A 57,265-nucleotide genomic window follows, 5' to 3' on the forward strand; every position below is an offset into this window, starting at 1 on the left:
CGAGATCACCGGCGGTCCGGACGTTACCGAAGCTTTTCATGCAGGCGTGTTGGATGTCGGCTTCGGGGCCAGCGTGCCGCCAATCCACGCCGTGTGGACGGGCATACCGGTACGGATCATCGCCTTCCGTGAATATGCCGACCGCGACAGCCGCCAAGCCTATGTGCTGGGTATCGCGCCGGAGGCGAAGATCCGCACACTTGCGGATCTGCGTGGTAAGCGCATCGCCTTCAGTCCCAGCCAGGTTCAGGCCCAGATCGTCATTGAGACCCTGAAGGCCGTAGGCATACCGCGCGATCAGGTGACGCTCGTCGAATTGCCATCAAGCATCGGCGGCGATGTTTACACCAACGCTTTGGTATCGGGCGCGGTGGATGCCGCGCCGATCCGCGCCGATCTCGTCGCTCAGCGCTACGTCCGCGACTATGGCGCGCGCGGTGCGCGCGTGATCAAGCACCCACCGTTCCGCGATGACGGCGGCACTATCTATGTCCCGGAAGCCGCGCTCGCCGATCCCGGCAAGGCGGCGGCGCTTCGCATCTTTGCCCATTATTGGGGGCTGGGTCAGGCGTGGATCAACGCACACCCAGAAGAGCTGGCGCGCGGCTATTATGCCGGGAAGCGTGGCTTGCCGATCGCCGACGCGCGCGTTCTTGCCGGCTATATCGCCAACGTTTCCGTACCGCGCAACTGGGCCGGCGCGATCGCTTACGAGCAATCCGCGATCGATACGCTTGGCCCCGAAACCAAGCACCCGCGGCTCGACGCCGCGACCCTGTTCGATCGCCGCTTCGAAACCATTGCCGGAGATGCGGCCGCCTCGGCTGAAGGACATCGCTCATGAACGCCTATCCCGAAGGGTTGCACGGACCGTTCTCCGAGGCGGCGACGCCGCTCCGCCCGCGGCATCGCCTTGCCGCGCCCAAGCAGCGCCTCAGCCCCGGTACGCCAGCGCGCTTCGGCGTGTTGCTGGGGCCGGGTCTACTTCTGCTCTACTGGTCGGTCCTGTCCGCGACCGGCTGGCTCGATCCACGTATTCTTCCGCCGCCATGGGCCGCAGTCACCACTGCAATCGACCTGATCCGCGACGGCCGACTGCAGGAAAATCTGTCGATCTCCGCCTGGCGCGCGATGACCGGCCTGGCTTTTGGCGTGGCAGTCGGCGTGACGCTGGCCCTGATCTCCGGCCTGTCGCTGCTTGGAGGCTACGTTATCGACGGATTGGTGCAGATCAAGCGCGGCGTGCCGATCCTCGCCCTGATCCCGTTTATGATCCTGTGGCTCGGCATCGGCGAGACGATGAAGATCACGCTGATCGCGACTGCCGTCTTCTTTCCAGTCTATATCAACACGCACAATGCGCTGCGCGCAATCGACATCCGTCATGTCGAATTGGCCGAAACCCTGCGGCTGAGCCGCTGGCAATTCCTGCGTTATATCGTCGTTCCCGGCGCACTGCCCGGGTTTCTGACCGGACTGCGATTCAGCGTTACCTCGTCATGGCTGGCGCTGGTCGTGGTCGAGCAGCTCAATGCGACGAGCGGCATTGGCTATATGGTCACGCTCGCACGCAATTACGCGCAGACCGATGTGATGCTGGTCGGCCTGGTCGTATATGCATTGCTCGGCTTCGGATCGGACGCGCTGGTGCGGCAGCTGGAGCGACGCCTGCTAGGCTGGCGCAGGACGCTCGGCCGATGACCGCCGATGTCGATTTTCCCGCAGTGCAGGTGCGCGCGCTCGTCCGCACCTTCACGCTGAAGGGTGTGCTCGACGGGATCGATCTCGACATCGCGCAGGGCGAGTTCGTCGCGCTGCTCGGTCGAAGCGGTTCGGGCAAGAGCACCCTGCTACGCGCACTGGCTGAAATCGATCACGAAGCGGCTGGCACCGGAGAGATCCGGCTGCCCGGGCGTAGCGCCGTGATTTTCCAGGACGCGCGCTTGCTGCCGTGGATGCGCATACTCGACAACGTGCTGCTGGGGATATCCGGCCGGCGTGACCGCGGCATTGAAGCGCTGGCCGAGGTCGGCCTGGCCGGAAGAGAACGCGCATGGCCGCACGAACTCTCGGGCGGCGAGCAGCAGCGCGTCGCACTGGCCCGCGCTTTGGTGCGTGAGCCTAAACTCCTGCTGGCCGACGAACCCTTTGGCGCGCTCGATGCGCTTACCCGCATCCAAATGCACACGTTGCTGCGCCGGCTGATCACGGTGCACGCGCCGGCCGTATTGCTGGTGACGCATGACATCGATGAGGCGATCCTGCTCGCCGACCGTGTACTGGTGCTCGAGAACGGCCGGATCGCCGCCGATCTGGCCATAGACCTGCCCGAAAACGCGATCGCGCGGCATCGTCGGACTACAGAATTGCGCGATCTGCTCCACCGATTGCTCGGTGTCGGGAATGAACCCGCCGATGGTCAGGACGACGGCGACACCGCTCGATTTCTCGGAGGACAAAATGGGTGACGTGACCAAGATGTTAAGCCGGCCGGGAGCCGACGCGCATCCTTCGGACGATATGGACGCGCGCCTCGGCCAGCGCCTCTACGATCGCTACCGCGAGCCACTCGACCTTCCGCACGGCTGGAACGAGACGCTCGACACCATATTTGCCCACCGATCGGTGCGAGCTTTTCTGCCCGATCCTGTGCCGTCCGGCACGATAGAGCTACTGACGGCGGCGGCACAGTCGGCTGCCACCTCATCCAATCTCCAGCCGTGGAGCGTTGTCGCGGTCGAGGATCCGGAGCGCAAGGCACGGCTCGCCGCGCTGGCCGGAAATCAGAAGCAGATCATCGAGGCGCCGCTGCTTTTGGCTTGGATCGTCGATCATCACCGCCTGAGCCAGATCGGCGAGGAACTGGGAACGCCCACTGATGGTCTGCACTTCCTTGAAAGCTTCCTGCTCGCTGCGGTCGACACTTCGCTCGCCGCACAAAATGCCGTCGTCGCGCTGGAGTCGATCGGCCTTGGCGGCTGCTACATCGGCGGTATCCGCAATCACCCCGCTGAGGTCGCCGCCGAGCTTGGCCTGCCACCGCGGTCGTTCGCGCTGTTCGGTCTGACGATTGGCTATCCCGATCCCGCAGCGCGCGCGTCGGTAAAGCCGCGTCTGCCGCAGAAAGCCGTGCTGTTTCGCGAGCGCTATGGCTCGCTCGAAGGCGGCCCCCGCCTGCCGGTTGGCTACGATGCGCGGCTGCGAAGTTTCCAGCGCGAGCAGCACATGCCCGAGCGCGACTGGTCCCAGCAGGCCAGCCAGCGCGTGCGCGGGATCGATTCGCTCGCCGGACGGCATGTGCTGCGCGACGTCCTCCACCGTCTCGGCTTCCGCCTCGAATAGCCATTACCACCCATACGCAAGTGACGGAGTAATCCCATGTCGAACCCAACCGAGTTCCTGTGGTATATCCCCAACCAGATCGAGGGCGGCCATCGCGGCGACGTCATCGACGGCGATCCGAGCAGCCTCGACACGTTGACGCGCCATGCCGTGGCGCTCGAGGAGCATGGCTGGAAGGGCGCGCTGCTTGGCACCAGCTGGGGCCGCCCCGACACTTCACCGTGGCGACCGCGATCACCGCGCGAACCAGAACCTTTGAACCGCTGATCGCGATCCGGCCGGGATATTGGCGCCCGGCGAACTTCGCCTCCGCTGCCGCCACGCTCGATCAGTTGAGCGAAGGCCGCGTGCGAATCAACATCGTCTCGGGCCAGGACAATCTGGCGGCTTATGGCGACAGTGAAGGCGATCAGGCGCATCGCTATGGCCGCACCAAGGATTTCATGCGTCTGGTGCGCCGGTTGTGGACCGAAACGGATGTGACGTTCGACAGCGAGCATTTCAGCGTTACCAACTCGACCGTGGCGCCGCGCATCACCCCGCGCGGTGATCGCCTTCACCCCCGGCTCTATTTTGGTGGCGCGTCCGAAGCGGCCGAGCGCGTCGCGGCGACCGAGGCTGATGTACAGCTGTTCTGGGGCGAACCACTGGATGGCGTCGCCGAACGCATCGCGCGGCTGAAGTCGCTGAGCCGCGACCTGGATCGAGACCTTCCGCCACTCCAGTTTGGGCTGCGCATTACGACGCTGGTGCGCGACACAACCGAGCAAGCCTGGAACGACGCTGAAGCCAAGGTCGACGAAATGGCCGCCAAGCATGGCCAGGTGGACGAGCATCGCCGATCCAAAGCAGTCGGTCAGCAGCGATTGCTCGACCTTCACTCGCGCGGCGAAGTGCTCGACGACAATCTCTATACGGCGCCCGGCCGTTACGGCGGCGGGGGCGCGGGCACGACCTGGCTGGTCGGATCGGCACAGGACGTTGCCAACTCGCTCAATAAATACCGAGCGCTCGGAATCGACCACTTCGTTCTGTCCGATACGCCCTATCTTTCGGAAATCGGGCGTCAGGGCGATCAGCTTCTGCCGCTCTTGCGCGATACGCCTTCGCAAGTGGAGCGCGAACTGGCCCGCGCCGCGCAGGTATGACCGGAAGCCGAACTGTTGCGGGAGGAATCTGAAGAGCGTGTCGCCGGGGGCGGGCTGCTCCACCGGCGCGCGCTGCTCGTTGGCGGCGCGGCGGCTATCGGTGGGCTGATTACGGGCGTCCATGCCGCGGTCAGCACGCGATCGCCCCTGTCGATGCTCACGCCCGGCGCACCGCTTTCAGGGTTCGATGGGCGTGATCGATCGCCAGATGGGCTCCAGCGCATCGTGCCGGACCTGCCATTTGCCGGCACCGGTTCGTCGCGCACGCCGCTTCAGTTGCTGAAGGGGACGATCACACCGAACGGCCTGCACTTCGAGCGCCATCACAACGGCATTCCAGCAATCGATCCGGCAGCTCACGAACTGCTCATCCACGGACTGGCGCGCAAACCCTTGCTGTTTCGCTACGAGGATTTGCTGCGCTACCGCCGCGAAACGCGCATCCTGTTCATCGAGTGCTCGGGTAATAGCGGCGGACTTGGTGCGGCGGAGCCATTGCAGGCCAGCGCCGGCCAGCTCAATGGGCTATTATCGTGCTCCGAATGGTCCGGCGTGAAGCTGTCGACGCTGCTCGACGAGGTAGGCATTGCGCCCGGCGCGCGCTGGATACAGGCGGAGGGCGCCGATGCGGCGGGGATGACGCGCAGCATTCCGCTGTCGATTGCGCTCGACGACGCCATGATCGCGCTGTTCCAGAACGGTCAACCGATCGAGCCGGCGCAGGGCTTTCCAATGCGGCTGCTGTTGCCCGGGATTGAGGGCAACGCCTCGATCAAATGGCTCAGGCGCCTGAAGCTGATGGCAGGGCCTGCCTTTTCGCGGGAGGAGACGTCGAAATATACCGATCTGCGAGCCGACGGTAAGGCCGACATGTTCTCACTCAGGATGGGCGTCAAATCGATCATTCTCCATCCTTCGTTCGGGCTCGATGTGCCGGGACCGGGCTATTACGAGATCAGCGGTCTCGCTTGGTCGGGTCGCGGCCGGATACGGAAGGTTGAGGTATCGGCCGATGGTGGCGCAAGCTGGGCGGAGGCCGCACTTGAGGGCGCAGCGTTGCCGCACGCGCTGACGCGGTTTGTTATGCCGTGGCGCTGGGCCGGCAATCCCGCGACCCTGATGAGCCGCGCGACGGACGAAACCGGCGCCGTGCAGCCCCGGCGTGATCTATGGCTCGCCAAATATGGCGGCGGTCAAGGTTATCACAGCAACGCGGTGCAGAGTTGGCGCGTCGATCCGACGGGCAAGGTCATGAACGTCTATGCCTAAACAGGTCGTCATTATCGGCGGTATCCTGGCCGGCGCCGCATTGCTCTCGCTCGGCAGGTTCCCGTCGATCATCGGCGATCAAGAACGTGGGCGCCCGGCCTCCGAAGAGGTGATCCACCGGATGGAGATCACCGTCGCCGGGGATGGCACTGGCCTGCCGGCCGGCACGGGATCCGTCGCTGAAGGCAGGGCAATCTTCAATCAGAAATGCGCCGCATGCCACGGCCCGGCAGGGCGTGGTGGAGTAGCCGACCGGCTGACTGGCGGAATCGATACGCTCACCGGCCCGAAGCCGATAAAGACCATTGCCAGCTACTGGCCCTACGCGCCCACTCTGTTCGACTATATCCGCCGCGCGATGCCCCTCACCGCACCACAGTCCCTGAAAGACCGCGAGGTTTACGCCCTCGTAGCCTATCTGCTTTCCATCGATGGCATCGTCGCCGCCGACGCCAGGCTGGATGCGCGAAGCCTCGCGCGGATCCGTATGCCGAACCGCGACGGTTTCGTCAGCCTGGAGAACAAGGCCTTCGACGGTAATATCGAGCGGAAGCAACACCCATCGTCCAGTTCGCGCGTTGTGCCCCAAGCAGCAGCACATCCGTGAAAACTAGCTTTGTCGCTGGTAACGCTTGGTGGTCGCACGCGACTTCGTAGGTGCTGGACGCGATGCTCCGCATCGGTTGAGAACGGACAAGCGCCCGCCGCAGCTGGGCATCAGGCTTGATCTAAACCGAAGGTCAACCGGACAGGCGGATGCAGGCATGGTCCCCGTGCAGGGGCCGGACCGACGCCGAACCGCTCGCGTGCCACGCGCTTGCCCTCGGCAGGGGCTGTGCCAGCAGCGGCTTCACGCGGCGCTGCTTGGCGAGCATACCTTCCGATTGGGCGACGATCACCTTCGGCCCGCGTTCCGGCGTGGTCAGCCCTCCCGCTACGTGTCCCGCATCCGCGCCACGTCATCGGATGCGTCAGTGTCCGCACCCACGTGATCCCGATCCCACGCGCCGCTTTCTCGTTCGGATTGTTGGTGCGACGCGTCAGATTCTGCGCGCGCGATGGCAGGATATCCTGATGCGGATAGTCACGGCGCGACCTGCGCCCGGCGTGGCGATCGCGATCGGCACTCAGCCGTTCCTGATGACGCGCGCCGAACCTTCCAGCATCTCGCTGACGGACCGGAAAAAAAGGGGCGCCGCGGAGAGGTTGACAAAAACCGGCGCAGCACGGATCAGTTCGACAATTAAGCGAATAGACTTAATGTGGAGAGAGCATGAAAGCACGCTGCGGCACCCTGGCTATCGGAGCGTATCGTGCGCGCGCGCCGGCCGGCCCCGAGCCCCTCTCGCCGCCCCGTGGGGAGGCCAGCTATGCTGTTTGACGAAGTCGTGCTGGGTCGCCGGAGCATTCGCGGATACAAGCCCGATCCTGTGCCAAGGGCGCTGATCGAGGAGATCATCGCGCTCGCCACCCGCGCGCCCTCGTCAATGAATACGCAGCCGTGGAATTTCTACGTCATCACCGGTGCGCCGCTCGATCGCATCCGCCTGGGCAATAGCGAGCGCATGGCCGCCGGCGTGCCGCAATCGCGCGAATTCCGCACCGGCCAGCCATTTGCCGGGCCGCATCGCGAACGGCAGGTGGATGTCGCCAAGCAGCTGTTCGGCGCGATGGGCATCGCCCGCGACGATCAGGCGCTTCGGCAAGACTGGGTGATGCGCGGTTTCCGGCAGTTCGATGCCCCGGTCTGCATCATCGTCACCTATGATCGCGTCCTCGACGGAAGCGACGATACCCCGTTCGATTGCGGTGCCGTGACCAATGCATTGGTGATGGCGGCATGGTCGCGCGGGCTGGGCACGGTCATCAACAGCCAGGGGATCATGCAATCCCCGGTAGTGCGCGAGCATGCCGGCATCCGCGAGGATCAGGTGATCCTGAAGAGCATCGCGCTCGGCTGGCCGGATGATGATTTCCCCGCGAACGCCGTGGTGTCGAACCGGAAGGCGGTGAGCGAAACGGCGGTGTTCGTGGGGTTCGAGGGCTGAAGCGCGCCAAGCGAGAGGATCGAAGAGTGCATTATACTGAGCTTCTGCAAGCCCGTCGTGAACTAACCGGTCCTGGCGGTCCGTTTGAGATCGTGGAGGCGGACGTTCTGGGCCACCGTCTGCGCGCGTACAAGAACCTGCCGAATTCGGTGCGCGACATGTGGCTCTCGACCGCGCAGTTCGGCGACAGCCCCTATCTCGTCTATCAGGACGAGCGGATCACCTATCGCGAGGCGCACGTGCGGGTGAATGCGGTGGCTGGATGGCTATGGGCGCAAGGGGTGCGTCCCGGCGACCGCGTGGCGATCGCGATGCGCAACTATCCCGAATGGTTGCTTGTCTACTGGGCATGCGTATCGATCGGCGTGGCCGCCGTTGGCATGAACGCGTGGTGGACCGGTGAGGAAATGGCCTACGCGCTCGCCGACTCCCGGCCAAAGGTGATGTTCCTTGATGCCGAACGCCTGGCGCGTTTCAACGAGCGACCGGAGCTTGCAGGCACTGTCACCCTTGTCGGCGTGCGGGTGCCGGACTCGGCCTTGCGTGCCTCGCCGCAGATCACGACCTGGGCCCAGGTCGCGGCGCACGGCGGCGAGATGCCCGATGCGGCGGTCGATCCCGACGACGACGCCTGCATCTTCTATACCTCGGGCACCACCGGTTTTCCCAAGGGCGCGCAGCTAACCCACCGCGGCTGCCTCACCAATTTGTTCAACATCATGTTCGCGGGTGCATCGACGGCGCTGGCGATGCAACGCGCGACCGGCATCGCGCCGCCCGCCGAACCTCCCGCGCCGCCGGTAACGCTGCTGACCACGCCGCTTTTCCACGTCACCGCCAACAATTGCGGCAGCTATGCGACTACCGCGGCCGGCGGCAAGCTGGTGCTGATGTATCGCTGGGATGCGGGCGAGGCGCTGCGCCTGATCGAGCGTGAAAGGGTCAGCTCGATGAGCGGTGTGCCGACGATGGCGCGTGAACTTATCAATCACCCCGATTTCGCTGCCACCGACACCTCCAGCCTGGTGGCTTTATCCGGCGGTGGCGCGCAGGTGCCCCCCGATCTCGTGCTGAAGATCGAGGCGCAGGTAAGCAGCGCGCGTCCCAGCACCGGCTATGGCATGACCGAGACGTGCGGCATCATCACCTCCGTCGCCGGGGACTTTTTCGTCGACAAGCCCGACAGCGCCGGGCCCCCCATGCCCAGCTTCGAGGCGAAGTGCGTGGATGATGACGGGAACGAGGTGCCGCAGGGCGCGATCGGCGAATTGTGGGTGAAGGGCGCCGCCGTCATCAAGGGTTATATCAACCGGCCCGAGGCGACAGCCGCCACGATCACCGATGGCTGGCTGCATACCGGCGATATCGCGCGGATCGACGAGGACGGCTTCATCTTCGTCGTGGATCGCAAGAAGGATATGGTGCTGCGCGGCGGCGAGAACGTCTATTGCGCAGAGGTGGAGGCGGGCATCTATCGGCATCCTGCGATCGCGGAATGCTGCGTGTTCGGCATTCCCGATGAACGGCTGGGCGAAGAGGTTGGCGCGGCGGTCGTGCTCAAACAGGGCGAGAGCATCACGCTCGATGCACTGCGCGATCATTGCTCGGTGCTGATGGCCAGGCATAAGGTGCCGCGCCACATCTGGCTGCTGGATGAAGCGCTGCCGCGCAACGCCAGCGGCAAATTCCTCAAACGCGAAGTGCGTGATCGGCTAATCCCCACTCTCGCCGTCTAGTCGCTCCCCGTTTCCCGCAGCAACCGGGGGAAACGCACACCGAGCGCGGCAGCGCGGTAGAGATAGCTGGCCAGCAGCGCGATCCAGACGCCGGCGACACCGTGCCGCCGGAGCAAAGCGTCGGTCGCGAGATAGAGCGCCAGCGCGAGCAGCGCCGCATTTCGCAGCGCTCGCCCGCGCGTCGCGCCGATGAAGATGCCATCCAGCCACCAGCTCGGCATCCCGATCAGCGGCACCAGCGCGCAGAATGGCAACATCGCCATAGCTTGCGCCTGCACCGCCGGGTCGCGCGTGATGAGCGCGATCAGCCACGGGCCGCCAGCCGCGATGCCGGCAGCGAACAACACGCCGCCCGCCAGCGAGAATTCACCCGTAAGCCGCGCGGCACGCAGCAGGTTGGCGCGCGATCCCGCCCCGATCGCCGCGCCAACCCGCGCCTCGGCGACGAACGCGAAGCCGTCGAGGACGAACGCGCTGACGCTGACGAACTGCATCAACACATGATTGGCGGCAAGCGGCACCGCGCCCAGCCGCGCGCCGGAACGGGTGAACCAGGTGAACAGAAGCAACAGAGCCACAGTGCGGATCATGATATCCGCGTTCACCGACAGCAGGCGGCGGAATGCTCCCGGCGCGAATATCGTTGGTCGCCCAATCCGCCACCAACTCGATCCCAGCACCTGCCGCGCGGCCCACAAGCCGCTTCCCAGCGCGATCCATTCAGCGATCGAGGTGCCGATGCCAGCGCCCCACGGGCCAAGCCCCAGCCCGGCGACGAACAGCACGTCGAGCACGATATTGACGCCGTTGAACGCCACCTGGCACGCCAGCGCCAGCCGCGTGCGCCCAAGGCCGAGCAACCAGCCGTTGAGCACATAGAAGCCCAACGCCGCCGGCGCACCAAACAGGCGCGCCGCCGTAAAGTCGTGCGCGGCCCTCGCCGCCGCCGCTGGCACGTGCATCAGTTCCAGCGCAGTCGGAACGATTAGCGGCGAAAGCAGCAGCAGCGCCGCTCCGAGCAAGATGCCGAGCAACAGCGCCCGCACCAGCAGCACACGCAATTCCGCCGCGTCGCCAGCGCCCAGCGCCTGCGCGCTGAGGCCGGTCACGCCCATGCGCAGGAAGCCGAAGGTCCAGAAGATCAAGCTGACGGTCGTGACCCCCAAAGCGACACCCGCCAGCATCGCGGCGTCGCCGGTACGCCCGATCACCGCCGTATCCACCACCCCGACCAGCGGCACCAGCGCCTGGCCAAGGATGATCGGCCACGCCTGGGCAAAGATATCGCGTCGATCGAATCCGCTCATGCCGCGCGAAATCCCATGAACGCGGCGGGTGCGCCACTATCGATCGACGACTGCATGCACATTTGCAGGGGCGCGACACCTCGCGGCAGTTGCGCGTGCCCGCCGGGGCGCTACCGTTCGGTGCCGCGCGCCCGCGCCATAGCGACCCGGAAAGGCCAAACGACATGAATCACGCCGCCGGCGCCGATGCAGCCCCGAGATCCGCGCGCGCGCGCCTTTGGTCGATCGTCGCGGGATCGGCGGGCAATCTTGTCGAATGGTATGACTGGTATGTCTATGCCGCCTTCACCCTGTATTTCGCGCCCGCTTTTTTCCCGGCGACCGATCGCACCTCGCAATTGCTGAACGCCGCGGCGATCTTCGCGGTCGGTTTCGTGATGCGGCCGATCGGCGCGTGGATGATGGGCCTGTATGCGGATCGTCGCGGGCGGCGCGCGGCGCTGAGCCTGTCAGTGACACTGATGTGCGCTGGATCGCTACTGATCGCGATCACCCCTTCGTTCGCGACGATCGGGCTGCTCGCGCCGGCGATACTGCTGCTCGCACGGCTGATGCAGGGCTTGTCGGTCGGCGGTGAATATGGCGCGAGCGCGGTCTATCTCAGCGAGATGGCGGGGCAGAAGCATCGCGGCTTTTTCTCGAGCTTCCAATATGTCACGCTGATCGCCGGCCAGCTGGTGGCCTTGTGCGTGTTGCTCGTGCTGCAGATGGTGCTGCGCGAGGATCAGCTTCACGCATGGGGCTGGCGCATCCCGTTCGCGATCGGCGGCGTGCTCGCGATCGCGGTATTCTGGTTGCGTCGCGGCATGTCGGAAACCGATTCCTTTCGTCGTCTGGGCGAGCGGCGCACCACGCGCGCCAACAGCCTGACGCTGATCCGGGATCACCCGCGTGAAGTGTTGCTGGTGATGGCGCTGACGGCGGGCGGCACGGTCGCTTTCTACACCTACAGCGTGTATCTCCAGAAGTTCCTCGTCAACACCTCTGGCTTTTCCGTACAGACGGCATCGCGCGTGATGACGGCGGCGCTGTTCTTCTACATGCTGCTACAGCCGGTCGCGGGCGCGCTTTCCGATCGGATCGGGCGGAAACCGCTGATGATCGCGTTCGGCGTCGCCGGAGCGTTATCGACCGTGCCGCTGTTCCACGCGCTGGAAACGGTATCGAACCCGCTCCACGCCCTCCTGCTCGTGATGGCAGCGCTGGTGATCGTGACCGGCTATACCTCGATCAACGCGGTGGTGAAGGCGGAACTGTTCCCCGCCGAGATCCGCACGCTGGGCGTCGCGCTGCCCTATGCGCTCGCCAATACGCTGTTCGGCGGCACGGCCGAATATGTGGCGCTGTGGTTCAAGTATATCGGCGCAGAGAACGGTTTCTACTGGTACGTCACTGCGATGATCGGCCTCTCGCTGATCGTTTACCTGACCATGCGGGAAACGCGCGAAACCGGCACGCTCGCGATGGAAAGCGCAGCGGCAGAGCCTAGCTAACGCGCGTCAGCGCGGCGCTTCACCGGGCGGCGGTTGCGGATGCTCTTCCACCGGCTGTTCTCCGCTGCGCTTCTTCACCGTCACTGGCCGGGTCGGCGCTTCGGACATCGGGCTGGAATTCTTCTGCCCCCTGCCCTTCAGTTCGTCGATCTCGTTCTGGCGGCGCTGGAGGTAGAAATCGCGCGAGCGGGCATAGGGATCGGACTGGCCGTCATGCAACTGGTGCAGCGTATCGTCGAAATCAGCCCGATGATCGAGCGCGCCGACCACGGCGAACGGCACCGCGAATGCCGGCCGCGTGATCCGCTTCCCATAGACGAAGGGGAAGATCAGCCGGTCCAGCGCACCGCCGATCAGGTCGCGCGGCGTGGTCGGGCCGACGATCGGCAGGAACAGGAACGGGCCGGGCTTGATACCGTAGAACCCGAAGGTGTTGGCAAAACCATTGCTGCGCCGCTGCCATTTGAACGGCTTGCGCTTCGCCATGTCGAAAATGCCCGCAACCCCCACCGTGGTGTTGACCGCGAACCGCCCCACCGTTTCGAGCGCGCGCCCGATCTTCAACTGCAGGATGAAGTTCAGGAAAACGACCGGCTCGCGCATATTGTAGAGAAAATTGTGCGCGCCATCGCGGATCGGCTTGGGCACCGCATCGCGATAGGCCAGCGCGAGGGGCCCGATCACCGCCTTGTCCACCGCTTCCGTCACCTCGAAAGATTTGAGGTTCACGCTCGCCAGCGGATCCGGTGCTTCCCAGTTGCTGCGCCCGGTTACGACAACGTCGCGCTGACCCGCCTCACGATCCGGTACGGGCGGACGCTCCCCCGGTGGGGGCGCAGCCTGCTGCTCTTCGTAGGTGGACACGATCCGCAGCGCGGCGGGAACCGCGAGCGGCTCCAGCGCGCCCGTCAGCGTGGGCACGGCCCGAACGGCAGGTGCGGTATAGCCCGCCAGGCCCATGTCGATCGCGCAATGCACGCCGCTTGCGACGATATCGGTGCATGTGCCCTGCGCTTCGGCCGCGCCGCCCACACTTGCCAGAACGCTCGCCGCGACAAGCAGCGCGGGCCGGTAGGCTAGGCACCCAGACATCGATTCCCCTTTTTCCCGGCTACAGCAACGGTAACGCCTCCACCCTCTGCGGCAAGCCACGTTGTTCGTCCATCCCGGCCGGAAAAGTCTGGTCAGCGCTGCCGTTGCAATCTCGTCGCCAGAACGGTCGAAGATGTCGAGCGCCGGACGCGACGGATAGTCATAGCCCGATAGATTACCCCGACGACGCCGTGCGCGACCAGAGCCGCGCGACGCCCCTCTAGGTGAAGAATAAATCAATTCAAAAGCGTATCCCGCTCGATACTCGCGACAGGCCAAATGTTGACAACGCTTACATTGAGCGTATGTTTACGGCGTTCACACTGGAGACTCGTCATGGCCGGAACCGTAGAAACCGCGATCCGCTCCGTTGTCACCAAGGGCGTGGGAATGGTGGCTGATTTCAATCGCAAGCACCTGCCGAAAACCGATCATCCCTTTCTCACCGGCATCCACCAGCCGCTCAGTGGCGAGATGACGCTGGTCGATCTGCCGGTAACGGGCACGATCCCCGAAGCGCTCGACGGCCGCTATCTGCGGATCGGTCCCAATCCGGTCAGCCCCGATCCGGCTGGTTATCACTGGTTCGTCGGCGACGGCATGGTCCACGGCATCGCGCTGAAGAACGGCAAGGCGCTATGGTACCGCAATCGCTGGATACGATCGCGAACGGTTGCTGGGGCGCTAGGCGAGACACCCGCGCCCGGCCCGCGACACGGCGGGTTCGATACGGTCAACACCAACGTCGTCGATATCGCCGGTCGCACCTGGGCATTGGTGGAGGCGGGCAGCTATCCGGTCGAGCTGAACCACACGCTGGACGAACAGACATACAATCCATTCGATAGCACGCTTGAAGGCTCGTTCACCGCGCACCCGCATCTCGATCCGCTAACCGGGGAAAACCACGCGATCGCCTATGAGGCGACAGAGCCCAACAGTATCCGGCACGTCGTCATCTCGGCTGATGGAAAGGTGACCCGCGAGCTGCCGATCCCGGTACAGCACGGGCCGTCGATCCACGATTGCGCGATCACTGCTCGCTATGCGGTGATCCTCGATCTGCCCGTCACCTTCTCGATGAGGGCGCTGATCGGCGGGCATCGCTTCCCCTACCGATGGAACCCTGAGCATCGCGCGCGTGTCGGGCTGCTGCCGCGAAACGGCGAAGCGACGGACGTGATCTGGTGCGACGTCGATCCGGCTTACGTGTTCCACGTCGCAAACGCCTATGACGATGAAGATGGTCGGGTGGTTATGGACGTTTGCGCCTACGAGACCATGTTCGCAGACGGAACGGAGGGGCCGAACGGGCGCAACATGGGCCTGGAACGCTGGACAATCGATCCACACGCACGGCGCGTGGCCCGCAGCACGATAGACAGCAGCCCACAGGAATTCCCGCGCCCGGACGAACGCCGCTTCGGCCAGCCCTATCGCTACGCTTACACGATGGCGCTGCCCGATTCGCCGGACGAGCGCTTCGTTGGCGCGACCCGGCTCTACAAGCACGATTTGGAGACGGGCATCCGTGACACGCATGATTTCGGCGTGGGCCGTTATCCCGGCGAATTCGTGTTCGTGCCGGCGCATGATGATGCGGCGGAGGATGAGGGGTGGCTGGTAGGGCTGGTAATCGATCTGCCCAACGAAACGACTGATCTCGCCATCATCGATGCGCGCGACTTTTCGGGCACGCCAGTCGCAAGCGTCCGTGTGCCGCATCGCATTCCGCCAGGGTTCCACGGCAACTGGCTGGCTTCACAACGAGGCTGAGAAAGTCCATGCGCGTTGCCCTACAATGGGAGGGCGCGCATGGACTTGGGACTCGAAGGCAAGACGGCGATCGTCTGCGCATCCAGCCATGGGTTGGGCCGTGCCTGCGCCGCCGAACTGGCGCGGGCGGGCTGCACCCTGGTGCTCAACGGTCGCGATGCTGAGGCGCTCGACGCAACCGCGCAGGCCCTCCGCGACGAAACGGGCGTTCGGGTGGAGGCCATCGCGGGCGATATCGCCGATGCCGATGTACAACGGGCGCTGGTCGCCGCCGCCGGCGCGGTCGATATCCTCGTCAACAATAATGGCGGCCCGCCACTGCGCGATTTCCGTCAACTCGATGGCGACGCGATCCACGCGGGTCTTGATGCGAACATGGTAACGCCGATCCGCATGGTGCAACAGGTGATCGACGGCATGGTTGAACGCGGCTTCGGCCGGATCGTCTGCATCACGTCCGCCTCGGTGAAGGCGCCCACCCCCGGCCTCGACCTGTCCAGCGGCGCGCGGATCGGGCTCACCGGTTTCCTCGCCGGCGTCGCGCGGCAGGTGGTCGCATCGGGCGTGACGATCAACTTTCTGCTGCCGGGCCTGTTCGCGACGCGCCGGCTGGAGGGAGTTCATCGCTTCGCCGCGCAGGCGCAGGGGGTCGATGAGGCGGAAGCCGAGCGCCGAAGCCGCGAGCGCGTCCCTGCGCGCCGTTTCGGTGATCCGGCGGAGTTCGGCGCAACCTGCGCATTCCTGTGCTCCCGGCACGCGGGCTATATAACGGGTCAAAGCCTGCTGATCGACGGCGGCAGCTACGCCGGCATTATGTAGCTTCGCCCAGCCGGAGCTTTCCTTCGTTGCGTTGCGGCGCTATCGCGCGCAACTCCATTGCTCTTTGTATCGACGGAAAGTTTGCCATGGCCGCCAATTGGGCCCCCGATAGCTGGACTTCGCATGAGGCGCGCCAGCTTCCCGATTATCCGAACGCCGCCGCGCTGAAGGCGGCAACGGATCAGCTTGGCAACTATCCGCCGCTGGTTTTCGCGGGCGAGGCGCGCAACCTCACCGCCGATCTGGGGCGCGTCGCGGCGGGCAAGGGCTTCCTGTTGCAGGGTGGCGATTGCGCGGAAAGCTTCGCAGAATTTCACCCGAACAACATTCGCGACACTTTCCGCGTGATCCTGCAGATGGCGGTGGTGCTCACCTTCGCCTCGAAACTGCCGGTGGTGAAGGTGGGCCGTATGGCGGGCCAGTTCGCCAAGCCGCGTTCCGCGCCGACCGAAACGATCGATGGCGTGGAACTGCCGAGCTATCGCGGCGACAACGTCAACGACATCGCCTTCACCCCCGAATCGCGCATCCCCGATCCAGCGCGTATGGTGCAGGGCTACAGTCAATCAGCCGCGACGCTGAATCTGCTGCGCGCCTTCGCCGGCGGCGGATACGCGAATCTGCATCAGGTTCACCGCTGGACGCACGATTTCATGGGCCGGTCGCCGTGGGCCGCGAAATATGCCGAAACGGCCGACCGTATCGGCGAGGCGCTGGAGTTCATGGCTGCCTGCGGGCTCGATCCCGAAACCGTGCCGCAACTTGCCCAGACGCAATTCTACACCAGTCATGAGGCGCTGCTGCTCCCCTATGAGCAGGCGTTGACCCGGCAGGATTCGCTGACCGGGGACTGGTACGACACCAGCGCGCATATGCTGTGGATCGGAGACAGGACGCGCTTCGAGGGATCGGCGCACGTGGAATTCCTGCGCGGTGTCGGCAATCCGATCGGTGTGAAATGCGGACCGAGCCTGGAGGCGGACGCACTGTTGCGGTTGCTCGATCTGCTCAATCCGGCGCGGACGCCAGGCCGAATCACGCTCATCACGCGCTACGGTCATGACAAGATCGAGGCGGCCTTCCCGCGCCTGCTTCGCGCGGTGACACGCGAGGGGCATCCGGTCGTATGGAGTTGCGACCCGATGCATGGCAACGTCGTGAAGGCCGCCACTGGCTACAAGACGCGGCCGTTCGAGCGAATTCTCGCCGAAGTCCGCGGCTTCTTTGCGGTCCATCGGGCGGAGGGCACGCACGCCGGCGGCATTCATGCGGAGATGACCGGGCAGAACGTCACCGAATGCACTGGCGGTGCGATCGACGTGACGGAACAGGCGCTGGCAGACCGCTACCATACTCACTGTGACCCGCGCCTCAACGCCAGTCAGAGCCTGGAGCTGGCTTTCCTGCTCGCCGAGATGCTGAACACCGAAATGGCGGAGCGTCGCAAAGCTGCAGCTTGACGCAGCGCGCGGCGGGCCCTAAGCGCCCGCCTCCACCTGCAAGATGGCCCCTTCGTCTAGCGGTCTAGGACGTCGCCCTCTCACGGCGAAAACACGGGTTCGAGTCCCGTAGGGGTCACCAGCAATTTCAATCACTTAGCGCGAATTTCGAAGCTCGATTATACGAAATCGTGTAATTTCGTGTAATAGAAGCGCTCGGACAAGCATGGATGCAGCTGGACATATTTCGTTCGATCGGCGGTACGCTGGTGGGCAGAGCCTCCCCCAAAATTGCGACGTTCCGGGCGAACGAGCACCTACTTGTCCACCTTCGGGTTAAGCGATTCGGCTCCAATGTTTCGGACGTTGGATTGATTGATTCGCCCAAGCCATTTGTCAGCCTCCCGAGCATTTTTCCGAGGTCGGCTGCAGGCAGCAGCTAGGCTCAGGATCTGTAATTTGCAGTAGTTCGGCGGTTGTCCCTTGAGGGTTTCAAGGATCTGTCCGCACTCGCCGACCCAGAGGCTGGTGGTGCTGTATCGGGTCTCACAAGGTCGGACGTTGCATTGACTCGACGCGGGCTCAACGGCTCATCCGTTAACCTTCGCAGATCGTCCGTCCCTGCGTTCCCTCACGGGACACCGCCATCGGGTCAACTCGAGAGCATCACCGCTGGCATTGGTATTCTATCTCATCTCAGGCTTCGAACAAGGTGCCGTCACGCAGCATGGCATGCATGATGACGGCGAGACGGCGAGCGAGTGCGACACGAGCTTTTCGCAGGCCGCGCCGCTTGACGATCTTGAGTGCCCAGCTCTTCAGGGCGAAGTTCTGTCGCGTGCGCGTCAGGATCGAGTTGGCCGCTTCGTACAGCAGCTTGCGTACCGTGCCGTCGCCCTGTTTCGTGATGCGCCCCGTCCAGTCGAGTTCGCCCGATTGGTGTCGGCGCGGGACGAGGCCGAAGTAGGCACCCGCCGTCCGTGATCGCTTGAACCGCGCCGCGTCATCGACCGCAGCGGCGAACGCGGCCGAGGTCTGCACGCCGACGCCGGGGATGCTCATCAGGGCCTGGCACGCCGGAGACGCTGCGCTGATCGCCTTGAGTTGGCGATCCAGTTGCCTGATCTCTTCCACCAGCCCCTTGCGCACGCCGAGCAGCGCTGCCACCGCTTCGCTGAGCCCCGGAATGGAGACTGCCTCCCGCATCCGCGCGAGGAACCGCTCGCCCTGACCGATGCCCAGCCTGATCCCGAAGGTGGCGCACAGGCCGCGGATGGTGTTGTCGAGCCGAACGCGTGCTTCGACCAGATGCCCACGCGCAGTGATCACGCTGCGCACGCCATGAGCCGCCGGCGATTTGACATGCACCTCCTTGTAGAATCCGGTGCGCGCTAGCTGCGCTAAGCCGGCCGCGTCGTGTGGGTCGGTCTTGTTGGCCTTCATCGCCTTCAGGCTCTGATGTGCCTGTCGTGCGTCGATGCACACGATCGCGACGCCGAGTTCGCGCAGGCCAAGTGCGACCGATGGCGTCATCCGGCCCGTCTCGATCACCGCGCGATCGACAGGCCCATAGCACTCCAACGCGGCCGCAATCGCCGCCGGCGTGCTGTCCACGCATTGCGCCCCGACCTTGCGTCCATCGGCATCGACGACGCAGACGTGCGATGTTTCCATCGACAGGTCGATTCCGGCATAGTGCTTCATGGCTGCTTCCTTTCTTCAGGCTTCGACAACCAGAAGATGCGCCGCTCAGCCGGCCCGAGGAAGCAGCCACAAATTACACGATGACTCATTGATCAAAGCCAGAAGATGACGGCAGCTGCGATGCAGATTGCCGAGAAGAAGGTGTGAGCACAGCGGTCGTAACGCGTGGCGATGCGTCGCCAGTCCTTGAGCTTTGCAAACAGGTTCTCGACCTTGTGGCGTTGACGGTAGAGCACCGTGTCGTAGGCGTATGGGACTTTGCGGCTTCGGCTCGACGGGATACACGGCTCGATGCCTCGGGCTTCCAGTTCCTCGCGGAACCAGGCGCTGTCGTAGCCGCGATCGGCGATCAGATGGGCCGCTGGCGGCAAGGCGTCGAGCACGAGACGGGCGCCTTTGTGGTCACTCATCTGACCTTCCGAAAGAAGCAGGATGAGCGGCCGTCCATCACCGTCGCAGACGGCGTGCAACTTGGAGTTCAATCCCCCCTTGGTGCGCCCGATACGGCGGGGAACATCCCCTTTTTGAGCAGGCTTGCCGCCGTGCGGTGGGCCTTCAGATGGGTCGCGTCGATCATGATGCGCTCGGGCTTTGGCCCCCCGCCGGCGAGCCCGGCGAAGATGCGATCGAACACGCCGAGCCGGCTCCAGCGGATGAAACGGTTGTAGAGCGTCTTGTGCGGGCCGTAGCCAGCCGGCGCGTCCTTCCACTGGAGGCCGTTGCGGATCACGTAGACGATGCCGCTCACAACGCGCCGGTCGTCGACCCGCGGCACCCCGTGCGACAGCGGAAAATGCGGCGATATCCGCGCCATCTGACGCTCGCTCAGCAGAAACAAATCACCCATCACAACCTCCTTCATCGGAGACCGTGAATCACATCTCAAACCAAATTAATAGGTCCTGACCCTAGATTCCGTTTTGGAGGCGACTGGCCCCGGCGGAGGATAGCAAGGCTAAGTCTGAGTGCGCATACCAGCGGGATCTCGCGCTTCAAGCCGACGCTGATCAATAAATCGCTCGAGGCTCTCGACGGTAATTAATGTCGTGCCCCGATCCTTGATCGCTTCGATTTTCCCCTCCTTGATCAATTCGTAGAGTCTCGACCGGCTCATGCCTGTCAGCTTGACCGCTCCCGGTATCCTCACCGTGATCGGACGCATGCCTTCCAAGTCAGAGGTGCCCGTGACTGGGCGGAGGGGCCGCCGCTTTTTCATCGCTCAATGCGAGCCGTTGCGGCCTCATTGCGCGCGTCAACGGCGCCACCACGAACTGGGAGCTTCTCCTGATCGAATCTGCGAGCGATACGTTTCGCCACGAAATTCGCGTAACGCTGTTGGCGCCATTCGACGGGGCTATGGTACAGGCCAACCGCCTTCCAGTAATCACCGCTCGGGCTCAGCCCGACTAGGAAGATCCAGCGCGCGGCCTCCGCATTGAAGCACGGGTCAAATTTCAGCCAATGTCTGACATTCGCTTCCGGTCGCGATATCCGGGCCGCGATTCGCGGTACCCACCAACTGTTGATCTGAAGCGGACCAAGGTCATGTGAGCCATCGGCATTAGGCACCTCAGCGCCGATCCAGCCAGCCTCCTGGTCACGAAGGCCCCATAGGGTCTTCTCAAGCCAGGGCCTGCCCTGTGCCGCTTGCCGGATGCATTGGGCAATCGCCTGCTCCGCCATCGGGTCGAGGGGTCGTGCGAGCCCCGGTGACGCTCCAAAAATCAAAGCGGCGGGTGCGATCACGATAGCGCGGCGGAGGAACGTATTCATCGTTCGTGCCCCTGCGACGGTTGTGGCTGATGCTCGATTGGCTGGTTCGCGACCTGTCGGTCTCGATCGGCGTTGCCCCACTCCGCGCGATCAAGGATGCGCACGAGAAAGCGGTCGAGGGCCCCCGCCAGATTGCGCCCGCGCTCCGCGAGCTGCTCGGCAATGCCGGCCGGAGGTCGTTCGGCGCGGTTGTAGCGACGAAGTTCACGTTCGAGCGCGGTCTCACGAAGTGCGGCGCGCTCGTTCTGCTGCTCGGTCCGCAGGGTTTCCAGGCGATCGCGGTGCCGGTCGGCGAACACCTGCGCGCGATCCTGGCGCAGCCGTCCCAGCCCTTCCAACGTCGAGGTCTTCTCGCCCGAGAAACGCTCAAGCTTGTCGACCAGCCGCTCGGGATCGTTGGTCCACAGCCTCGCACCGTACCGGGCGCGCGTGATGGCGGTGTAGTAATTCTGCCCATTGACCAGCGGCGATTCGACCGGCGCCAGCACGAACACCCTTGGATAGGTCTTCGACTGCGCGGAATAGACGGTCTCGGCGTAACCGTGGTCCCATGTTTTGTGGACGCCGAGATCGACTTGCTGCGGTTCCGCCTTCCGGTCCCAGCGGATCGTCGCAATATGGCCTTCAAGCTTCTCGACCGTGCCGCGCTCGGCGTTGCGCAGGTCGAGTTCTCTGTTCACGAGCCGCCACTGAATGCGGTCGCCTTCGGCCAGATCCCGCTCGTCGCGATCGAAAACATTGATGCGTCGTGCCGCCGTGGATTGTGGATCCCATCGAACGATCAGCCCGTGTTCGTCGACGAGCCGCACGATCTGACGGCCGTTGGCTTCGCGCCCCAGCCCGATCACCCGATATTCAATGTCGCGGGCAATGCCGGCGCCGGCAATGTCCCGATCGAAGCGCACGACCTGTCCGCCCGAATAGAAGCGCGCCATATGCTTCTCGGTATCGGTCAGGCCAGCGGGCGACAGGATTGAAAGCCGGGTGTCTTCCGCGGCGAGGACGTTCTCGTCCCGCAGCGCCTCCCTGATCTTGGTGTTGACGATCAGCCGCGTCGCGTTGTCCAGCACCAGGACGTTAGTGCCCGCGCGAGACGCAGGCTTGAGCCGAGTCCAGGCAGCGACGACCTGTTTCGCCATGTCCTCGTTGTCGGCGGCCGTCGCGACCCGATCGAGCTTGGCCAGCGAATCCGCATAATTGCGTGCCCGGGCGTAAGCGACGGCATCCTTGATCGATTGGGTTTCCTGGCGGACAGTCTCGGTCAGTTCGACGGTCGGAAGCCCCAGCCGGCGCATGAGCCAGAAAGGCTTGCCCTGCTCGATCGCTCCGGTCTGTTTTTCGTCACCGATCAGCAAGAGCCTCGCACCCGTCGTCCTACTGATCTCGAGAAGCCGCCTGGCCTGTCGGTTACTGAGCTGCCCCGCTTCGTCGAGCACCAGGACATGGCGGTCGGTCACGCCATGACCGCCGCGCGCGACAAAGCTCGCAACGGTATGCGATTCGAATCCTGCGGTCTTTCCGAGCCCCGCTGCCGCGGACGATGTCGGGGCCAATGCGATGAATGCGGTCCCCGGCTCTGCGGCTTCGCCCAGCACTTTGACCAAAGTCGATTTGCCGGACCCGGCAACGCCATGCAGCCCGGCGATCCGGTCGCGGCTGGTCGCGATCTCGACCAGCGCCCGCTGCTGAGGTAGATTGAGATTGGTCTGTTCGAGAACGGCGAGCAGACGGTCATGTGACGCAATCGGCCGGGCATCGTCGAGGCCAAGCGCGATATGCTGCGTAAGCGTGAGTTCGAGCCGCCAGGTCGCGCGCGACGACCGCCCGCGAGGCAGCACGCGATCTCCCGTTGGCTCATGCGTGCGTAGCAATTTGCCCGCCGCCTCGTGTGCTTCAAGCCGGGGGCGAATATCCTCGAGCCGCACCTCACCGACATGCGCGGCAAGACCGGTGCGCAGGATATGACCGAAGTTATTGACCGCCTCGGCCGTCTCCAACTGCTTCAGGCCGAACAGCGCCGCGCGCGCTGCCTCACGATCGGTGGGCGGGAGATGTTTTCCCTCGGCGTCGCGAGAAGCCTCTCTAAGATGTTGGATATCTGCGAGTCTTTCCCCGGATCGTTGGCACCATTGCTCAATGAGATCGCCGTGCCCGACCTTCGCCTTTGCCTTGCGGGTCGCATAGAATGAGGCCTGTTTGTCCTTCTGCCCCACAAGCCCATGTTCGCGTGCATGCTCTTCAATCTCGCGGCTGCGCTGCGAGAAATCCTGGATCAGGTCCTTCGGTACCCCGCGAATCTCAAACAGGCCGGTGCGCGGATCGAACTCGATCCCAAATCCGTCTTCGCGCAACGAGAATGCGAGCGAATTCCGGTAGACCTGCCCCGCCGCGCTCTTCTCCTCATACATGAGCCGGCTCTCAAGGCTCGCCATTCGGTCATCGGGCGCCCGGTTGGTCATGTTGAGTACGACCAGATGGGTATGGAGGTGCGGATCGAGGTCGCGGCTGCCGTGCTCGGTGAAGCGCGCGACAAGAAACCGTCCGGTCGTCTCGCGGACGATCTTGCCCTCGGCGCGGTGGCGTAGCTGGACCTGCTCTTCGAGATAGCCGATGGCGGCAGACACCGCTTTCTCATGCGCGGCGAGCACGCGCTCGTCGCCCGCCACCAGCGCCATGATCGACACCGATTTCGGCGCACTGACCGTGAAATCCCAACCGGGATGATGCTCGATCGTACCATCGGCGCGATGCCGTCCGAGCTGCTGGTCGCCGACCTTGCCAGCAAGCAAGCGGCGGAGCACCTTCGGATCGACAGGACCGGACAGACCGAGCTCGGGTGAGAGTTTCCCGTCCCATTGCGAGGGCTCCTCGCCGCTCTTCGTATAATAGTCGCCGACCGTATAATATCTCGCGACATTGGCGGGTGTGCCGTGAAGGCGCTGCGACTGGATCATGCCGGCCGCGCCGGTTCGCGCGGGCCGTCATCACGGCCATGCTGGACGAGATCGGAGCGGATTTGTCCCTGACGGCCGGCGAGGATGGTCCAGGCGACTCGCGGCGGAATGGGGAGTTCGGTCTCGTCGTTACCGCGCAGGATTTCCTCCACCTTGTGGCGATCTATGTTCTGAAATGCTGGATCAAAGAGGTCCGGCTGAGGTTCGGGTGGCGCGGCCTCCGGAGGGGGCGACGCGGGCGGAGACTTCGATGGCGGCTGATCCCTGGATTGCGCTTTCCGGGCAGTCTCGAGTTCAAGCGCCTGACGAACACGCGCTTCGGCGTGAGCGAGCTGCACAAGCTCTTCTGCCTGATCGGCCCGCCAAGGCTGCCCCGTGCGCTCTACAAACGCAGGGGTGAGGGTCGGCAGATCGCTGAAGTTTCCATCGAACCGCACCACGGGAAGACTGCGGCCGAAACGCAGGAATCCCGCGAGATTTGGGAGGTTGGTGACCTCGGTCGGCATCACCAGCGGGCGGGTCACCTGCATCCGCGACAGGTTCACGCCGTCGCGCATGTCGTTCACGCCATAGCTCATGCCCTCGTTGGCCTCGACCTGTTCGACCTGACCGAGATTTTCCGAGACATGTTTGGCGGTGCCGGTATCGTTGGCGCGCAGCGCCACCCAGGTCGAGCAATAGCCCGTGATCGCCGCGGCATCCTGGATGCCGTACGTTCCCTCGAGCTGGGGATAGGATTGGAACCCCAGCACGCCGCATCCGCCATATTTGCGGGCGCGAGCGAGGAAATCGGACAGCGACGGGAGCTTCTGGAGGGTGGGAAGCTCGTCGACGACACAATAGAGCCGCCGGTCGCGATCGGGGGCCAGGCTCATGATCGCGCTGATCGCGATATCGAGCCAGACAGTGATGAGCGGCCGCAGCGAAGGAAGCTGATCGGCTTTGACCGTGATGAAGAGCCAGCTCCCATTAGCCCCCTTCTCAACCCAGTCGCGGATCGAAAACCCATCCTCGGTATCGTCGAGATAGCCGAAGCTGCGCATGACCGATGCAAGCTCGGCCTGGACGCCGGCAGAGGTCCGTTCGCCTTCGGCGCTGATGAATGCCGCCGCATCGGTGCCCGAAACAAACGCGGAAAGATCTTTCAACTTCGATCTCAGCAGGCGATCGAGTAGCACAGACACATAGGTGTGCTTCTGGGCGGCGAGCTTGCGTAGCACCGCGACCAACGTCCCGCGCGCCGCCTTGGCCCAGAAGGGATCACCATGCTTTTCGGGGATCGTTGACTCCGCGATCTGATCGTAATGATATTCGCGCGGGACATCGACCCACGGCGACCAACGCGCGGTTCGCCCATCGAGCGGATTGAGCAACGAGTCGGTGCCCTGGCGGAAGAATTTTTCGACGAAAGTGCCAGCGGTGTCGTAGACGATCGCGCGACGTCCCGCCTTGCGAACGCCATCGAGCATATCGAGAATGAGGCTGGTCTTGCCGGTGCCGGGCGCCCCGCAGATCAGGATATGTTCCGGCTCAAAGGCTTCGGGCACCGGCACCTTGCCGATGACCAGCGGGCCCTTCTTCTGGCCGCGCATCGAGCGACGAAGCTCCCGTACCGTACCGAACCGCGCGCCGCGGACATATTCGTTGGAACCAAGGCCCCTCCCCGTCCGCGTGAAATAGAACCAGGCCCAGCCGAGCGCCGCAACGGCGAACAGCCCCGATATCAGCGCGCCGTGGAGCAGGTAGAGCTCGAAGCTTTGGATGGTTCTTTTTGCTAGCGGTGAAGCAACCAGCCAGTCCGCCGAGGTCCAATAGATTTTGCCGTCGGGCGCGTGGAACCGGACCGGGTCATTGGTGCCGCCAGCCGCGTCGACCTTGATCCAGGCCTCAGCCAGTTTGACCAGGACAAACCGTTCGTAGGCGCTCGACCGTTCAAGCGCATACCAGACGATGCCCATGATCCAGATCACCAGCCCGGCGAGCACGGTCTGATAGAAGACCTGGGTCGTCATGCGGACATTGTGGACGATCGCCTGTCCGCCGCGGGTCCACGAACCCAAAGTGTCGTTGCGGAAGATGCTCATCGCGCCGTCTCGTCGCCGAGCAGCCCTCGTTCTGCGAGAATTGCGCGCGCCTGCGCCATTCCCTGCTCCAGCGCTTTGGGAGATCGTTCGCCCACCGAGGTTGCCACGATCGAGAGGATCTGGATAGCGGTCGCGAGGATTTCGTCCTGCGACGAAAAGACATATCGCTTCCGCTCATCGACCGCCTGCTCGAGCGCCCGGCGAGCGAAATCGGAAACCGACAATCCGGCACCAAATGCACGACGACGAAGCTCTCGGTCGAGCCGATCGTCGATACGGAAATTGATTTTCTGCAAGCGCACGGCCTCCAGCGGAGTCCGTCGCGGGCGTCATGAAGCGATGATTATTTACTCCTGCCGCTGTACGCTTTCAAGATAGGGCTCGCGCAAATGGTACTGCGACCGTTCGCCACACTGAATGACAGGCCGGCTGACGCCGGCAGGTTCATGGCGCGGGGCTGAAGCCTGATTTGGTGGGCGCGGTATGTCTCTCCAGATAGTTCATGATAACATCGTCGGTGATGTTACCGGATGTTGTTGAGAAATATCCCCTCGCCCAGAAACGCTGCCCCCAGAAGCGCTTCCGGATATGCTCGAATTCCTGTTGAATCTTACGTGACGAGCGTCCCTTGGCTCGGCGCACAAAGTCGCTGACCGCAAGATGCGGCGGAATTTCCACAAACATGTGCACGTGATCGCGCGATAGAGCACCGCTGACGATAGTCACGCCCATCTCCGCGCAAACCTGTTTGATGATAACGCGCACTCGCTCACGAACCTCACCGTGCAGCACTTTGAACCGATATTTCGGCGCCCAGACAATATGGTACCGATGATGATAAAGCGTGTGACTGCCGCTGGAATAGGCCATAATCGGTATCCTCGGAGAAGTGAGACTTCACGCCCCACGGGCGGTCTCACTTCTCCGAGGATACCGATTATACGCCGAGTCGTAGGCTGAAGCCCTTCCCGGCTCAAGCCGGGGGTTTGAGACCAAAGACGGGACAATCAAATTTATGCTTTTCGTTTCGTAAGTTAACAACCGATTCGCGTCGATCCGTGTCAGGTAGACTAATGACCGCTCGTGACGAAATCAGCCGTTCGACCGTGGCCAAGTGGCCTCCATTCCGCTCATGTCGTTCCTCGCCGATTCCGATGTTCGATCGCCGGTTGGTCTTAGCGACGATATCCTCCAGCGACACAGCCGCGCGCGGTCGCGGCCCGCTGCGGTGATCGTCGGGCCATAAAGCTTCACAAGCTGACCGTCCCGCCATCAAGCAACTGCGAACCAACCCTTGGATTTTAGCGTATCAAACGCGATAGCAACCTGGCGCTCGGTGAACACTTTCTTGCGGTCATTCCACCCGCGTACTCCGGCAAGAGCCTTCTCTGCAGTATCAGCCCCTTCACGGGTAACCAGCCAATGAACTGTCGCAAGCAGTTCCAACCCATACGGCGTCTCAAAGCCGTCAACCAGATCAGCCACCTTGTTGAAATGGGCATGAGTTGCCTCTTCGTGCGCTAGAGACACCTCTGCCTCCAGAATGGCGCCAGGCACAATTGTGAGTTCCTTATCCGGCTGATCGCCGCCATCCTGATAACCCGCAACGAAATGTCCCTCGACCTTATTAAGGACATGGGAAAGGTTGGTGGCATAGGGACCATAATGATGCTTGATGTAGTTCAGCCGGAGCGGCTGGCCGGCTTCCTGCATAAAATACATCAGCTTCTGAACCTCGATCAGCGTCACGAACGGGTCCATCAGCCCTTGCAAATAGCGGTTCATGAGAACGACGAGCGCGGCCCGGCCCGGCGTCATGTTGGGTACGTCGCGCGACTTGATAACGTCAGGTGCGCCCTTGGGTTGATAGATCAACACATGAAGGTTTGGCAGATCGCGGAGCGCAGCCTCGATGCGCGGGCGAACATCGCCCCAGTCAAGGCCACCTAGGCCAGCCCCAAGCGGCGGAATAGCAATCGATTTGATACCTCGCTCACTGATTTCATGCGCCAACGCGACCAGCCCGCTCTCGATGTCCTCGATACGGCTCTTGCCCTTCCAATGCCTCTTGGTCGGGAAGTTGATAATGTAGCGCGGGTTTGTGAACGAGCCGGAGTCAAAAACAAACATCTTGCCAGGCTGCACCTCGCCATCCTCGCACGCGCGCGCATAGGCGTGGAAATTGGCCGGAAACGCCTTTTTGAATTGAAGCGCAATGCCACGTCCCATGATGCCGACGCAGTTCACCGTGTTGACGATTGCCTCCGCATCCGCCTTCAATAGGTCACCCGTTTTGAGTTCGATTTGTGCCATGTTTGTTCCCCCTTAATAGTACCACTCTGGTCGAATGTGAACCAGGGGACGATGGGCGGCGCCAGCGATGGCTTGCACCACCTGCTGGCCTATCGCCTGATTGAGCACACCGATCTGCTCGATCAGGTGCCATGGGAAATGCTGCTCAAGCAGGAACTCGGCTTGCTTTTGCTCCTTGGTGGGGCTTCCCGACCATTGCGTCGTTTGCACAGCGTTCCAATTGATTTCGCCGAGCTGCGCCAGGTTGCAGCGATCCTCAAAATAAAAGGAGCCTGCGTTCGACAACGTGAACGCCCATCGTCGCTGTTCCGCTTGTGCCCATGCGACCACAGCGTTCAGGTCGGCGACAAGATGCACGATCGGGTTCTGGCCGCCCTGATACGCAAGCTCTGAATTGCGACGAGAAATGAGATAGAGCATCACCGAGCGCGGACAGAAATAGAATGGCACACACTGGCCGACGTAGAGGCCAGGATGGCTGGCGAGCGTCAACTCGTTCATCCGCCGAGCCTTGATATTGTTCATGCCGATGACCGTCCCGTTGGCCGGGCGTTGGGCCATCACCGCGTCGGAATACAGAAATCCATCGGCCGCAATCGCTGCCAGCTTGTCGACATGGACGATGTGGTAGATTTTTGGGTTAGCAGGCTCAGGAATCATCAGGCGGCTTTGTCCTCGTCTTTCATTGCATCAGCATCCACCAGATCGTCACCATCGGTCAAATGATCTGCGCTACCGTCGGCGTGGATCGCATCTGCGAGGTCCCTCACCAAGCGACGTAAGCCGAGGCGGTCGCTAGAGATTTCAGCGGCTCCCGGCGTTGGCATTTGCCGCGTGCGCTTTCAATGGCTTGCACCTCAAATCCGACCGTCGTCCAGCAACCGGCCTTCAGGATGAATCGTCGCTGGCCGACCGACGCGCTACGTTCGCTCCTACCCGGAAGCCGTCAATCTCCGCTGGAGCGGTGAGTGAACACAAAGCCCCAACGGCACCCGACAGAGGCGGGCGATCCGCTCGTGACCGGCGGTCAGACCGCTCAAGCCATGGCGTGCACGGAATTGCGATGAAGGTCATAGTATCACGTGTACCCCGGCTAAATCGGCGTAATCTCAGCTATTTATCTCCACCCCAGGCATGTCCTGTGGTTCACGTGGCACACGATTCAATGATCTTGTGGCACGTGTATCACGCACCCAACCTATTGGGATCATTTGAAAATAACTTTGCAGCACCCGTGCGTCAGGTGCATTACACCACGGCCTCGCGCCGTGCGTCCCGCCTCACGCAGCGCGCCCGCGCTGCGCAGCCTCGTGCCGGGAGGCGCGGGCACCCTCGGGGTTTCACATAGCGCCGTTGGAATTGCCCCGGTCAGCCTCCATCGACAGCGGAAAGGGGAGCGACGTTGGCGGGCCGCCAGGCTCGACAAAAGGAGCGGCGCGGGGGAAACCGCTCGGGTTTCCCCCGCCTTCGCGCCAACGCAAAAAAAAGGGCCGGCAGCGGTCCCCCGCCCCGGCCCTCATAATCCTGCCGCCCGCCGCGATCAGGGCGCGAGATACCGCCGCCGACGCGTGACCGGCACATCCGGCTTCTGATCGTCCTGATAGAAAAGATGCGTCGGGACGCGATGCCCATGCTCGGGGTTGAGAATGTCATAGAGCCCGGACTGGATGCCGGAGCCTTCACAGATGATCGCCTCGACCGGCATCAATGCGGCGATATCGCGATTGCGCTTGAACGCCTTGCCATCGCCGCTGCCATAGAGCCCCCAGTTGATGCAGGTCACCCCGCGCTGGACGGCCCATGCGGCGGCGGCGGCATCCACGCCCTTGCGCTGGCCGGTGGTGAGCAGGATCATATGCGGGATACGCGCCTTGATCTGGTCGAGCCGGCCCCAGATGATCCGGTCATCATGCCATTTCGCCGGCCCCGAAACGACAACGATCGGCCCTTGCGGGTCATAACGATCGCGGCGGCGTTCGGCGCGGGCGCGGAGGAAATCGAGCGCAGAAATCTGGCTGGCGGTGGTGACGTGCGAGGCACGCGACCCGCGCGCGGGAGACCACGGCCGGCCGTTGTACGTGCGGTACATGGCAGCGGCATAATCGCGCATCGCCTCCATCGCCCTGCCCTGCTCCGCGACCGACTGGCATTCGAGCTGGAGCTGTTCGAGTTCGCCATTGAACACCTCGCCGGGTTCCAGCCGGCGCGCCATGTCGCGCAGCTGGTCGGCCAGCCGATCCTCACGCCCCGCCAGCCTGTTCGCGACGAAATGGAAGGAATTGACGAACCCCCATGCAATTTCAGCGGCGAGCGGTTCAAGCCGCGTGTCGGTGAGCAGGTCGAAAATGGCGGCAATGACACCTCCGCATTCGGCCTGCGCCGCCAACGGCTCGGGCATATCATGCTCACCGGGTTCATCGCCCGGCTCGATGATCGACAGCGGCAGGGGGTCGCCGAACGACGCCACGAAATCGGGAGTCGCGGTGAGTTCGGCAAATAGTTTCGGAAGGTCAACGAAGCTGCTAACCGCGCCTGAGGTCATTTGCTTGTTCATGTGAGTCCGCCTCTTTGATCGGGTTGATGGCTGAGGGTCCGGGGAAGCGTCTCCAGCGCTCCCCCGGGCCCGACTTTGGGGTGTTCCTAGAACGGCACCTCGTCATCGAGGCCGCGCGGTGCGCCGGTATATTCGCCACCCGGCCCGGCGGTGCTGCCGCCCGAGAAAGCCCCGCGCCGGCCACCACCATTGCCGCGCTGACCGAAGCCACCACCGCTGCCAAAGCCCTGCGGCTCGCGCTCACGTTCGCGCCGCCACTGGACGTCGAATCCATCATGCTCGTCGCCAAATAGAGCAATCGGCAAGGGGACGGCGAAAGACGGGTCATCGATCATGCCCGACAGGAAAACCTCGTCATTCGCGCGCATGCGACGTTCCCAAACAACGCCGATCTGGATTTCGTCGCCAGACTGACTGGTTTCGTACATTTCATAGACGGGTGCGCTGTCGCTCTGGCGATCGGTCACCTTGCGCATGATGAGATAAGGAAAACGCATCTCGCGGGTTGCGATCTTTCCGACAAGATCACCGACGCGTTCATCGAATTTGAAGCTTCCGATCTTCATGACTTGGTCCTTTCTCCTGTCCGTGGTCCGGTTCCTCTTTCCCCGGCCACATCCCTTTCTACCCCCTCCCCTGAATCCCATCTATCTAATTGATTTCTTGACAGATTTCGATCGCCTTTGGTGAGCCTGAGCCAATAAAATCGGACGCGGTCAGCGTCCCTGAAACAAGGAAACGTATCGCCGAAGGCGATCCCGCATTGATCCCCCGAGGACAAAGGCGCTGCGTCGTCTGTCATCACCTCCGGAGCCGCCGTCGCCGGGGCGCAAGGGCCGGTGGGGGTCCGCGGGTGCAAGGGACGTTGCGCTGCGGCTTAGCGGAGGTTGAAGAAAATGGCCCTGCTGGCACCCTTGGATCGAAGGATCACGCCAGCAGGGTCATTTTCTTCTACCGGAGCTTGGCCGGAGGCAGCCCTTGTGCCCGCGGACCACCACCGGCACGCCGCGAGCCTGCGAGGCGGCGCAGGAGGCGATGACAGACATGGGTCCGAGCGGGATGCCCCGGCGAGGCGCCCCGCCGAGCTCGGCCACCTACCCCGCCTCGCGGAAGGGATCGTTACCGCTTCAGCGGACAAGACCCCGAAGGGGGCTTGGTCGGAGCGAAGCGGAGATAGAGCCCGGTGGCCGCCGCCAGGCGGGCATCCGCCCGCCCAAGCCTGATCGGCGCACCACTCACCGGAGATCCGACCCGAACCACCCCGCGCACTACCGTCCACGAACGACATGGATCTTGGTCCAAAATGAGGGGAACAACGGCTGACACAGACCTGTTCGTGTGGGACGTTTCGACGCAGAGGAATTGCCGATGAAGATACGCGTCTTGTCGATCGACGGCGGCGGCATCAGGGGCATCGCGCCCGCGCATATGCTCGCCAGGCTGGAACAGAAGCTCCTGGACAGCGGTAAACTAAAGGTCGCGGACAGCTTCGAACTGTTCGTCGGCACCTCGACCGGCTGCATCGTGGCGGCAGGCCTCGCCGCTTCCGGTCAGGCAGCCCAGCCACTTGCCCCCAAAGACATCGAACAATTGTATCACACGCACGGGCAGGCGATGTTCACCAGCCAATGGGCGGGGATTGGCCCGTTTCCGCTTTTTTCGGGAAAATACAAAGAGTCAGCCAAAGGCGCGGTGCTTCGACAGATATTGGGCAATCTGACGCTGGGCGAGCTTGAGCGAAACTTCCTCGGCACTTTCTACAATGTCGCGGCGGGTCCGGGGCCGATTTTCCCGAATGGCGGCCCCCAATACAGAAATGTGGGCGACAATCGCTTCAGCCAAGTGCCGCTGTGGAATGTGGTGAACGCCTCATCGAGCGCTCCCTTCTATTTTGACCCCGCCGAGCTCACCGCCTTGCACCATGACATGCGTGGAGCCGATGGAGGCCTGTTCGCCAACAATCCGGCGATGTGCGGCTATGTCGAGGCAGTCAAAACCTGGGCAGGGGAAAACGGCGAAAAACCGGAATTCCTTGTTGCGTCGTTCGGCTGCGGTCAGTCGACGGTCAAATTTGAGAAACAGAAGCGCTGGGGCGTTCTGCAATGGGCAGCACCGACGCGGGGCGTACCTTTGCTGGAGGCGATGTTCGACGGTCAGAGCGAGACGGTCCACTATCAGATGAAAAAACTATTGGAGCCCGAGAATTACTTCCGCCTCGAATTCAGCCTCGACGGCTTCGGCAAGATCGCGATGGACGATGCCTCTGATGCGAATATCGCACGCATCCTCAAGGCCACGACCGATTACCTCGACCGCCAGGGCGGCGACGCCGAACTGGACCGCCTTGCCGCGGCGCTGTGACCCGAGCGGAACAGCCGTCCGGCCACCGCCACGTCAAGGTGCAACCCGCCCCATCCCCAAAAACCAAGAAAGGTCGCCACGATGGATGAAGATGCGATGTTTGCCATGGGCTCGGTTCTCGCCGCGCTCGGCGGTATCCTCGAGCGCAATGGAATCTGCACTACCAACGAGCTTGCCGAAACGATTGGCGGGATCGCGGTGATGACCGCCGACGCCGGGGAGCAGTATCAACGCCGTGCGGCCTATATCGGCAGCTGGGCGCATATGGTGCGCGCGGCGGCCCAGGGCGCCGGCCGCAAGAACCAGAATTAGCGCAGCGTCGTCGTCCCCGCACGGATTGGTGGAAAGGCGATCAAGCCATCGGCGGTCCGGAAAATACCCGCCCGAATAGAAACTGATCCTGGCGCAGGTCACAGAAGCAAGATGTTACCATATCGCTCCCTCCGCGGCCGAACGCCGAAGACACCGACCAGAATGATCAGAGCGATCGCCCCGAGGTCTGATAGCGAAATCCCGGGCCCGTCTCGCGGCAGGCGGCACCGCCTCTCGGATGAGACGAACGAAACCAACTCCGAAAAGGTCGATCGCGAACAAGGGCGAGCCGTTTTGTGGGGCATCGGCGTCGCAGCGCTCGGGATGATGACGCTCGGCCAGCCGCTCATTCGCTACGGCGACGCCGTCGAACTCGGCTGCCTTGGCCTCACCGCCGGCATGTTCGCCTTTCTCTTCGATGCTTCATATGGTTTCCGCGGGTGGCTGCGGATCGCCTTCATGTTCATGTCGCTGCTGATGCTCACCTTCGGCGCATTCCAGGCGATCCCGCTGGCCAAGGTCGCCGCCCGGCGCTCCGCCACAAACGACCGGCGATGCATGGCGATCCAGCTCGATATGTTGTCGGCGCATCCCCGTCGCGCAGATGGCCCTGCCCTGTTCCATGCGCTCGGCTGTGTGCCGACCGACGATCCTCCGCCGAAAACACGCGAACTATCTGCACGTCAGCTACAACCGCCGCGAGAAGATGCCGCGCCAGGCCAGCACAACCGCTCCGGCGCGGGGACTTTGGATGCCAACGATCAGGAACCAGGCAGCGCGAACCGGAAGGTTCGCTGATCTGAAAGTTTGGCCCCGGTCGATCGACCGGTACGAATAGCCAATCGTCCCCATTCCGAAGGCGATTGGCAACCGGCGCGTTGCGCGAGCGTTTATTTTACCACAGGATCAGGAAGATAGGAGGGATTGTCGTCTTGGTGGCCTATGCGTTCCGTTCCGTTCCCGAACAGGGGGAACCGTGCATCTCTGTGATCGAAGCACCAGACCTCGCCGCGGCCAAAACCATGGCGGTGGACGCGATCAAACAGAGCGAGCTTAGTGCGATCCGGCTCTGGGATGGCGAGCGGGTGTTCGAATTCAAGCGACCCGTCGCGCCAGTCGCCTGGGTCGCACCGCGAAACGAGCGATCGCACAACGCGGCCGTCCGCGGCGCGCAGATGATGGCGATGAAGGCCGAAGGCAAAAGCTTCCGCGAGATCGGCGCTGCCTATGGAATCAGCCCTGCGCGAGCGCGTGACGTTGTGACGTGGGCACAGAATCGTGATGCGCGGCCCAGGATGGCGCCCAACCGCGCTGCGCTCTCGACCAGGGCCCGAAATCTCGTGCAATTGTTGATTTCCACTGAGAGTTGACCCGGGAGGGGCGTAATTTCCACTGAGAAGTGACCCATGTTCTGACCTTCCCCCTGGCTGCCTGGTCGGGGGATCCTGGAGTGATCGACATGGCGTTATTGAGCGTGATCCGGCGCTGGCATTTTCGTGAAGAGATGCCGATCCGGGAGATCGAGCGACGCACCGGACTGTCGCGCAACACGATCCGCAAGTACCTTCGTGCCGGCGCGGTCGAGCCCAAGTTCAATGTTCCCGATCGGCCGAGCAAGCTTGATCCGTTCGCAGAGAAGCTGTCGGGTTGGCTGCGCAGCGAGGCGGCGAGGTCGCGCAAGCAGCGACGCACCGCCAGGCAGATGCACGCCGATCTGGTCGCACTGGGTTACGACGGCTCCTACAACCGCGTGGCGGCATTCGTCCGCGCGTGGAAGGACGAGCGGCAGCGCGAGGCGCAGACCAGCGGTCGCGGCACGTTCATTCCGCTGGTGTTCGCCGCGGGCGAAGCGTTCCAGTTCGACTGGAGCGAGGACTGGGCGATGTTGGCCGGCCGGCAGACCAAGCTGCAGGTGGCGCACACCAAGCTCTCGCACAGCCGTGCCTTCATCGTCAGAGCTTATTTGCTCCAGACGCACGAGATGCTGTTCGACGCGTTGACGCAAGCGTTCCGCGTGCTGGGCGGCGTGCCCCAACGTGGCATCTTCGACAACATGCGCACAGCGGTCGATCGGATCGGTGTGGGTAAGGCGCGGCAGGTCAACGCCAGATTTGCGGCGATGGCGAGCCACTATTTGTTCGAGCCCGAGTTCTGCAATCCGGCCTCGGGATGGGAGAAGGGGCAGGTCGAGAAGAACGTCCAGGATGCGCGGCGACGGCTGTGGCAGCCGACACGGGCCTGTCGGAAATTTTGTGCGCGGAGCCGGTTTCGTTCATCAGGCGATGAACCGTTCACCGAAGATAACGGCGAATTGGGTTTTAGCCTCGAACCACTCGCGCGGGGCCCGTTTCCACTCGTCGGCCGCCTGATTGAGAACAAGGTATAACAGCTTCATCGCGGCCTCGTCACCCGGGAAGTGGCCGCGGGTACGAACAGCGCGGCGTAGCTTTGAGTTGAGCGCCTCGATCGCGTTCGTGGTGTAAATGATCCGGCGGATCGGCGCGCTGAATGCAAAAAACGGGATGACCTGCTCCCAATGGCGGCGCCAGCTTTGTGCGATTGCAGGATATTTTCGGCCCCAATGGCCTTCCTCGAAGGCGTCCAGCGCGGCGCGGCCGGCATCGGCATTTTCCGCGCGATAGACGCTGCGCAGAGCACTGGCGATGGCCTTGCGATCTTTCCAGGAAGCAAAGCTCATCGAGTTGCGGATCAGGTGCACCACGCACGTTTGAACGACGGTTTCCGGGAATACGGCGTTGATCGCCTCCGGGAAGCCCTTCAGGCCATCGACGACCGCGATCAGGATATCGGCCACGCCACGGTTCTTGAGCTCGTTCATCACGCGCAGCCAGAATTTGGCACCCTCGGTCTGCTCGATCCAGATGCCGAGGATCTCCTTCGTGCCGTCCGGCAAGATGCCCAGCGCGATGTAGACCGCCTTGTTGCGGACGAACCCTTCGTCGCGGATCTTCACCCGGATCGCGTCAAAGAAAACAAGCGGATAGCAAATATCGAGCGGGCGGCCCTGCCATTCCGCGACCGTTTCCAGCACCGCGTCCGTGATCGTCGAAACCAGGTCCGGCGAGACGTCGATGCCGTACAGCTCCTCGAGGTGCCCGCGGATCTCGCGCACCGTCATGCCCCGCGCGTACATCGAGATGATCTTCGCGTCGAAATCGGGAAAGCGCCGCTGGTATTTGGCGATCAGCTTCGGGTCGAACGTCCCGGCCCGGTCACGCGGTATGTCCAGCGTCATCTTCGACGCACCCGTCAACACCGTCTTCTTCGACGAACCGTTACGCCGATTGGCAGCGCCCGCGGCTTCCTCGCTTTCCAGATGATCATCCAACTCCGCTGACAGCATCCGCTCCGACAGCGCCTTCTTCAGTTCGTCTATCAAGCCGTCCTTGGCAAACAGCTCATTCGGATCCCGCCCTGCCAGCAACTGATCCAATACGTCCTTCTCGATCGCCATGCCGATGGTCCTTTCTCTTCCATCTTATGGCTCCGCGCACAAAATTTCCGACAGGCCCGCCGACACCAAGCTTCCCCGATCTCGACGCACTCAATGCCTGGCTCGAAGCACAGTGCATCGCGCAATGGGCTCAGATCGAGCATGGGGTGCTGCCCGGCACCGTTGCCGACGTCCACGCCATCGAGGTGGCCAGTCTGATGCCCCCGGGGCGCTCCTTCGACGGCTTCGTCGAGCAGACCAAGCGTGTATCGCCAACCTGTCTCATACACTTCGAGCGCGTCCGCTACAGTGTGCCGGCCTCGTTCGCGAACCGCCCGGTCAGCCTGCGGATTTACCCCGATCGGATCGCAATCGCCGCGGAGGGCCAGATCGTGTGCGAGCACAAGCGCATCATCGATCGATCTCATCATGCCGGCGGTCTGACCATCTATGACTGGCGACATTATCTGGCGGTGATCCAGCGCAAGCCGGGAGCCTTGCGCAACGGCGCGCCGTTCGCCGAGATGCCCGATGCCTTCCGGCGATTGCAGCACCACCTGCTCAAGCGTCCGGGCGGCGACAGAGAGATGGTGGATATCCTTGCCCTTGTGCTCCAGCACGATGAGCAGGCGGTCCTGTGCGCGGTCGAGCTGGCACTGGAGGCCGGGGTTCCGACCAAGACCCACGTCCTCAACATCCTCCACCGCCTGACCGACGGCAAGGCCCCTCCGGCTCCCCCGATCGATGCTCCTCAGGCATTGCGCCTGAAGCGCGAGCCGGTCGCAAATGTCGAGCGCTATGACAGCTTGCGGGATCAGGAGATGCGCCATGCGTCATGACCCCGCCAGCGCTGCAATCGTGGTCATGCTGCGCGGCCTCAAGATGTACGGCATGGCCCAGGCCGCAGGCGACCTCATCGAGCAGGGCGCACCCGCATTCGACGCGGCCGTGCCGATCCTTTCCCAGCTGCTCAAGGCCGAGGTCGCCGAGCGCGAGGTTCGATCCGTCGCCTATCAGATCAAGGCCGCCAGGTTCCCCGCCTACAAGGACCTGGCCGGGTTCGACTTTGCTTCCAGCGAGGTGAACGAGGCGATGGTCCGCCAGCTTCACCGCGGCGAGTTCTTCGGCGGTGCCGATAATGTCGTGCTCATTGGCGGGCCAGGAACCGGTAAGACGCACATCGCTACCGCGCTCGGCATCCAGGCCGTCGAACACCATCGCAAGAAGGCCCGCTTCTTCGCCACCGTCGACCTGGTCAATGCGCTCGAGCAGGAAAAGGCGATGAACCGGACCGGTCAGCTGGCCGAGCGACTGCTACGCCTCGACCTCGTCATCCTCGACGAGCTCGGCTACCTGCCGTTCAGCGCATCAGGTGGCGCCCTGCTGTTCCACCTGCTCAGCAAGCTCTATGAGCATACCAGCGTCGTCATCACCACCAATCTCGGGTTCAGCGAGTGGTCGGGGGTGTTCGGCGATGCCAAGATGACCACCGCGCTGCTCGACAGGCTCACCCACCACTGCCACATCCTTGAAACCGGCAACGACAGCTTCCGGTTCAGAGCCAGTGCCGCAGCACCCAAACCCAGAAAGGAAAAAGCCACCACTTGACCCAACCCCGCACTGCGGGACACCATATCCACCCGGGTCACTTCTCGATGAAAATCCCGGGTCAACTCTCAGTGGAAATCAACACCTTGATAAAGTACTCGAACAGAAGATCGGCAAGCAGCTCTCGGCCCGCCCCTATTGGGTACTTCTGCTTCAACTCTATCTTGCGGAGGCCGAAGGGCGGACCATCTTTCAATCGTGCCTCTCGATCGACAATGTTCCAGCGAATGCCCATCGACGATCCGCTCGCCTGGCCGAGCTCGGCATCGTGAAGCGTGAACCGGCTCACGGTGACCATCGTCGCGTCGATCTACATTTGACAGAAGCGACCCGCGAAATGATCGAAAAGGCGTTGGATGCCGCGGTCGTCCTTTATCGCGCGGTTTCTGACGAGCTCCTACCGGGCTCGAGCACTTCCGTACTCTTGATGCCCAAGGACGACCTGTGGTACTACAAATATCTCAGTACCAAGAATGAGATTGGTCCGATGAACGTACTTCGTGGACGGATAATCGCCGGCGGGCGGATAGCTTTGCCCGCGGAGATCCGACGCTCCCTTGGCCTTCAAAATGGCGATACCGTACTGTTCGAAATGCAGGGCGACGAGGTGCGTATCCGCCCTGCCCGCTCGGCGCTTCGGCGCGTGCAGGAGCGCTTGCGTGAGTTCGCGCCGAAAGATGGTCTTGTATCGGACGAGTTGATCGCGGAACGTCGCGCCGAGGCATCACGTGACTGAGGAAACAAGCGAGCGTCTCTATGTCCTCGATGCCTCCGCCCTCCTCTGCGTCATGTTTGGCGAGCCCGGCGCCGAACGCGTCGAGGAGCGCCTTACCCGCGCGTTGGTCTCGGCAGTGAACTACCATGAGGTATTCGCCAAATTGGTCGATCGCGGGGTCGACGCCGAGGAAGCAAAGACAATGCTTGGGGACCTCGATATCGATATCATCGAGGTTGACCGCGAGCAGGCCGACCTGGGAGGCGCACTACGCGCTCATACCCGCAAGGCCGGCCTGTCGCTCGGCGATCGCACATGTCTTGCTCTGGCGCAGTCTAAGGGAGCGGTGGCGGTAACGACCGATCACGCCTGGCGCGAACTCGATGTTGATATCGAGGTTGAGGTCGTCAGGTGAAACCAGGGGTTGCGCTAGCACCCTGTCGAATGCTGGAATGAAAATATGCGCACCGATCTCGATCATCTCCCCGCGGTCAAGCAGCGCGAACTCGAACGCGTCGTCGAGATGCTGTTTCGGGGGTTTCGCGAAGCGACAGAAAATGCGACCGGTCCACGCAAATCCGCACGCATCCTCAAGGTCATCTTGTTTGGCTCATATGCGCGCGGCGACTGGGTCGATGCGCCGTCAGACCCCAATGAATATAAATCTGATTTCGATATTCTCGTGATCGTCGATCAGAAAGAGATGACGGATCGCGCTACCTATTGGGAGAAGACCGAATATCGACTGATCGACGCGTTTTCGATCGAGAAAATCATTCGTACGCCGGTCAATTTCATCGTCCATACACTCCAGGAGGTGAATGATGACCTCTCGCATGGACGGATTTTGATGATGGAGATCGCAAAGGACGGCATTGCGCTCTATCAATCCGACGACCGCGAACTCGCCGACCCAAAACCCAAGACCCCTGAGCGATTATACTCAATAGCACAAGATAACTTTGATGAGTTCTTTCCTGATGCAATGAGACGATTCTACTTAGCAAACGTATCTTATGATAAAGGATGGAATAAAGATACTGCTTTTGATTATAATTTGGCGACCGATAGATTGTATCGCTGCGTTCTTATGACACTGAGCTTGTACGCCCCACACAACCCCAATATTTTATTTCTTCGTGGAATGGCCGAAAGGCTCGACAAACGCTTGTTCGATGCATGGCCCCGCAAGACAAAGTCAGAGCGCGCCATGTTTCAAAAGCTCAAAGAGGCTTACCGGAAGGCGCAGTATTCCAAGCATTTCAGCATTTCGGTCGAAGAACTTGATTGGATCCGCTCTCGGATCGAGGTGCTTGGCAAGATCGTGCATGAAGTTTGTAGCGAGCACCTAGCCGCATTGAAGGCCGCGGCCGATGCAACAAAAGGATCGCCGCCGGCAAGCGGATGAAGCCGAGGGCTTGAATATGCCTCTCTTTGGATTCATAACTGCCAGAACGGGCTGGAAAGTTGGCAGCCGCCCACAGGATTACCCTGCCAGGTTGATCGGAACTCGACATACGGGTCGAGTAGTCGTCATCTCCGCCGCGGAGACATAGACGACCCACCTCACAAGCTTCGCTCCGGCTCGCCGGGGACAGCTTGCTGCCGCTTGTGAGGAACTGTGAAACCATGCGCCCCCCGCCACCTGCACGCGGACCTCGTTCTGCGCACGCCGAAATAGCTGCTCCTGTAAGCGATGCCGATCGCACATCCGAGAACGGTGATCATAAGGCGCTGGAAAGCATGTATCGCAGCGAAGCCAGGGGACTTGCTGCATTTTTCGGGCGCCGCCTGCGCGGCGACGACGAGCCCGGCGATTATGTCCACGAGGCGTTCGCGCGTCTGGCGCATCAAATGTCGCGCCGTCCAATCCTCGATCCACGGCATTATCTCAGGCGGATCGCGCAGAACCTTCTGTTCGAGCGGACACGCCGTCTCCGGACCCGCGCGCTCTATCAATATGCACCGCTGGTCGAAGAACTGGAGCCGTCAATCGAACCGGAACAATCGCACCGGATCGAGGCTGGCGAAGTGCTGAAAATCTACACTCAGGCGCTCAATGAGCTTCCGGAAAAGACCCGGAAGGTGTTTCTGCTTCATCGCGTTGAAGAACTGACCTACAAGGAAATCGGAGAACGATTGGGGGTCAGTATCCCCACGGTGCAATATCATGTGGCGCGCGCACTGGCGCATCTCGACGCCGCGTTGGGGCAAGAATGAACGACGAATCCAACCCGACACCTTCGCGCAGCCAGCTTCGTGACGAGGCGTCAGAGTGGTTTGCCATCATGCGGGGTCCGGAAGCCGATGCGCGGCGCGCGGATTTCAATGCCTGGCTGGCCCGCGGCGCTCTTCACATCAGCGCATATAACAGCGTCGCGGAAACTTTTAATCTCGGCAAATTGCTCAAGGATGCTCCTCAACACGCGACCGATGACGATACGCGCGCCGATTCAGGGGATCGCATCACAAAAAGGCCGTTTCGGCACAAATTGTTGATTGGCCTCGTCGCAGCGACCGGCGTGGGCGGGGCGGGTGTTGCCCTGACCATGCATATACTTAGCGAGACTGGACACGAGATGGAGGCGCGATACGCCACGCGTGTCGGCGAAATCCGCAACTTCGCCCTATCCGATGGATCGCGCCTCGCCCTCGACACCAACAGCGTGGTGCTTGCCTCCTATACGCCCGCCGAGCGCGGACTCCGATTGATGAACGGCCGGGCGCGATTCTATGTCGCGCGCGAGAAGCGACCATTTGTCGTTCGCGCCGACACGACCGTCGTCAGAGCCCAGGAAACCGTTTTCGACGTGGCGTTGCTTCCCACTCGGCGGGTCGCGATCAATCTCGTCCAGGGCGCACTTGACGTCCAAAGCCAGCCCGACCTGCCGTCCGCCTCCCCTGGCCTTCCACGTCCGATGCCCGCCGTATTCACGCGAATGGCTGCCGGTGATCAGCTCTATGTCGATGCGGAAAATGGCACGCCCCAACGAACCACTCAGCCTGGCAACGAGAAGTGGCCGGAAGGGGTGGAGGCGTTCAACGATGTTCCGCTGTCGCGCGTGCTGGACGCCGCAAACCGTTATGCGCGCAAGCCGATCTCGGTCAAAACGCGGGAGATCGGGGCGCTCCGCGTATCAGGTACGTTCCACCTTCAGGAGACCCGGCAGGTGGCGGAAAAGATCGCCGAATTCCTGAAGCTTGCGGTGTCATACGAAGACGGCGGCTATGTCCTTCGGCAGCGCTGCACACAAAATTCTGTCGTGCGGTGTCGACCGCCCTCATAATTTCCCTGATCAGCGCATCCATCCTCCCGAACACCGCGCGACTAACGCGCGGCCCACAAAAGGGGGGATGGACATGGGCACCTTCAATCGCTGGAACCTGAACCTGGCGGCTTCCGCGATCACGGTCGCAATGAGCAGTCCGGCAAATTGCCAGGACCTCTCGCCGCAGGAATATCATTTGCCGCGACAGAAGCTCGCGACCTCGCTTCTCGCGATCGGTCAGCAATCCAATACCGAAATACTATTCCAGCCCAAGGACGTCCGGAACATCACGGCTCCGGCACTCCAGGGTCGATATTCGCCCGAGGAAGCCGTGCGCACCATAACCTCCCCTGCTGGCCTCCGTATCGAGGTCAGCAATGGCGCAATCTTCGTTCGCGGCCATGCGACGAGCGAAGCTGATACCTCGCAGGACGACGTGGTGGTCACGGGAACCCGATTGCGCGGAGCGCCGATAACCTCGCCGGTCATCAGCCTTACCCGCAATCAGATCGTCGATTCAGGACAGGTCAGTCTCGGCGACGTCGTGCGCACCATCCCGCAAAATTTCGGAGGCGCGCAAAATCCCGGCTCCAATATCACGACACCCGAAAAGAAGGGAAACTACATCGGATCGGGGTCGGCGATCGATCTTCGCGGCCTTGGCGGGGACGCCACCTTGACGCTGCTCAACGGGCACCGCCTGGCCTATAGCGGCGCCTATCAGGCAATCGATCTCTCCGTGATCCCGATCGCCGCGCTCGACCGGATCGAGGTGGTCGCCGATGGCTCTTCGGCGCTCTACGGGTCAGACGCTGTCGCGGGTGTGGCGAACGTCATCCTGAAGCGCGACTATCGCGGCCTCAGCACGTCAGCGCGGTTCGGGGCATCAACCGATGGCGGCAACCAGCAGCAGGAATATGGCGCGGTGGGCGGAACCACCTGGAGCAGCGGCGGCGTCATGCTGGCCTATGATTTCTCGCATAATTCGCCGCTGCTTGCGAGCGAGCGCGACTATGCCGCCGCCGCCTCGCCGGGACTGACGCTCCTGCCCCGACTGACCCAGCACAATGTCATCTTCACCGGGCATCAGACGCTCCTTCCCGGAATCGAATTCGACATCGACGCGATCTATAACAACCGCTCCAGTTCGCGTGGATATGCGCTGACCGCTGCCGGCGATCCCACCACGAGCGGTGCGATCCTGTCCTTTCGCAGCCGGTCGCTCTCGATCGCCCCTTCCCTCAAAATCGATCTCGGATCGGGATGGGAGGCCAAGATCGCTGGCGTCTACAGCAAGGACAGCAGTTACTACACGTTTGACCAGGCCTTCGGCGGTTTCCATTCACTGACCGCGGGCTGCTATTGCAACGACCTCAAGAGCATCGAGGTGTCCGCCGACGGCGATCTCGCCACCTTGCCCTCAGGCGCGATCAAACTCGCAGTGGGGACGGGTTATCGCTCGACCGGCTACCACGGCTATCGGACGTCCGGCGACATTCAGAATATCGATGTATCGCAGGGGACATATTTCGCCTTCGGCGAAATGAGCATTCCCGTGGTTTCGCCCGGGCAACAAATCCGGGGAATCAACAAGCTCAATCTCAACGCCGCGATCAGATATGAGAATTACCGCGGGATCGCGAGCATCGCCACGCCGAAATTCGGAATCATTTATTCGCCGTCAGCTCTCCTCGACATCAAGGCATCGTGGGGAAAATCGTTCAAGGCGCCAACCTTCTTCGAGCGCTACTCATTCCAATATGCCGATGTTTACAATGTCAGCACGCTTGGCGGCACGGGTTATCCGGCCTCGGCACCGGTGCTGTTGTTGAACGGCGGCAATCCGGACCTGAAGCCGGAAAGGGCGACAACCTGGACGATCACCGCTGCATTGCACCCGCCGACGATCCAGGGCTTGTCGCTGGAAATCAGCTACTTCAACGTCAATTATAACCAGCGCATCGTCGCGCCGGTCGCCTATATCTCCCAGGCGCTGAGCGATCCGCAATATAGCAGCTTCGTCAAATATTCGCCGTCGACCGCCGACGTGGCGCAGGCAATCGGAAGCCGTGTTTTTACAAACTATACCGGACTGCCATACGATCCAACGAATATCGCCGCGATCGTCTATGACAGCAACGTCAATGCGGTAAGCCAATCAATCCGCGGCGTCGATTTCAGCCTCAAATATGGCTTCTCGACACATGGTGGCGGCCGGGTACAGGTGACGGCGGACGGCGCCTATCTGGACAGCAATCAGCGCCTGACCGCAGACCTCCCGCCTGTCCAACTCGCTGGTACCGTCTTCAACCCCGCACACTTCCGCGGGCGCGCCGGTGCAAGCTGGACTCAGAACGGGCTGACGCTGACGTCCTACGTCAATTATACCGGACCAGTCGAGGACACCCGGATCGGCCTCGCCGGGCGCGCGGGCCCGATGACCACAGTCGATCTTTCTGCACGCTATCGGTTTACCGACAAGTCGGGACCATTGCGTGGGATCGACATCTCGCTTTCGGCACTCAACATCCTCGACGCGAGCCCGAAGCCGATCAAGACCACCGGCGTCTACGACACGCCCTATGATCCGCTGAACTATTCCCCGGTCGGCCGCTTCGTCAATTTTGCCATCACGAAGGAATGGTGATGGTCCGCGCAGCTTTCCTTCGCTCGGCCGGGGTTGCACTGGTTCTGCTGTGGGATGTACCCGCCTCCGCAGATGCGACGCGGGACCCATCGCAGCCGACCATCACCGACATCGTCGAAACTCGCCAGATCGATAGTCTCTCGATATCGCCCGATGGCGATTGGGTGGCATTTCGCGTCGTCGCCCGATCGGTCGCCAGCAACGCCGTATCCGGCCAATGGTATATCCAGCGCATCTCGGGGCGGGACGAAGCGCAACCGGTCGGGCGAGCATTCACGCCGACTGTAATCCCGCTGATGAGCGTTCCCAAGGACGGCGTCAGCCAATGGGCGCCTGATTCCGCCGCGCTCTATGCGCTCGTGGAATCGAGCTCCGGGGTGCAGGTTCATCGACTGACGACGGACGCCGATGTGGAAGTGACGGCGGATACCGCTGACGTCGATGCTTTCAGCCTGTCGGCCGACGGGCGAACCTTATCCTATCAGGTTCGCAACCCGCGAGCGGAAATCGATCGCGAGCAGGCTGCGGAGAGCGCGCGGGGAATCCATTTTGACCGCTCGGTCATCACCGACGGCCTACCCCTTATCGACAATTTCCGAATTGGCGAGCGCACCACGACGATCAGGCGCGTTGGCGATGAGGTGGTCGATGAGGCGTGGCGCGGCGACTTGCGCCAGAAGGAGGTGCAACTCGCCACCGCGCCGGTTTTGCCGACGCGCAATTCCTCCAATTCCGTGCCGCCAGACGTTCACGCGCTCCAAACCCATGACGCAATTTCTGGGACCGCTGAGTTGCGGCTTGGGGCGAGCGGCACTCGCATTGTTCTTCGCCAGCTGGTGAAGGCTAACCCGGATGGCCCGTTCGGAACCTATAGGATCGAAGCGCGCCTCGCTGATGGGCGCAATATGATCTGTGACGCAGCCTTCTGCGCCGGATCGCCAAGCGCCATCAGACAGGTCACCTTCAACCAGCGCCACAACGAGATCGTCGTTCTTTCGGAACCAGGCGTTCGTGGGCGAACGGCGATCGAGGCATGGGATCCGAAGTCCGGCAAGTCCCGCACGATCCGGCCTGCAAGCGGCGCGCTCGATGGCGGCTCAATCTACAGCGGTCGCGGATGCGAAGTCGCGGGAAATCAGCTTCTTTGCGTCGAGGCCGGACCGACCCGCCCTCCCCGCCTGGTTCGGATTGATCTCGATAGCGGAAGCGAGGCCGTTCTTACCGATCCGAATGCCGCATTGGCATCGAAGTCATTCCCGGCCACTCAGCTGATCGAATGGAAAGATAGCGCAGGGCGGTTGTGGAACGGTGTCCTCGTTCTCCCCGACACGAATACGTCCGGGAAGCCTCCCCTCGTCATCACGACATATCGTTGCAGAGGTTTCCTGCAGGGCGGCACGGCGTGGCTCGCGCCGGAGTTCATTCTTGCCCAACACGGCATCGCTGCGCTCTGCATGAATACGAACAACGATATTTTCGCGCAGCGGGACGCGCAAAATCGCATTCTCACGATGCAGCCCTACAAGGACATGTTGGCATCGTACCAGATCGCAATCAATCAGCTGGCCGCCAAGGGCGTCATCGACCCCAGGAATGTTGGCATCTCCGGACACAGCTTCAGCGCCAATGCCGCAACCTATGCGGTGAGCCATTCCGATCTGTTTCGAGCCGCGGTTATCGGATCGGGCCCCACCATCGATCCGGGCACTTATTCGCTCGTCGCGCCCGCGGCCAATTCGTGGCGCAAGGCGGTTTATGAAGTCATCGGGCTGCCGAAGCCGCTCGACGATTCCGACCATATCTGGAAAGAGACGTCGCCTGCGCTGAACGCGAGGGCGGTCAACGCCGCTATTCTCATGCAACCACCTGAAAATGAATATCTTTTCTGTCTGCAGCAATATGCGTTTCTGCAGGACGCGCAGAAGGACGTCGACATGTACGTCTATCCGTCGGAAGGCCATATGGCGAGCGGTCAGCCCGTTCACCAATATTGGCGCAACAGACGGTCGATCGACTGGTTCACTCGCTGGCTTCTCCCAAAGCCGGAAGCGAAAACACCGTAAGGCCGATGCGCACGCGCGAATGGCTCACGCGCAGAGCATTATTGCCAGCTGCGACACCAGGCCTCGACGTCGAGGAGCGCCAATATGCGAGCCCAGGCAAGGTCATCGTACATGCCGGGTTGGCGCAACGCGCGTCGGATTTCATCCGTTCTGAGCAACCCCGCATCCGACAGGAAACCGCCGCACAGGAGATCCTCGATTTTACGACCTTGCTGCTCGATCAATTCTATCGCCAGGCGATCGAAGCTTCCCTTTGTCGTCCGCTCGATGATCTCAGATGGTAACCGGTTGCGAAAGGCATCGCGCGCAACCGCCCGGTTCACGCCGCCGCGGCACCACATCCACGACGGGATTTTGAGGCACGACTCGACCACGGGCTGGGACAGTAACGGATATATGACCGGGTATTTCCGTTCATAGCCAAAGCCTTCAGTGAAGTTCGAGACGATGACAAGCAACCCGATGTGCTCGAGCTTTCCCGGTAGACGCTCTTTTGTGGGAGCCAGCCAGGGGTGGCATCCGACATCGAATTCGACGGTGCGGTACCTGCCGCGGAGGAACGACAAGTCTGGCTTCCACATATAGCCGGGATGGCGTCGTCGGAGCCGCCTCACCGCCGCACGCGCAACCGTGAACCCGCCGGCCCCGCTTAGCGCGCTCACATCCCTCACGGTTTCACAGAATTTGAATGGGCCGCCACGCGAGAGGGTTCGGTCAGCGACGGGCGCCGAGGACTGGATATAGCAAAAGACGTTGTCGCCGCCGCCGCCGCTGAACACCACATCAGCGCCGACCGCTTCCGCCCATTCCTTCACGTTGCGCGCGCCCGACTGCGAAAAGGCACGCGAAAGCGGCCGCGGCAGATGGGCTGCGTCTGACCGCAGGATATCGATACTGGCGATGCTCTCGGTCGCGTTGCGGACTTCCCTGCCGAGGCTATCGCCAAGCGCGTTGGCATAGTGCCGCTCGTCGCCGAGCGACCCCTCGACGCTCAGCAGATTAAGCAATGTCAGTTCGACCCCTGCGTGATGAAGCGCCCCCGCGACAATCGAGGAATCAAGCCCCCCCGACACCCCCAGGAGCGCATGACGATAACACGACGCCCAGGCACCAATCGTAGCGTCCACCGTCGCCGCCAGCCCCTCCGCTGCTTCGCGCCAATCATCAATTTGGACGGACCGGGCGGCAAAATCCCAGGGAGACCATCCTTGCTCGCGACGTGCGGTGCCATCCGCAATCACAAGGTGTTCACCGGGCCCGAGCTCTTCCACTCCCTCGAGCGCCGTTCGGTGAAACCGAAATCCCCGCATCTGCAAATGACCGGCAAGGTAGGCGAGATCGATCGCCGGCTTCGCGGCGCCGAGCAGTTCGAAGTCCCGCACGCTCGTCGCCATGACAACACAGGGCCCGAACATCGTAAAATAGATCGGACGCGTCGCCGAAGCGTCCCGTACAACGCGCACCTCCTCATTTGCTCGCGACGCGAGAAAAGCAACGAAACCACCCCACATATCGGTGTGGAGGGATCGCCCGTGAGTTTGGCCGATTGTCGCGACCTGACGCTGGTCGAACCGGTCGACCGATCTCGCCGGGAACAATCCCTCGAAGACGGCCCCGATCACGATCCCCTTGTCCGGATCGAGCGGCAGCGCTGGTAAACTCTCGTCAGTCCAGACCATCATGTTCGCGCTACGGTACCGGATTTGGAGCGCATGAACGCCCGACAGGCGCGCAATGATCTCCGGCGCAACTATATCGCCCGGTCGCGCCGCGATTACCGCAAGGCAGCGTCCGACGGTCATATCGTCAGGATTGGTCGAAAGGGCGAAACGCGATCCGGGGCATCCGTGACGGTAAACTTGCCGATTTCGACCCAGCAATGTGCCTGAAATGGTCGGTCGACGACTCCGATCACCATCCGCGGCGCATAGCCGGCGGCCATCATCATTCTCATCGCGCAGATCGATCGGGGCAAGCACCAGCGATTGGCACCGAACAGGAAATCGATGAGGCGAGCAGCCGTCGATATTCCGGATATCCGCGACAAGCCATCCAGTTCGCGGGGGCCGCCCGTGCTAATGCGGGTTTTGGCCTCAATTAGTTCGGCAATAATCTCCCGTATCGGACGTTTCCGCACCTCGTACATGGTGGCGATCATCCGGACCACAGCTGACACGACCCAAACTCTGGTCGGAGCACCTGTCAGCGCCGCCGTCGGCCGTCGCCCCCGGCGCGGCGCGGGCGCGCGATCCTTCGTCACCGGCATCGGTTCGGCTGTCAAAATGCCTCGGCTGACTAATTTCCCAATCTGCACCTCCCGGTTTCGAGTCGGGATGCCGCCGGAAATCGCGACCTTCATCGCCTCTTCCAGCGAGCCGCTGATCAGAAGATATCGATCCGCGTTCAGATCGAGGACGACTGTTCCCGACTGGAAATCGCAAGCGTAGATCGCGTCGGCCAATCGGAGCGCAGCCATGGCGAGTTCCATTTGTGCGGGTGGGCGCTTTGTACTACCGCCTACGGGCAGGCGGCAGGTAGCACCAACAGGGGCGAAAGGGCGCGCGACCACCTCGCCGCGCGCCCTCGAAGGCGATCAATCGTCCGCGTCGGACAGACCCGGATTGGTGATGCCCGAGACGCCGTCGAAGTGTCCGCCGAGCGGCCCCTTGGTCTCGGCGCTTGCGGCGCCCAGATCGATCACCTCGATATCGCGATCGTCATACCGGTCCATATGTACCTCCGTTGCAGAGTGGCTGCACCATTGCAGCCATCGCAATTCTAGCAAGGCCTTGCAGACGGCTGCGATCTTATAAGGTCTCGTTCGGGCGACTATTCTTTGAAACTGATAAAGATCAGGACCGCGACATTCGCGGACCACATGAATTCCCGGCGACAAATCGCCCTTCTCGCTACGTTGCTAACGCCTCGATAATCTTATTGGCGCGGCGAATTCTTCGGCGATGATAGGCTCGAATTGCCGCAAAACGGTTATGATCCGAACCGCGAAGGAGTGCATTTCGAAGGTGTTCGAGTTCCCCCGTCAAGTTCGCGAGGACCACCGACTCACGTTGCCGGACCGGCTGTAGACGATCATTTGCGGCAAGTAGCGCCCGCGCATGCTCCCGGTTATCACTTAGCGCAGCAATCGAACGAAAAAGTCGGGTTCCCATGGAGGCGGCATTGTCGCCCGAAAGGGCGTCGAATTCCCCGACGGATAGTGCGTCGAACAGCGAATGATCGGTCAATTTGACGATCAGGCGAACCAGGTGTTCGTGCCATTGATAGAGATCACGGAGCTCGGCTTCAGAAATCGCCGGCACGCGGTATCCACCGCGCTGGACCGGTTCGAGCAGCCCCTCGCCCAGGAGGCGCTGCGCCCCATCCCGCAATGGCGCGATCGACACTCCATGTTCGGCAGCCAGCACGCGTTCAACGATGGTCTCGCCTGGCTTAAACCGGCCTGCGACAACATCGGCTTTGAGCATTTGATAGGCCCGCTCCGCGGCGACAGCTTCCGGCGCCATCCCCGCCTCGCTCTCAACGCTCGCCCGGCCGACTAAGGCCAGCTTGTGCGCTCAATCTCGACGTGATGCGGTTCTGGTGACGAACAACGACATCAAGGAGTTCGCATTCGAGTTCCCAGAGATCATCCTGCAGCAACAGTTCGCGCGGTACGGTCATTTGGTGCTCCATTGCGAGAATTGGAATAAAAAGGTGTGGGGTCGTCATCGCCAGCGCATGCGCACAGCGAATATGATCCTCGAACCTCGACGTCGCAGCACCGGCCTCAATTTCACGCACCCACCGCTCGCTACGCCCGGTCTTTTGGGCGAGACGCGCTTGCGGAATCTTGTCCCGGCGCCTTCGTCGCTCGATGAGCTTTCCGGAAAGCTCCTTGATCGACGCAAAATCTTCCCTGTCGGTCGTTTTTGGATTTTGGAGCGTCATCTGCCGGACTCCGTGGCAGCGCCTCAAAGATCCAAACTCACAGCCCGCAGAGATGATGTTGTACAATAATCATGTCGTCAATTCTCGTCTTGTCGCGCGCGCGAGAGTATTTTCCGAGTGACACGGGAAAATAGTCTCGCACGCGCAACTAATTTTAACAATCCGATGGTGACCGCCCAATCTCGCCGCACACCTCGTCATAGATTTTCAGCAATCGACGGTCATCGCGCTCTTCAAGGAGCATGAGAGCTACGAGGAAGGTCTTCCAGACCTGGGGAGTCGGATGGACTGGTTGCGCGGTCGTCGCGCGTGCGATTGCATCCTCGACGTGATCTGCAAGCGCGGGCGACGTTCCGACATAACGAACAATCCTGCCGCCCAGGCGGTCAAGCTCAGGATCGAGCAGACAGGCCGCGATTGTTTCGCCGCTCGCGTGCCGGAGCCCGGCTACAGCGACATATAGCGTTGCACCGTGCGGCAGGAGATCTCCTACCAGTCGGCACAATCGACAATGACCGCGCAGAAACAGCTGAATTCCTTCAGCTGAAAGCTGCAACTTGAAAGCTCGTGATCGTATCCCAGTCGCCATCGCCGTTTTCCGTTTCCAGCTTGAAAACCGAATCGAGCGACCCTGCTCTGCCCCAAACCGTCTTGCGGGGCGGTTTACGAGCGCTTTGCCGTCACGAGAACAGATCGTGAAACCGGAAATGTATTTCCGGTTTTCGGAAATTCATTTCCGATAATCGGCAATACACTGCCTCAAACCGGAAACTAACTTCCTCCTGCCTTGCGGGGCGGCGCTCGCCGCTGCCATCCGTGCCGTGTCGAAACGACGAAGCCAGGGCGCCCTTTTTCGAACGAACGGCCTGCCCTTCGCCAGATTTCCATCCCCAGCACCCGCGAGCGGGCGAAAGTGGAGACATGCGTCCATGACCAGAACGCCAACCAGCAATATGGGCCTGCTCGTCGCTCTTGTGGCGGGTGTTATGCTCCCTGGCGGGGCGCAAGCACAAGCCGCGCCGGTCACTGGTGCAGGCGAGACCTCCATCACGCGGGGCTTGTCGGCATTGGGTACTGCAGCTGAGGCTGCTGAGCGCCAGCTCCATCAGAGCTTCGCCAACCTGCAATTCGAGGATTTCGGGCCGGCCCCGGTCAAGGGTCCGATTTACCAGGCAAACGCGGGAGGCAGGATCATCTATTACGCGCCGGAGAGCGAGCATCTCCTCTTCGCCTCGATCTACGACAAGAACGGCATCAACCTCACAGCGCTGACGCAGGAACAAGGGGCGTCGAAGCGATTGAAGGCGATCGATCCGACCAAAGCGCTGGCGATCGGGCCTGCAGGCGCGCCAACGGTGATCGAATTCACCGACCCGGACTGCCCCTATTGCCAGGCGCTCGAGCGCTTCTGGAACACCAAGGCGGTCGAGGGGAAGAAGGTCCGCCGGCTCGTGTTCTTCGTGAGCGGCATCCATCCATCCGCCGCGGCGAAGGCCGAGCACATACTCTGCTCAAGCGACAAGGAGGCGGCGTTCAGAGCGGCCTATGCCGGGCAAACCCCGCCGGTGTTCAGACAATGCGCCGAGGGGCACGCCAGGGTCGAAGCCGATGCCGCGCTCGTCGCCAAAATCGGGATCACCGGCACGCCGACGCTGATCGTGGATGGCAAGCTCGTCTCCGGCTTCCAGCAGGGAGAGCTCGAGGCTTTCCTCGATCGCCAAGGCGCCTCGAAGGCGTCGCCCGGCGCCGACAACTGAGTGCAGCGATCTTTCGCGCCGCGGGCGCCGCGAACACCAGATCCAGCAAAACCGGAGACGGCGGGCTCGTCAGGAGCCGTCCACCGACGCCCCGGCTGAAATCGATCGGACGGCTCCCAGCCAATGGAGCTTAGCAATGATGCGAAATTTCGGATCCCGGGCGCTTGGCGTCGCCAATGTCGCCCTCCCTTTTGCCGCGATGGCCGTGATCGCCGGGCCCGCCCATGCCTTCTCGGCCCCGGCGCAAGGCGATCTTGGCTACGACATCTACGACATTGTCGTGAACAAGGGCGTGAAGGGCCCGCTGGGCTTCGTTGGCGGCGTTGCCGCCTTCCTGTTCGGCGTCTCTCGCCTGTTTTCCAACATCATGATCGGCATCCCGACGATCGTCGCGGCGGTCTGCCTCATCAAAGCGGACAGCATCCTCCAGACCTTCGGGATGATCGTCTGACACCCGCGGCGCACTCACGCCCGGGCTGAAGCCCGCGCGCGGATTTCGCGCCGCCCACGAGCTGGGGGCCGATGGTCGGTCCCCGGAGACCGATGTCCTTTGCGGGCATCATGAAGCGGAAGGAGGAGGGCGATGGACGAACGTCTGCCGCAATATCTGCACCGTCCCGTCCAGATCCTGTGGTTCGGATCGGACGAGTTCGTCCTCGCGACCTCGACGGTGTTCGTCGCCGCGATCGTCGGCGGCATGATCGGTTGGGCGCTCATCCTTGCCCTCCTCCTTTTCATTCCCTGGAAGCGCTCGAAACCACGCGGCTATCTCGCGCACCTTGCGTGGCGCTGGGGCGTGGTGGGCTTCAAACATTATCCGGGTCCGACCCAGACCCGGTTCTGCGAGTGATGGGGATGCGCATGTTCATGCGTCCCTCACCCGACAGTGACCCGCTCGCGGCCAAGCCGGCGAGCTATGGGCTGCATCGCTATCTCCAGGGCTCGGCTAACCTCTTCGAAGAGAACCGGCTCTTGAAGGCGGCGATCGCCGGCCTGTTCGGGGTGAGCGCGGTGCTCGGCGCGGTCATCTATTCGACCAACCAGAATGCGCGGACCGTGGTCGTCCCGTTTGGCGCGGGCGGCGACCTCTACATCACCGGGAACAAGCCGTCGGAAGCCTATATCCGCACGATGACGCGCGACATCATCGCGCTCTCAGGGACATGGTCGACCTATTCCGCCGACCGGCAGTTCCAGGAGCTGCTGTCGATCGTCCACCCGTCAGCCTACAATGCGATGCGCGACAGCCTCAATCGAGTGCTCGACGAGCTCGCCAACAACCCGACCCTGTCGATCGCCACCTACATCCGTGGCGACCAGTCGGTGACCTGGACCGCGCACGACATCGTCGTGCCGGTCGAAAAGGTCCGCGTGATCGGCGGGGTGATCCGCAAATTCCGGGGCAATATCCGCATCGGCTATGCGATCGACCACGGTCGCTTCTGGCTGACGCGCCTCACCGAGGAGCAGTTCGATGCCGAAGCTCGCTAGCCGGGGCGCGATCGCGCGCGTCCTCCCACTCATGGTGGCGCTCACCTGTGCTCTCCCCGCTGCGGCGCAAAATATCCACGCGCTGCCCGACCAGACCAGCCGAATCCGCCTCTCCAACCGGGACATCAATCATATCGTCTGCGAGGGCGGCGAGATCGAGGACGTCAAATTCTCGGCCGAGAAGGGCCTCGCGGTCGAGAAAGGCGGCTCGGACGCATGGATCAAGTTCCTCGTCCGCGAGACCGATGATCAGGGGCAGGTCACCAGGACCTTCGTCACCCAGCCCGCAGAATTCTACGTCCTGTGCAACGGCGCGACCTATCCGCTCTATGCGGAGCCGGCCGAGATCCCCGCGCAGACGGTGATCCTCGAGCCGGGCCGACGCCAGCAGGCGCGTGCCAATACCGATCTCCTCGGCCCGCTGGTCGAAGAGGAGCGCGCGGTATCGATCACGCTGGCGCTGCTCGAAGACCGTATCCCGGCGAGCTTCACCGAGATCGCACCCGATGCCGCCACTTTCCGTATCACTGCCCTTCCCGCTCTCAGCATTCGTGAACGCCGGCGCCTCGCGATCGAAGGTTCTGGCCTCGACGCATCGGAATACCTCGCCAGCGCCGCGCAGCCGGTCTCGATCCGCGAACAGGATCTCGTCGATCCAGCGCTCGGGGCCGGGATTTTTGCGATCACCGCCGAGAAAACCAGGCTCGCCACAGGCGAGACAACACGCCTCGTCGTGATCCGCCGCGGGGTCGCTCGGTGATGGCGAGCGATCACAAATCCGGCGCTGGTGATCAGTCGTCCCCCTCACCCGAGGCGTCGGCGAACCGTCCACCCGAGGTGGTTTCAGGTAGCGCCCGTCCCGCGCTTCTCGACGTGAAGGCGCAGTGGGCGCGACTTTCTGCCAAACAGAAACTCCGCGCCAAACAATCAGGGGTTGCGACCGCCGTCGGGCTGCTCGGCCTCGGCCTCTATGGCGCGACCGGGCACAACGAAGCGCCAAGACCCGCCGCCGAAGCCGCCAAACTCGACATGGGCGCAGGTCTGCGCGGCGACAGCCTCGAGGTGAAATTGCGCGGGGATCTGAAGGCAATCCTCAGCGGCCAGCAATTGCTCGGCGACCGCATCAGCGCGATCGAGGAGGGCAAGGTCGTCCCCGGCAGCAAATCGCCGGGGACGAACGGATTGCCGCCCGGCATCGCGGATGGCGATCTGCCGCCCGCTTTACCCGGCGCCGCGCCGCATCTGCCCGTCCCACCCGTGACGGGTGACATTGGCGCTGACGCCGACCGACTGCCGCCGCCGCCGACCGCGCCTGCCGCCCCACCCGCACCGCCGGTCGAGAAAACGGTCGGCACGATCGGCTCGGCGACCAGTCCGGTCGTGCCCAAGGCCAGTGGCGATGGCTCGCCCGCGGCCAAAAAAAAGAATCGGACGATTTACTTGCCGCCTGGTTTCATGAAGGCGCGGCTCCTGACCGGGGTCGATGCGCTGGCGAGCCGCGATGCGACGAGCAATCCCGAACCGATCATCGCCCGCGTCCAGGCACCGGCCGTGCTTCCCAATGAGGTGAAGGCCAATCTCGCCGGCTGCTTTGTCGTCGGCAATGCAACCGGCAGTCTCGCCAAGGAACGGGTCGAGATCCAGCTCGTCACCTTGTCGTGCGTCGATTTCGACGAGCATTCGGTCGTCGACCAGCCGGTCAAAGGCTTTTTCGTCGATACCGACGGCAAGAAGGGACTGTCGGGCAAAGTGGTGACGCGCGCTGGCGCGACGCTGGCCCGCGCGTTCATCGCCGGCACGCTGAGCGGTATCTCGCAATCGGTCGAGAACACCTTCGGCTCGACCTCGACCTCCGCGCTCGGCACGGTGCGCACGCTCGATGCGGGCGATGCGGCGAAGACCGGCATCGCCGGCGGGCTCTCCAAATCGTCCGAGAAACTCACCGATTTCTACCTCGATCTCGCGCGCCAGGCTGGCCCGATCGTCGAGGTCGGCGCCGCCAAGGATGTGGTGGTCGTGATCCAGGAAGGGGTCGCGCTCGAGATCAAACCCAGCGCGGGGAGCAAATTCTGATGCCCGCGACAATCGGAGAAGCCAAAATGGCGGAACAATCCGACTATCGGCGCGCACGCAATTTGCGCGGCAGGACAGCGTTCGTTCTCGCCCTGCCATTTGCCCTGGGCGGATGCGCGACCCTCGGATCACTCCTGTCGCCTTACAGCGAGAAGTTCAGCTGCAAGAATTCCGACCATGGCCAATGCGTCCATCCGGAGCAGGCGTGGAATGACGCCGTCGCCGGCCGCGCGCCGCGATCGGATCCAGCCGTCACGCGCGACAGGAAATTGCTCGGCGCGGCGCCGAACTCAGGCCGCCAGGTCAGTGATGCCAGAACTGCAGCAACGCCGGCAAAGCCGGCCCGTGATCGCCAGGCTCCCGTTCCCGCGGTCCCACGCGCCAGCTTCGGCGAGACTGCTGCAATCGATAGCCCGGCATCGCCGATGCTCAAGCCATCGCGCACGATCCGGACCCTGATCCTCCCCTATGCCGACCGACAGCGCCCCGACCGGCTCTATATGCCGCGGTTCGTCTATTCGATCCTCGGCCGCCCGACCTGGGTGGTCGGCGACTATCTCGTCGAGCCAGTCGGCCGCGCGCCCAATCCGCCGGTGCTGCGTACGGCCCGCGATACGGGCGCCACCAGCACCGAGATCTCCGCGGATGCCAGCCCGCCTGCACTCACCGTAGATCATGCCGCCACCGACAACGCGCGCGAGGCGATCCGCGACGCA

Annotated in this window: 55 protein-coding genes, 1 tRNA gene and 2 pseudogenes (2 of these 58 running past the window's edge); 36 read left to right on the top strand and 22 right to left on the bottom strand. The window is 62.6% G+C overall.

Annotated elements, in window-relative coordinates:
* From ACM61V_RS15380 to ACM61V_RS15425, 10 genes are all read left to right on the top strand, one after another.
* A protein-coding gene (locus ACM61V_RS15380) for an ABC transporter substrate-binding protein (protein WP_249341613.1) crosses the window boundary here: on the top strand, positions 1-844 show its 3' portion. The gene continues 200 nt to the left of window position 1, outside the view; 844 of the gene's 1,044 nt are visible here — the last part of the coding sequence; its start codon lies beyond the left edge, outside the window; its stop codon occupies positions 842-844.
* Complete coding sequence (locus ACM61V_RS15385) at positions 841-1,701, top strand: ABC transporter permease (protein WP_137787477.1); 861 nt, start codon at positions 841-843, stop codon at positions 1,699-1,701. The genes ACM61V_RS15380 and ACM61V_RS15385 overlap by 4 nt, the downstream gene beginning before the upstream one ends.
* Positions 1,698-2,468, top strand: a complete 771-nt coding sequence (locus ACM61V_RS15390) for an ABC transporter ATP-binding protein (RefSeq protein WP_137787478.1) — start codon at positions 1,698-1,700, stop codon at positions 2,466-2,468. The genes ACM61V_RS15385 and ACM61V_RS15390 overlap by 4 nt, the downstream gene beginning before the upstream one ends.
* Entirely contained in the window at positions 2,416-3,342 is a 927-nt protein-coding gene (locus ACM61V_RS15395) for an NADPH-dependent oxidoreductase (RefSeq protein WP_249341614.1), read from the top strand. Before ACM61V_RS15390 ends, ACM61V_RS15395 begins: the two co-directional genes overlap by 53 nt.
* A gap of 36 nt (positions 3,343-3,378) precedes the next feature.
* The gene (locus ACM61V_RS15400) at positions 3,379-3,609 is read left to right on the top strand and encodes a hypothetical protein (RefSeq protein ID WP_419714103.1); all 231 of its coding nucleotides are present in this window, start codon (positions 3,379-3,381) and stop codon (positions 3,607-3,609) included.
* On the top strand, positions 3,564-4,490 hold the full coding sequence (locus ACM61V_RS15405) for an LLM class flavin-dependent oxidoreductase (RefSeq protein ID WP_419714104.1): 927 nt from the start codon (positions 3,564-3,566) through the stop codon (positions 4,488-4,490). The genes ACM61V_RS15400 and ACM61V_RS15405 overlap by 46 nt, the downstream gene beginning before the upstream one ends.
* Before the next feature lie 15 nt (positions 4,491-4,505).
* Complete coding sequence (soxC, locus tag ACM61V_RS15410) at positions 4,506-5,759, top strand: sulfite dehydrogenase (protein ID WP_212742207.1); 1,254 nt, start codon at positions 4,506-4,508, stop codon at positions 5,757-5,759.
* On the top strand, positions 5,752-6,366 hold the full coding sequence (locus ACM61V_RS15415) for a c-type cytochrome (RefSeq protein ID WP_137787481.1): 615 nt from the start codon (positions 5,752-5,754) through the stop codon (positions 6,364-6,366). Before soxC ends, ACM61V_RS15415 begins: the two co-directional genes overlap by 8 nt.
* Positions 6,367-7,129: 763 nt before the next feature.
* Entirely contained in the window at positions 7,130-7,807 is a 678-nt protein-coding gene (locus ACM61V_RS15420) for a nitroreductase (protein ID WP_137787482.1), read from the top strand.
* Between the two features lie 26 nt (positions 7,808-7,833).
* On the top strand, positions 7,834-9,543 hold the full coding sequence (locus tag ACM61V_RS15425) for a class I adenylate-forming enzyme family protein (protein ID WP_419714105.1): 1,710 nt from the start codon (positions 7,834-7,836) through the stop codon (positions 9,541-9,543).
* Here the strand turns inward: ACM61V_RS15425 and ACM61V_RS15430 are convergent.
* Positions 9,540-10,850: an MATE family efflux transporter gene (locus ACM61V_RS15430; protein WP_137787484.1), complete on the bottom strand. Its 1,311-nt coding sequence runs from the start codon at positions 10,848-10,850 to the stop codon at positions 9,540-9,542. The genes ACM61V_RS15425 and ACM61V_RS15430 overlap by 4 nt on opposite strands.
* 164 nt (positions 10,851-11,014) lie before the next feature.
* Between ACM61V_RS15430 and ACM61V_RS15435 the strand changes: the two genes are divergently transcribed.
* Positions 11,015-12,343, top strand: coding sequence for an MFS transporter (locus ACM61V_RS15435; protein ID WP_137787485.1), 1,329 nt, complete (start codon positions 11,015-11,017; stop codon positions 12,341-12,343).
* Positions 12,344-12,349: 6 nt separating this feature from the next.
* On the opposite strand, the gene ACM61V_RS15440 is transcribed toward ACM61V_RS15435, so the two are convergent.
* Positions 12,350-13,435, bottom strand: coding sequence for a VacJ family lipoprotein (locus ACM61V_RS15440; protein WP_137787486.1), 1,086 nt, complete (start codon positions 13,433-13,435; stop codon positions 12,350-12,352).
* A 336-nt stretch (positions 13,436-13,771) separates the two neighbouring features.
* On the opposite strand from ACM61V_RS15440, the gene ACM61V_RS15445 reads away from it, so the two are divergent.
* The 4 genes from ACM61V_RS15445 (at position 13,772) to ACM61V_RS15460 (ending at position 17,611) form a co-directional block, all read left to right on the top strand.
* Positions 13,772-15,211, top strand: coding sequence for a carotenoid oxygenase family protein (locus ACM61V_RS15445; RefSeq protein ID WP_137787487.1), 1,440 nt, complete (start codon positions 13,772-13,774; stop codon positions 15,209-15,211).
* Between the two features lie 39 nt (positions 15,212-15,250).
* Positions 15,251-16,030, top strand: coding sequence for an SDR family oxidoreductase (locus tag ACM61V_RS15450; RefSeq protein ID WP_137787488.1), 780 nt, complete (start codon positions 15,251-15,253; stop codon positions 16,028-16,030).
* Between the two features lie 86 nt (positions 16,031-16,116).
* On the top strand, positions 16,117-17,490 hold the full coding sequence (locus ACM61V_RS15455) for a class II 3-deoxy-7-phosphoheptulonate synthase (protein ID WP_137787489.1): 1,374 nt from the start codon (positions 16,117-16,119) through the stop codon (positions 17,488-17,490).
* A gap of 45 nt (positions 17,491-17,535) precedes the next feature.
* Positions 17,536-17,611: transfer RNA gene (locus tag ACM61V_RS15460), tRNA-Glu, on the top strand.
* A 554-nt stretch (positions 17,612-18,165) separates the two neighbouring features.
* Here ACM61V_RS15460 and ACM61V_RS15465 read toward each other — a convergent pair.
* From ACM61V_RS15465 to ACM61V_RS15520, 12 genes are all read right to left on the bottom strand, one after another.
* Complete coding sequence (locus ACM61V_RS15465; RefSeq protein WP_419714106.1) at positions 18,166-19,173, bottom strand: IS110 family transposase; 1,008 nt, start codon at positions 19,171-19,173, stop codon at positions 18,166-18,168.
* Between the two features lie 92 nt (positions 19,174-19,265).
* A protein-coding gene (locus ACM61V_RS15470) for an IS5 family transposase (protein WP_419714107.1) occupies positions 19,266-20,020 on the bottom strand; the annotation gives its coding sequence in 2 pieces (ribosomal slippage) (positions 19,266-19,687 and positions 19,687-20,020; 756 coding nt in all).
* A 108-nt stretch (positions 20,021-20,128) separates the two neighbouring features.
* Positions 20,129-20,389, bottom strand: a complete 261-nt coding sequence (locus ACM61V_RS15475; protein WP_353744754.1) for a helix-turn-helix domain-containing protein — start codon at positions 20,387-20,389, stop codon at positions 20,129-20,131.
* On the bottom strand, positions 20,386-20,946 hold the full coding sequence (locus ACM61V_RS15480; protein ID WP_401530017.1) for a lytic transglycosylase domain-containing protein: 561 nt from the start codon (positions 20,944-20,946) through the stop codon (positions 20,386-20,388). Before ACM61V_RS15480 ends, ACM61V_RS15475 begins: the two co-directional genes overlap by 4 nt.
* Complete coding sequence (mobF, locus tag ACM61V_RS15485; RefSeq protein WP_286774548.1) at positions 20,943-23,900, bottom strand: MobF family relaxase; 2,958 nt, start codon at positions 23,898-23,900, stop codon at positions 20,943-20,945. The genes ACM61V_RS15480 and mobF overlap by 4 nt, the downstream gene beginning before the upstream one ends.
* Positions 23,897-25,984, bottom strand: coding sequence for a type IV secretion system DNA-binding domain-containing protein (locus ACM61V_RS15490; RefSeq protein ID WP_286774549.1), 2,088 nt, complete (start codon positions 25,982-25,984; stop codon positions 23,897-23,899). The genes mobF and ACM61V_RS15490 overlap by 4 nt, the downstream gene beginning before the upstream one ends.
* Positions 25,981-26,286 (bottom strand): CopG family transcriptional regulator, encoded by a 306-nt coding sequence (locus ACM61V_RS15495; protein ID WP_401530015.1) that lies wholly within the window; start codon positions 26,284-26,286, stop codon positions 25,981-25,983. Before ACM61V_RS15495 ends, ACM61V_RS15490 begins: the two co-directional genes overlap by 4 nt.
* Before the next feature lie 142 nt (positions 26,287-26,428).
* Positions 26,429-26,854: an IS200/IS605 family transposase gene (gene tnpA / locus ACM61V_RS15500; RefSeq protein WP_419714108.1), complete on the bottom strand. Its 426-nt coding sequence runs from the start codon at positions 26,852-26,854 to the stop codon at positions 26,429-26,431.
* Positions 26,855-27,256: 402 nt separating this feature from the next.
* Positions 27,257-28,297 carry a macro domain-containing protein gene (locus ACM61V_RS15505; protein WP_286771956.1) on the bottom strand — a complete coding sequence of 347 codons (1,041 nt, stop codon included), beginning with the start codon at positions 28,295-28,297 and terminating at the stop codon, positions 27,257-27,259.
* A gap of 12 nt (positions 28,298-28,309) precedes the next feature.
* The gene (locus ACM61V_RS15510) at positions 28,310-28,957 is read right to left on the bottom strand and encodes a DUF4433 domain-containing protein (protein ID WP_286771957.1); all 648 of its coding nucleotides are present in this window, start codon (positions 28,955-28,957) and stop codon (positions 28,310-28,312) included.
* 880 nt (positions 28,958-29,837) lie between these two features.
* The gene (locus ACM61V_RS15515) at positions 29,838-30,851 is read right to left on the bottom strand and encodes a DUF2493 domain-containing protein (protein WP_286771958.1); all 1,014 of its coding nucleotides are present in this window, start codon (positions 30,849-30,851) and stop codon (positions 29,838-29,840) included.
* Positions 30,852-30,937: 86 nt separating this feature from the next.
* Positions 30,938-31,417: a DUF736 domain-containing protein gene (locus tag ACM61V_RS15520; RefSeq protein WP_286771959.1), complete on the bottom strand. Its 480-nt coding sequence runs from the start codon at positions 31,415-31,417 to the stop codon at positions 30,938-30,940.
* Positions 31,418-32,234: 817 nt separating this feature from the next.
* On the opposite strand from ACM61V_RS15520, the gene ACM61V_RS15525 reads away from it, so the two are divergent.
* From ACM61V_RS15525 to istA, 5 genes and pseudogenes are all read left to right on the top strand, one after another.
* Positions 32,235-33,212 carry a patatin-like phospholipase family protein gene (locus tag ACM61V_RS15525; RefSeq protein WP_419714109.1) on the top strand — a complete coding sequence of 326 codons (978 nt, stop codon included), beginning with the start codon at positions 32,235-32,237 and terminating at the stop codon, positions 33,210-33,212.
* An 81-nt stretch (positions 33,213-33,293) separates the two neighbouring features.
* A complete protein-coding gene (locus ACM61V_RS15530; protein WP_286771961.1) occupies positions 33,294-33,524 on the top strand; it encodes a hypothetical protein in 231 nt (76 codons plus the stop codon).
* A 294-nt stretch (positions 33,525-33,818) separates the two neighbouring features.
* A complete protein-coding gene (locus ACM61V_RS15535) occupies positions 33,819-34,322 on the top strand; it encodes a hypothetical protein (RefSeq protein WP_419714110.1) in 504 nt (167 codons plus the stop codon).
* A gap of 65 nt (positions 34,323-34,387) precedes the next feature.
* Positions 34,388-34,894, top strand: a complete 507-nt coding sequence (locus ACM61V_RS15540) for a hypothetical protein (protein ID WP_419714111.1) — start codon at positions 34,388-34,390, stop codon at positions 34,892-34,894.
* Between the two features lie 89 nt (positions 34,895-34,983).
* Positions 34,984-35,754, top strand: a pseudogene (gene istA, locus ACM61V_RS15545) (IS21 family transposase); the annotation flags it as partial.
* 45 nt (positions 35,755-35,799) lie between these two features.
* Here istA and ACM61V_RS15550 read toward each other — a convergent pair.
* The gene (locus ACM61V_RS15550; protein ID WP_286772157.1) at positions 35,800-36,999 is read right to left on the bottom strand and encodes an IS256 family transposase; all 1,200 of its coding nucleotides are present in this window, start codon (positions 36,997-36,999) and stop codon (positions 35,800-35,802) included.
* 59 nt (positions 37,000-37,058) lie between these two features.
* Between ACM61V_RS15550 and ACM61V_RS15555 the strand changes: the two are divergent.
* Positions 37,059-37,817, top strand: a pseudogene (locus ACM61V_RS15555) (Mu transposase domain-containing protein); the annotation flags it as partial.
* Positions 37,807-38,586 carry an IS21-like element helper ATPase IstB gene (istB, locus tag ACM61V_RS15560; protein ID WP_419714112.1) on the top strand — a complete coding sequence of 260 codons (780 nt, stop codon included), beginning with the start codon at positions 37,807-37,809 and terminating at the stop codon, positions 38,584-38,586. The pseudogene ACM61V_RS15555 and the gene istB, both read left to right, overlap by 11 nt.
* Before the next feature lie 61 nt (positions 38,587-38,647).
* Here the strand turns inward: istB and ACM61V_RS15565 are convergent, their stop codons facing one another.
* Complete coding sequence (locus tag ACM61V_RS15565) at positions 38,648-38,884, bottom strand: hypothetical protein (RefSeq protein ID WP_419714113.1); 237 nt, start codon at positions 38,882-38,884, stop codon at positions 38,648-38,650.
* A gap of 39 nt (positions 38,885-38,923) precedes the next feature.
* On the opposite strand from ACM61V_RS15565, the gene ACM61V_RS15570 reads away from it, so the two are divergent.
* The 7 genes from ACM61V_RS15570 (at position 38,924) to ACM61V_RS15600 (ending at position 47,280) form a co-directional block, all read left to right on the top strand.
* Entirely contained in the window at positions 38,924-39,322 is a 399-nt protein-coding gene (locus tag ACM61V_RS15570) for an AbrB/MazE/SpoVT family DNA-binding domain-containing protein (RefSeq protein WP_419714114.1), read from the top strand.
* The gene (locus ACM61V_RS15575) at positions 39,315-39,716 is read left to right on the top strand and encodes a type II toxin-antitoxin system VapC family toxin (RefSeq protein WP_401531677.1); all 402 of its coding nucleotides are present in this window, start codon (positions 39,315-39,317) and stop codon (positions 39,714-39,716) included. Before ACM61V_RS15570 ends, ACM61V_RS15575 begins: the two co-directional genes overlap by 8 nt.
* Before the next feature lie 45 nt (positions 39,717-39,761).
* The gene (locus ACM61V_RS15580; protein ID WP_401531678.1) at positions 39,762-40,709 is read left to right on the top strand and encodes a nucleotidyltransferase domain-containing protein; all 948 of its coding nucleotides are present in this window, start codon (positions 39,762-39,764) and stop codon (positions 40,707-40,709) included.
* 269 nt (positions 40,710-40,978) lie between these two features.
* On the top strand, positions 40,979-41,521 hold the full coding sequence (locus ACM61V_RS15585; protein ID WP_401531784.1) for an RNA polymerase sigma factor: 543 nt from the start codon (positions 40,979-40,981) through the stop codon (positions 41,519-41,521).
* Positions 41,518-42,588, top strand: coding sequence for a FecR family protein (locus ACM61V_RS15590; protein ID WP_401531680.1), 1,071 nt, complete (start codon positions 41,518-41,520; stop codon positions 42,586-42,588). Before ACM61V_RS15585 ends, ACM61V_RS15590 begins: the two co-directional genes overlap by 4 nt.
* A 73-nt stretch (positions 42,589-42,661) precedes the next feature.
* Entirely contained in the window at positions 42,662-45,217 is a 2,556-nt protein-coding gene (locus ACM61V_RS15595; protein WP_401531682.1) for a TonB-dependent receptor domain-containing protein, read from the top strand.
* The gene (locus ACM61V_RS15600; protein ID WP_419714115.1) at positions 45,217-47,280 is read left to right on the top strand and encodes an Atxe2 family lasso peptide isopeptidase; all 2,064 of its coding nucleotides are present in this window, start codon (positions 45,217-45,219) and stop codon (positions 47,278-47,280) included. The genes ACM61V_RS15595 and ACM61V_RS15600 overlap by 1 nt, the downstream gene beginning before the upstream one ends.
* A 38-nt stretch (positions 47,281-47,318) precedes the next feature.
* Here ACM61V_RS15600 and ACM61V_RS15605 read toward each other — a convergent pair whose 3' ends face one another.
* From ACM61V_RS15605 to ACM61V_RS15630, 6 genes are all read right to left on the bottom strand, one after another.
* Complete coding sequence (locus ACM61V_RS15605) at positions 47,319-49,082, bottom strand: asparagine synthase-related protein (protein ID WP_419714116.1); 1,764 nt, start codon at positions 49,080-49,082, stop codon at positions 47,319-47,321.
* A complete protein-coding gene (locus tag ACM61V_RS15610) occupies positions 49,079-49,741 on the bottom strand; it encodes a lasso peptide biosynthesis B2 protein (protein ID WP_419714117.1) in 663 nt (220 codons plus the stop codon). The genes ACM61V_RS15605 and ACM61V_RS15610 overlap by 4 nt, the downstream gene beginning before the upstream one ends.
* Positions 49,742-49,873: 132 nt before the next feature.
* Positions 49,874-50,011, bottom strand: coding sequence for a benenodin family lasso peptide (locus tag ACM61V_RS15615; RefSeq protein ID WP_401531689.1), 138 nt, complete (start codon positions 50,009-50,011; stop codon positions 49,874-49,876).
* Between the two features lie 178 nt (positions 50,012-50,189).
* The gene (locus tag ACM61V_RS15620; protein ID WP_401531691.1) at positions 50,190-50,804 is read right to left on the bottom strand and encodes a GntR family transcriptional regulator; all 615 of its coding nucleotides are present in this window, start codon (positions 50,802-50,804) and stop codon (positions 50,190-50,192) included.
* Between the two features lie 13 nt (positions 50,805-50,817).
* Positions 50,818-51,228: a transcriptional regulator gene (locus tag ACM61V_RS15625; RefSeq protein ID WP_401531693.1), complete on the bottom strand. Its 411-nt coding sequence runs from the start codon at positions 51,226-51,228 to the stop codon at positions 50,818-50,820.
* Between the two features lie 154 nt (positions 51,229-51,382).
* Positions 51,383-51,784, bottom strand: a complete 402-nt coding sequence (locus tag ACM61V_RS15630; RefSeq protein WP_419714118.1) for a hypothetical protein — start codon at positions 51,782-51,784, stop codon at positions 51,383-51,385.
* A 373-nt stretch (positions 51,785-52,157) separates the two neighbouring features.
* Here ACM61V_RS15630 and ACM61V_RS15635 point away from each other — a divergent pair, with 373 nt between their 5' ends.
* From ACM61V_RS15635 to ACM61V_RS15665, 7 genes are all read left to right on the top strand, one after another.
* Complete coding sequence (locus ACM61V_RS15635) at positions 52,158-52,985, top strand: DsbC family protein (RefSeq protein WP_401531696.1); 828 nt, start codon at positions 52,158-52,160, stop codon at positions 52,983-52,985.
* A gap of 136 nt (positions 52,986-53,121) precedes the next feature.
* Positions 53,122-53,436 carry a hypothetical protein gene (locus ACM61V_RS15640; RefSeq protein ID WP_401531698.1) on the top strand — a complete coding sequence of 105 codons (315 nt, stop codon included), beginning with the start codon at positions 53,122-53,124 and terminating at the stop codon, positions 53,434-53,436.
* Between the two features lie 132 nt (positions 53,437-53,568).
* Positions 53,569-53,835: a type IV conjugative transfer system protein TraL gene (traL, locus tag ACM61V_RS15645; RefSeq protein WP_401531700.1), complete on the top strand. Its 267-nt coding sequence runs from the start codon at positions 53,569-53,571 to the stop codon at positions 53,833-53,835.
* An 11-nt stretch (positions 53,836-53,846) separates the two neighbouring features.
* Positions 53,847-54,476, top strand: a complete 630-nt coding sequence (locus tag ACM61V_RS15650) for a TraE/TraK family type IV conjugative transfer system protein (protein WP_401531702.1) — start codon at positions 53,847-53,849, stop codon at positions 54,474-54,476.
* A complete protein-coding gene (locus tag ACM61V_RS15655) occupies positions 54,460-55,236 on the top strand; it encodes a type-F conjugative transfer system secretin TraK (protein WP_401531704.1) in 777 nt (258 codons plus the stop codon). Before ACM61V_RS15650 ends, ACM61V_RS15655 begins: the two co-directional genes overlap by 17 nt.
* The gene (locus ACM61V_RS15660; protein ID WP_401531706.1) at positions 55,236-56,549 is read left to right on the top strand and encodes a TraB/VirB10 family protein; all 1,314 of its coding nucleotides are present in this window, start codon (positions 55,236-55,238) and stop codon (positions 56,547-56,549) included. Before ACM61V_RS15655 ends, ACM61V_RS15660 begins: the two co-directional genes overlap by 1 nt.
* A 26-nt stretch (positions 56,550-56,575) precedes the next feature.
* Positions 56,576-57,265, top strand: the 5' portion of a protein-coding gene (locus ACM61V_RS15665) for a TraV family lipoprotein (protein ID WP_419714119.1). It continues 84 nt past the right edge of the window; 690 of the gene's 774 nt are visible here — the first part of the coding sequence; the start codon lies at positions 56,576-56,578; its stop codon lies off the right edge, out of view.

Origin of the sequence: Sphingomonas sp. TX0543, assembly GCF_048565505.1 — a bacterium.
GTDB lineage: Bacteria > Pseudomonadota > Alphaproteobacteria > Sphingomonadales > Sphingomonadaceae > Sphingomonas.

Coding starts and splice junctions, on each gene's coding strand:
- ACM61V_RS15385 (WP_137787477.1), top strand. CDS start 841: ATGAACGCCTATCCCGAAGGGTTGCACGGACCGTTCTCCGAGGCGGCG.
- ACM61V_RS15390 (WP_137787478.1), top strand. CDS start 1,698: ATGACCGCCGATGTCGATTTTCCCGCAGTGCAGGTGCGCGCGCTCGTC.
- ACM61V_RS15395 (WP_249341614.1), top strand. CDS start 2,416: ATGGTCAGGACGACGGCGACACCGCTCGATTTCTCGGAGGACAAAATG.
- ACM61V_RS15400 (WP_419714103.1), top strand. CDS start 3,379: ATGTCGAACCCAACCGAGTTCCTGTGGTATATCCCCAACCAGATCGAG.
- ACM61V_RS15415 (WP_137787481.1), top strand. CDS start 5,752: ATGCCTAAACAGGTCGTCATTATCGGCGGTATCCTGGCCGGCGCCGCA.
- ACM61V_RS15420 (WP_137787482.1), top strand. CDS start 7,130: ATGCTGTTTGACGAAGTCGTGCTGGGTCGCCGGAGCATTCGCGGATAC.
- ACM61V_RS15430 (WP_137787484.1), bottom strand. CDS start 10,850: ATGAGCGGATTCGATCGACGCGATATCTTTGCCCAGGCGTGGCCGATC.
- ACM61V_RS15435 (WP_137787485.1), top strand. CDS start 11,015: ATGAATCACGCCGCCGGCGCCGATGCAGCCCCGAGATCCGCGCGCGCG.
- ACM61V_RS15440 (WP_137787486.1), bottom strand. CDS start 13,435: ATGTCTGGGTGCCTAGCCTACCGGCCCGCGCTGCTTGTCGCGGCGAGC.
- ACM61V_RS15445 (WP_137787487.1), top strand. CDS start 13,772: ATGGCCGGAACCGTAGAAACCGCGATCCGCTCCGTTGTCACCAAGGGC.
- ACM61V_RS15450 (WP_137787488.1), top strand. CDS start 15,251: ATGGACTTGGGACTCGAAGGCAAGACGGCGATCGTCTGCGCATCCAGC.
- ACM61V_RS15455 (WP_137787489.1), top strand. CDS start 16,117: ATGGCCGCCAATTGGGCCCCCGATAGCTGGACTTCGCATGAGGCGCGC.
- ACM61V_RS15465 (WP_419714106.1), bottom strand. CDS start 19,173: ATGAAGCACTATGCCGGAATCGACCTGTCGATGGAAACATCGCACGTC.
- ACM61V_RS15475 (WP_353744754.1), bottom strand. CDS start 20,389: ATGAAAAAGCGGCGGCCCCTCCGCCCAGTCACGGGCACCTCTGACTTG.
- ACM61V_RS15480 (WP_401530017.1), bottom strand. CDS start 20,946: ATGAATACGTTCCTCCGCCGCGCTATCGTGATCGCACCCGCCGCTTTG.
- mobF (WP_286774548.1), bottom strand. CDS start 23,900: ATGATCCAGTCGCAGCGCCTTCACGGCACACCCGCCAATGTCGCGAGA.
- ACM61V_RS15490 (WP_286774549.1), bottom strand. CDS start 25,984: ATGAGCATCTTCCGCAACGACACTTTGGGTTCGTGGACCCGCGGCGGA.
- tnpA (WP_419714108.1), bottom strand. CDS start 26,854: ATGGCCTATTCCAGCGGCAGTCACACGCTTTATCATCATCGGTACCAT.
- ACM61V_RS15505 (WP_286771956.1), bottom strand. CDS start 28,297: ATGGCACAAATCGAACTCAAAACGGGTGACCTATTGAAGGCGGATGCG.
- ACM61V_RS15510 (WP_286771957.1), bottom strand. CDS start 28,957: ATGATTCCTGAGCCTGCTAACCCAAAAATCTACCACATCGTCCATGTC.
- ACM61V_RS15515 (WP_286771958.1), bottom strand. CDS start 30,851: ATGAACAAGCAAATGACCTCAGGCGCGGTTAGCAGCTTCGTTGACCTT.
- ACM61V_RS15520 (WP_286771959.1), bottom strand. CDS start 31,417: ATGAAGATCGGAAGCTTCAAATTCGATGAACGCGTCGGTGATCTTGTC.
- ACM61V_RS15530 (WP_286771961.1), top strand. CDS start 33,294: ATGGATGAAGATGCGATGTTTGCCATGGGCTCGGTTCTCGCCGCGCTC.
- ACM61V_RS15550 (WP_286772157.1), bottom strand. CDS start 36,999: ATGGCGATCGAGAAGGACGTATTGGATCAGTTGCTGGCAGGGCGGGAT.
- istB (WP_419714112.1), top strand. CDS start 37,807: ATGCGTCATGACCCCGCCAGCGCTGCAATCGTGGTCATGCTGCGCGGC.
- ACM61V_RS15565 (WP_419714113.1), bottom strand. CDS start 38,884: ATGGTCACCGTGAGCCGGTTCACGCTTCACGATGCCGAGCTCGGCCAG.
- ACM61V_RS15570 (WP_419714114.1), top strand. CDS start 38,924: ATGATCGAAAAGGCGTTGGATGCCGCGGTCGTCCTTTATCGCGCGGTT.
- ACM61V_RS15580 (WP_401531678.1), top strand. CDS start 39,762: ATGCGCACCGATCTCGATCATCTCCCCGCGGTCAAGCAGCGCGAACTC.
- ACM61V_RS15590 (WP_401531680.1), top strand. CDS start 41,518: ATGAACGACGAATCCAACCCGACACCTTCGCGCAGCCAGCTTCGTGAC.
- ACM61V_RS15595 (WP_401531682.1), top strand. CDS start 42,662: ATGGGCACCTTCAATCGCTGGAACCTGAACCTGGCGGCTTCCGCGATC.
- ACM61V_RS15600 (WP_419714115.1), top strand. CDS start 45,217: ATGGTCCGCGCAGCTTTCCTTCGCTCGGCCGGGGTTGCACTGGTTCTG.
- ACM61V_RS15605 (WP_419714116.1), bottom strand. CDS start 49,082: ATGACCGTCGGACGCTGCCTTGCGGTAATCGCGGCGCGACCGGGCGAT.
- ACM61V_RS15615 (WP_401531689.1), bottom strand. CDS start 50,011: ATGGACCGGTATGACGATCGCGATATCGAGGTGATCGATCTGGGCGCC.
- ACM61V_RS15620 (WP_401531691.1), bottom strand. CDS start 50,804: ATGGCGCCGGAAGCTGTCGCCGCGGAGCGGGCCTATCAAATGCTCAAA.
- ACM61V_RS15625 (WP_401531693.1), bottom strand. CDS start 51,228: ATGACGCTCCAAAATCCAAAAACGACCGACAGGGAAGATTTTGCGTCG.
- ACM61V_RS15635 (WP_401531696.1), top strand. CDS start 52,158: ATGACCAGAACGCCAACCAGCAATATGGGCCTGCTCGTCGCTCTTGTG.
- ACM61V_RS15640 (WP_401531698.1), top strand. CDS start 53,122: ATGATGCGAAATTTCGGATCCCGGGCGCTTGGCGTCGCCAATGTCGCC.
- traL (WP_401531700.1), top strand. CDS start 53,569: ATGGACGAACGTCTGCCGCAATATCTGCACCGTCCCGTCCAGATCCTG.
- ACM61V_RS15650 (WP_401531702.1), top strand. CDS start 53,847: ATGTTCATGCGTCCCTCACCCGACAGTGACCCGCTCGCGGCCAAGCCG.
- ACM61V_RS15655 (WP_401531704.1), top strand. CDS start 54,460: ATGCCGAAGCTCGCTAGCCGGGGCGCGATCGCGCGCGTCCTCCCACTC.
- ACM61V_RS15660 (WP_401531706.1), top strand. CDS start 55,236: ATGGCGAGCGATCACAAATCCGGCGCTGGTGATCAGTCGTCCCCCTCA.